We start from the raw sequence: 57,671 nt of genomic DNA on the forward strand, positions 1-57,671 counted from the left end.
ATTAATCAGCATATCACTTCCTATTAAATAACGTTCATTTTTTAGCGTTTTGTTTTATAAGTTTTTTATCAATTCTAGATGCGATTACCTTTGAATTTATAGGCTGTGGCTAATGTGTATAGGAGAGGAGGTTTTTAAATTAAGCCGGTGAAATAAACCGATTTGAGAAAGCCTAAAGATGTTAGGTCATATCGCTATTTGCCTCCCCATTTTGCAGCTTCACCTATTTTTATGACAAATATTTGCGATTTATATCTAACTGTATATACTCACAGTAAATAATACTGTATGGAAAACCAGTTGTATGCGACCTCTGACAAAAAGACAAGAACAAGTATTTGAACTCGTTAAAGTATTTATTAAAGATACAGGAATGCCACCAACACGTGCAGAAATTGCAGATGCATTAGGCTTTAAAAGTGCAAATGCTGCAGAAGAGCACTTGAAAGCACTGGCAAAAAAAGGGGTTATTGAGATGGTCCCCGGAGCAAGTAGAGGAATTCGATTAGCCGTCGAAGATGAGGCAGAGCAATTAGGTCTCCCTTTGATTGGCAGGGTTGCTGCTGGTGAACCCATTTTAGCACAGCAACACATCGAAACGCATTGCCAAGTCGATCCGTCTTTATTTAAGCCTGTGGCCGACTACTTATTGCGGGTTAATGGGATGAGTATGAAAGATATTGGTATTATCGATGGAGATTTACTAGCAGTACATCGTACTCAAGTGGCTGAAAATGGACAAGTAGTTGTTGCCAGAGTGGATGAAGACGTAACTGTAAAGCGCTTAGAGAAAGCAGGTAAACGTGTTTTATTACACGCAGAAAATGACGACTTTTCAGCGATTGAGGTTGACTTGGAGCATGAGTCTTTTGCAATAGAAGGCTTAGCAGTTGGTGTGATAAGAAATGGTAATTGGATGTAATTACATCCAATAGCATCAACTTCATTAAGTAAAATGGTGAGTTTATCTCTAAATTCACCTGTTTCACTTAGATTTTAATTCTATTGTGCTAAATAAATTCAAACACTTCCCCTCTAGTTGTTTAAAAACACCTTAAAACTTGCAAATTGCTTATTTATTGACTAATTAGTTAATAGTCACGCAGTTTAGCATTCGACGAAAGTCGCAGCTCATGACAGTCATCCGATAATAAAAACACCATGCGCATTTTAGTGAAAAGGTCATTTACTAGCGTAAAATAAAGGGGCGTCACATGAAAGCATGCCATGCGTTTGTAAGCTTATTCGTTTTATTACTCTCGTTTAGTGCGACCAGTAATAGTGCTTACAATATGCGACAAGGAGTGACAGACATAAGTCAAAATGTCTATCAACTCCATATGACTATCTTCCTGATATGTTGTGTTATAGGTGTCATCGTTTTTGCGGTGATGTTTTGGGCACTCATACATCACCGAAAATCTAAAGGCGCTATTGCAGCTCAATTTCACGAAAGTACCAAAGTAGAAATTCTTTGGACTGCGATTCCATTTGTTATATTGGTCGTAATGGCTATACCGGCTACTAAAACGTTGATAGCGATGGAAGATGCAAGTAAAGCAGATCTAACCATTAAAGTGACCGGCTCTCAATGGAAGTGGCATTACGAGTACATGGGCCATGATGTAGATTTTTACTCTGTACTTTCCACACCAAGAGAGCAGATGAATGATAAGGAAGAAAAGGGTGAGCATTATTTGTTGGAAGTGGACAAAGCATTGGTTATACCGACCGGAAAAAAAGTACGATTTCTGATGACCTCTGATGATGTAATTCATTCTTGGTGGGTCCCCGACTTTGCAGTGAAAAAAGATGCAAATCCCGGTTTTATTAACGAAGCTTGGACTAATGTAAATGAGGCAGGAATTTATAGAGGACAATGTGCTGAGCTATGTGGAAAAGATCATGGGTTTATGCCAATCGTCGTTGATGCAAGGGCGCCTGATGAATTTGATCTCTGGTTGGTTCAGGCCAAACAACAAAAATCGATAGAAGCGGCAGCAAGTGCTGCATTACTAGATCAAACGTTAAGCAAAGAAGAATTAATGGCCGTTGGGGAGCAAGTTTACATGGGTTACTGTGCAGCATGCCATCAACCAACAGGAATGGGATTACCTGGTGTGTTTCCTGCCTTAAAGGGGAGCCCTATGGTGACAGGTGATTTGCAACCTCACATTGATATTTTACTTAATGGTAAACCAGGAACAGCCATGCAGGCATTTGGGAAGCAACTGTCTATCAAACAAATTGCTGGTGTTATTACCTATAAGCGTAATAGCTGGGGTAATGATACTGGTGAAGTGGTTCAACCTAGTCAAATACAATTAGAAATAGACGCGACTAAGGAGAAAGAACAATGAGTACATTGGTTGAATCTCAAGAGCAAAACCATGAACACCACCATATGCCGAAAGGATTTAAGCGTTGGCTTTATACAACAAATCATAAAGATATAGGATCTCTGTATTTAATTTTTTCTCTGACTATGTTCATCGTCGGAGGGGCGATGGCAATGGTCATTCGCGCCGAGCTATTTCAGCCTGGACTGCAACTAGTCGATCCGCATTTTTTCAATCAGATGACTACCGTGCATGGTTTAATTATGGTTTTTGGGGCTGTAATGCCAGCGTTCACGGGGTTAGCAAATTGGATGATACCCATGATGATAGGCGCGCCAGATATGGCGTTACCTAGAATGAATAACTGGAGCTTTTGGATCCTGCCATTCGCTTTTTCAATCCTATTAATGTCATTGTTTATGGAAGGTGGTGGGCCAGCTTTTGGTTGGACATTCTACGCGCCACTATCGACGACATATAGCAATGATAACACCGCGCTATTTGTATTTGCGGTTCATATAATGGGGATCAGCTCAATTATGGGGGCAATTAATGTGATTGTAACCATAGTCAATTTGAGAGCACCAGGTATGACTTGGATGAAGTTACCGTTATTCGTATGGACGTGGTTGATCACCGCATTTCTTTTGATAGCGGTTATGCCTGTATTAGCAGGTGCTGTCACTATGGTATTAACTGATAAGTATTTTGGCACTAGTTTTTTTGACGCAGCAGGTGGTGGTGATCCGGTAATGTTCCAACATATATTTTGGTTCTTTGGCCATCCAGAGGTATATATCATGATTTTGCCCGCTTTTGGGATCATCTCCACCATTGTACCAACCTTCTCACGGAAAAAATTATTTGGATACGCCTCAATGGTGTATGCAACTTCTTCAATCGCACTGCTTTCTTTTGTTGTTTGGGCACATCATATGTTTACTACTGGGATGCCACTGGCTGGCGAGCTATTTTTCATGTATGCGACTATGTTGATCTCGGTTCCAACAGGGGTGAAGGTATTCAATTGGGTGGCGACGATGTGGCGAGGGTCAATAACGTTCGAAATCCCAATGCTGTTTTCCATTGCCTTTATTGTGTTATTTACGTTAGGTGGTTTCTCAGGCTTGATGCTAGCAATAACACCTGCTGATTTTCAATATCATGATACCTATTTTGTCGTTGCGCACTTTCATTATGTATTGGTAACCGGTGCCGTGTTCTCAATTATGGCAGGAGCTTATTATTGGCTACCGAAATGGACGGGCCACATGTATAACATTGCCCTTGCAAAATGGCACTTTTGGTTGTCATTAATAAGCGTTAATGTCTTATTCTTTCCTATGCATTTTGTCGGTCTTGCTGGTATGCCTCGGCGTATTCCTGACTACGCCCTCCAGTTTGCGGATTTTAACGCCATAATAAGCATTGGCGGCTTTGCTTTTGGGTTATCGCAGTTATTGTTTGTTTTGGTTGTTTATAAATGTGCTCGTGGTGGAGAGTCTGTCCCAAGCAAAGTTTGGGATGGAGCTGAAGGGCTTGAGTGGGAGGTTGCATCCCCTGCACCATACCATACCTTCAGTACTCCGCCAGAGGTTAAATAATGGAACACAGTGTCTTATTAAAGAAATTATTGTTGAGTGCGGTGGCAATGTTTGCTTTTGCTTTTGCATTAGTGCCTCTTTATGACGTGTTTTGTGATGTGACGGGCCTTAATGGCAAGCCGAATATGGAAGTGGCGGCGCAAAGCCAACAAATTGTCAACTCCAGAACGGTTGATGTGAGCTTTACGACCCATGCACAACAAAGTGCGCCATTTGCCGTGAAAGCGCAGCAGTATATGGTCCAAGTTAAACCTGGTGAGATGACGGAAGTGATATTTTCAGCACAAAACTTAAGTAAAAGTGCACGAGTTATGCAAGCCGTTCCTTCAGTTTCTCCAGGAAGAGCAGCAAAGTATCTACATAAAATGGCATGTTTTTGTTTTGATAAGCAAGCGTTTGCTGCAAGTGAGCAACTTGAGTTCAAGTTATTATTTTATGTAGACACAGAGTTACCCCTTGATGTGAAAGAGTTAACGTTGTCATACACCGTATTTGATATTAGTGACTCAGCACAAGCCAATATTCATACTGTGACTGCAAGTGCAGTCGCAAGTTAGGAGAGATTCGTGGAACAAAAATATGAAAACTATTATGTACCAGAGCAAAGTCAGTGGCCAATAATTGGTGCCGTCGCAATGTTTTTAGTTGCCATCGGTGCTGGCTTGACTGTCATGCAAGTTAATTCCGAAAATGCGAGTGGGAGTTATATTTTATATGCAGGGATTGGTGTTTTGATATACATGTTGTTTGGTTGGTTCAAACATGTAATTGAAGAGTCGCAAAAAGGGTTATATTCGGCGCAAATGGATCGTTCATTTCGTCAGAGTATGAGTTGGTTCATTTTTTCTGAGGTAATGTTTTTCTTAGCATTCTTTGGGGCATTGTTTTATGCCCGGGTGTTATCTGTGCCTTGGTTAGGAGGAGCCAGCAATAATGCGATGACTTACGAGGTGCTTTGGCCGAACTTTGAGGCCGTTTGGCCGCTGTTAACTACGCCAGCTGGTGATACCACAAATGCGATGGGGTGGCAGGGCTTACCGTTAATCAACACAATTATTCTTTTAACTTCTTCTGTCACAATTCATTTTGCACATGTCGCTATAGAGCGTGATGAACGAGCAAAACTGAAAGTATTTTTGAGTTTAACTGTGTTACTTGGCGTGGTGTTCTTAGGGTTGCAAGTCGCAGAGTATATGCATGCCTATAATGATCTGAATTTGACATTACAATCAGGGCTTTATGGCAATACATTTTACTTGCTTACAGGGTTTCATGGTATGCACGTGACACTAGGCACTTTGATGTTAATGGTTGTTTTACTGCGTATATTCAAGGGGCATTTGGACTCTAAACAACACTTTGCTTTTCAAGCGGCTGCTTGGTATTGGCATTTTGTTGATGTTGTCTGGTTGTGTTTGTTTGTATTTGTGTATGTTCTATGAGTAATGGTGTGCTATTAAGCGGAAGAAGTTCAAATAGTGCACTACATAAGATAAGTAAAATCACAAACACAGAGTAAATAACCCGGCGCCCGAGGTAAAAAGACATAGGTTTATTTCCTTGAGTGTTAGAGACCATTAAATAAAGTGCTCTAAATAGGTTGAATAAGATAAATAATAATAAAAATACGATAACAAGTTTAATCAACATTTAGAGGCCTATATGCAAGAAGTGAGTCGTTACAAGCTTAGTTCAACTTTGGTGACATTGGCAGTAATACTTATTGTTACTGTGTGTTTATTGCTCGCGCGATGGCAATGGTTAAGGGGGGAAAATAAAGAATCACTACTCAAGCAGGAGCTGGCACACTTAGCTGCGCCGAGGTCTGATTTAAGGAAGTTTCTGGTCACGTCACCGGATCTGCTTCATAGTGCAAAAATAAAAGTTGTGGGGCATTTTGTACAGGGGAATATCTGGTTTTTAGATAACAAAGTTATTGAAGGTCAAACAGGATATGACGTGGTGACCCTATTTGACGCCAATAACCTTAATGGAATGCTGCTTGTTAATTTAGGGTTTGTGGCAGCACCTGCATCTAGAACATTACCTTTATTGAATTTGCCGGATGAGCAAATAGAGCTTAACTTACAGATTAAGAGCAAGGATATTCAAGGTTTTACGCTAGCATCACAGCCAGCAATGGATATTAATCAGCCTAATTTACTTCAATATATCGACCTATCTTATTTTTTGAATATTACTGGGTTAAGTATATATCCATTTTTGACGTATCAAGTAGGTACCCAAGCAGTTGTTGGGCAACCGCATTATCAAGCTGTAGTTATGTCTCCTCAAAAGCATCAAGCCTATGCGCTGCAATGGTTGTTAATAGGCATATCCGCTGCTGCAATTGGATATTTTATGTTGAAAAAAAAGGAAGAAACTCAATGAAAAATAAACCAATGTGGTTATTTCTATGTTGCTGTAGTGTGCCATTTTTGCTTGCTTATATTGCAGTGTCTTTTAATTGGTTACCTGACCGTGTAACAAATAATGGAAAGTTCGTTGAGGGTGAGATTTCTATTGCAGGTTGGCAACAAGAGCCTGGCGTACTTTGGACCATTGCTTTAAATGCACCGATTCATTGTACACGAGCATGCACACATCAGTTAAATGATTTAACTAATACGTATACAGCGTTAGGGAAAAATAAAAAGCGGGTCAGTTTGGCTATTTTAGGGAGAGAGACAGGTGATAGTAAGATGCTGGCATATCCTAGTTTGACCGAACTGGAGGCCGGTAAGTTGTATTTGATCGATCATCGAGGGCTTGTAGTGTTGGCATATGATCATAGCTTTGATGCTCAAGAAAATCGTATGAATCATAAAGGAATGTTGAAAGATCTGAAGAAGTTGTTGAATTATGCAAGAAGTAGTTAGGGGGGAGTATGCAATATAATTATCGAAAAATAGCACTCTTCGGTTGCTTATTGGCTGCTGTAGTTGTCACGTTAGGTGCATATACGCGTTTAAGTAACTCAGGCCTTGGCTGCCCAGATTGGCCAGGGTGTTATGGCTTTATGTCAGTACCTACATTAGCTGAAGATGTGTTTGTTGCGCAGTCTCAGTTCCCTGAAAGTGAGATTGAACATGAAAAGGCTTGGATTGAAATGATCCATAGATATTTTGCGGCGATTTTAGGGTTACTTGTTCTGTTTTTATGTGTAATAGCGATTAAGTATAAGCGGGAAAGTCCTTTACCTACAAAGCTTGTTTGTTTATTAACCTTACTCATTTTATTCCAAGGCGCGTTGGGAATGTGGACGGTAACTATGAATTTGCAACCTTTTATAGTGATGGGGCATTTATTAGGGGGCTTTAGTATTTTATCGTTGTTGTCATTACTCTACTTTCGCGTTGCAACTAGTTTGAGTCCATTGGCTGACAAGGTATCTCACCGGTTTAAAATGGTACTGTTTGTCTTGGGAATATTGGTTATTCAAATTGCTTTAGGTGGTTGGGTGGCCGCGAATTATGCTGCACCTCATTGCACGGGCCTTCCTGCATGTAACAATATGGAGTTGTTTTCAATAAATAGCTTATTTCATTTACCAATTGGCCAAGAAAATTATGAGTATGGCGTATTACCATTTGAAACGAGGCTGTCTATCCATTTTGTTCATCGATTTTGGGCGCTGGTCACGTCAATTGCGATATTTGTAATGGCTATCAAGCTGTATGCACTCGCAACATCAACAACTTTCAAATATGCCATTCTCTGGGTCGTGGCATTATTGATTATTCAGTTGAGTGTGGGAGCGGCGATTGTATATTTACAATTTCCGCTACTTTTAACCCTCTTTCATAATTTTATGGCAGCTATGTTATTGACTAGCATGGTTAGGTTGTGTTTTTTAATCAAGTACCGATGTGGAGACGTAGTATGAAAACAGCGGTTATGAATCAAAGTGTGTATGCTTCTTGGTGGCACTCAGTGGGTAACTACATTGCCATTTGTAAAGCGAAAGTAGTGGCCATGTTGGTAATCACTGCTTGGGTTGGTATTGCTTTGGCGCCAGAGATGGATCGCAGTTGGGTATCCCAAATAATGAGTTTATTGGGTATTGGTGCTTTAGCGGCAGCGGCAGCGGCCGTTAACCATGTTGTCGACAGAGAAATAGATCAAAAGATGGCGCGAACGCGACACAGACCTGTCGCGACGGACCGATTAACGGTGCGTGATGCATTGTTATTTTCCTCAGGGTTGACCGTGATAGGAGTTGTTGTTCTTTTACAGTGGAGTAACCTACTGTGTACAGTATTAACGCTGCTAGCTCTTTTAGGTTATGCCGTTGTTTATACCTTATTCTTAAAGCGAGCAACCCCCCAAAATATCGTGATTGGTGGATTAGCTGGTGCGATGCCGCCACTTCTTGGCTGGGTAAGTGAAACTGGGCAGTTAGATGCAGAGCCTTTACTCTTAGTCATGATTATTTTTGCTTGGACCCCTCCACACTTTTGGGCATTGGCTATAGCCCGAAGAAATGACTATCAGCGTGCTAATATTCCGATGTTGCCTGTAACTCATGGTACACAGTTCACGCAACTATGCATGATTGTTTATACCATATTACTCGCACTTATCTGCATTGTACCTTATCTAATTTCGATGTCTGGATGGTTTTATTTAGTGTGTTCAAGTCTATTAAATGGTTGGTTTATCGTTAAAAGTGTGAGTCTGTATTATTGGCCCTCAGATGAGAAAGCGATGGCGCTTTTTCGTTTTTCAATAAGTCATTTACTGCTACTATTTATCGCTCTTTTTGCAGATAAATGGATTATGTAATGCGTTATATCTTACTTGGGATCGTTTCGGTTTTATTACTTGGGTGCTCAGAAAAACCGGTGGTATCTGATTTGACGGTTCATTATCAACAGCCAAAACTTATCAAACAATTTGCGTTAACAGACCAACATGGCGAAACGTTGACTGAGCAAGATTTACTAGGACAATGGACATTGTTGTTTCTAGGGTATACGAGTTGCCCTGATATTTGTCCGATGACATTGGCGAAACTTGCTCAAGTACATCAACGATTACAAAATAGTGTTCCATTGTCTATTTGGTTTATATCAGTAGACCCGCAAAGGGACACTGTTGAAAAGCGTCAAGCATATATAGACTATTTCAATCACGAGTTTAAAGCGATGAGTGGGCCTCACGCGACATTATTTCCGTTTGTACGTGATATTGGGTTAATTTATGCGATTAATAACAGTGAAGACTCAGAGTATTATGTTGATCATAGCGCGTCGGTGGCATTGATTAATCCAAATGGTGAATTAGCGGCTATTTTCAAGGCTAAATACACGGCAAATGAAATTCCATTGATTGATGTTGCTACGCTGATCTCTGATTTTAACCTTATTGCAATGTAAGAACAGAAATACGGGATAATGTGCTTGAATTATAGTGCGCGTTTTTCCGGTATTTATAGCTAACACGCTAATTATTTTTACCTTTTTTGTATTAACTTTTATGGCATTTTTTACATCTGCGTCTAAGCTGAGTTTATAAATATAAATTTACAAGGACAGTGCCCTGCATATGTTAAAACTTTCACCTGAGTTGACGATAAGTCAAGTTGAAGATTTACATCAGCAGTTACAGCAAGAACTGCATGTAGAGCATGACGTTTGTATTGATATTTCTGAAGTCTGTAGAGCTGATACGGCGTCAATTCAATTGCTTTGTGCGTTACAAAAACATCTCCAGAACATCAATCATCAAATAGTCTGGCACGGGCAAAGTACTGCGTTTACTAATGCAGTCGATGAGTTAGGGCTAGTACAATATTTAGCCCTAGATAGTGTTAATTAAGAGGTCTGTATGAAAAAGATTTTGGCTGTAGACGATTCTGCATCAATGCGACAAATGGTCGGATTCACATTAAAAAAAGCGGGTTTTGATGTAACTGAGGCTAAAGATGGCAGTGAGGCGCTTAGTATTGCAAAGCAGCAGGGGTTTGACGCCGTTATATCTGATGTGAACATGCCTGTGATGGATGGTATTACCTTAATTCGAGAACTGCGCTCGCTACCTAATTATAAATTCACCCCATTGTTAATGTTGACTACTGAATCGGGTTTAGATAAGAAAACCGAAGGTAAAGCAGCAGGGGCTACAGGGTGGATTGTTAAACCGTTTAACCCGGAGCAGTTGTTAGCGGTATTAAAAAAGGTTATTCGTTGATCTAGGAGTGCCTTATGAGTATTGATTTAAGTCAATTCTTTGAAGTTTTTTTTGAGGAAAGCTTTGAAGGGTTAGATGCAATGGAAGCCGAGTTACTTAATTTAGAACCAGGCGCTGAAGACTCCGAAACGATCAATACAATTTTCAGAGCCGCACATTCTATTAAAGGTGGCAGTGGCACTTTTGGCTTTACGTCAGTGTCCGATTTTACCCATGTTTTAGAAACACTTTTAGATCAGATCCGTGATGGGCAACGTCAATTAATTGCTGAGCATGTAAACTTGTTACTCAAATCAGTCGATTGTTTGCGGGCTTTATTGGGGGCACTTCAAGCAGAACAAGCACCAGACCTTAGTGAAGCCAATGAACTAAGGTTAAAATTTGAAGTGATTCTCGGTATGAGTGATGGTGTGGCTGAAGAGTCTGTTGAGTCACTTCCAGAGTCTTCAGGAGAGTCTACTTACCAAATTGATTTTAAGCCTTTGCCTCATTTGTTTAAAACCGGTAATGAACCCCTCTACATGATTAGCGAATTAGCTGAACTTGGAGAATTAGAAACCACAGCTTTCTATGATGGGATCCCAAGTATCGAAAATTTAAGTCCAGATGAGTGCTTTTTAAGTTGGCGATTTTTTTTGACAACCATCAAATCTGAATCAGCAATTAAAGAGATTTTTGAGTGGGTTGAAGATGATGCACATATTGAAATTACAATGTGCGGCGGGCTATTTGGTAAGGTCGCCAGTAACGCAGATGTAGAAACAGAAAATGTCAATACTGAGAGTAATAGTGGCCTCGAAACGCCATCTCCAAAACCGGTTAAAGCTGAAATTTCAGTCAATTCTCCCGGGAAAAAAGCTGAACCAAAAAAACCATCAGAACAAAGCTCCACGTCTATTCGAGTGGGTATTGATAAGGTCGATTCTCTGATAAATATGGTTGGAGAACTTGTTATTACACAAGCCATGCTGAGTCAAATCGGAGAGCAGGATATAACAGAGACGACCATTACTTCATTACAGGAAGGTTTGGCGCAGCTTGCTCATAATACCCGAGATCTGCAAGAAAATGTTATGCGTATTAGAATGTTACCTATTAGCTTTGTATTCAGCCGCTTTCCTCGCTTAGTCCGAGATATATCACAGAAACTTAATAAGCAAGTTGAGTTGAAACTGTTAGGGGAACAAACCGAACTGGATAAAACGGTTATGGAGAAAATTTCCGATCCAATGGTGCATTTAGTGAGAAACTCTTTGGATCATGGATTAGAGACTCCTGAGCAGCGAGTTGCTGCGGGCAAAGATCCAGTAGGCACTGTTACCTTAAATGCATTTCATCAAGGAGGAAACATTGTGATCGAAATTATGGATGATGGGCAAGGTTTAAATACAGAGAAAATTAAAGAAAAAGCCATTGCAAATGGTCTGGTGCAAGAATCTGATGAGCTCAGTGCAGATGAAATAAATGAACTTATTTTCATGCCAGGTTTTTCTACTGCAGACGCAGTGAGTGATATTTCTGGCAGGGGAGTGGGTATGGATGTTGTGCGACGAAATATTCAAGCATTAAATGGCTCTGTTGAGGTGTCGTCTGCACCAGGTGTTGGTTCAACATTTACAATACGTTTACCGTTAACATTAGCGATTCTTGATGGTCAATTAGTCAAGGTTGCTCAGCACACTTACATTATTCCACTCATTTCAATCGTTGAATCGTTACAAATTGATATTTCAAAAGTCAGTCGCGTTGGCAAAGATTTGGATGTATTGAGGCTAAGGGATGAATATATCCCGATTTTGAGACTCTACGACATTTTTAGCCATCAAGGAGCAATTGAGGAGCTTGATAAAACACTCTTAGTTGTTGTGGAAAGTGACAACCATAAAGTTGGCTTACTTGTTGATGATTTATTAGCCCAGCAACAAGTCGTAATTAAGAGCCTTGAAGCTAACTATCAAAAGGTGGATGGAGTATCGGGTGCAACAATACTTGGTGATGGTCGAGTATCATTGATTATTGATATTAGCGGTTTGATAAAACTAAGTGGTTTAAAGCGGCCTGGATCACAAGAGCTTCTAGTAGAAGCGAAAGCTGTTGAGGTTGCATGATGAATGAACAAGCTGATTTAAACCAACAATTAATTCTAGGCGGTCAACAAGATGAAGATCAGTACCTTACATTTATGATGGCTGGTGAAGAATATGGAATGGATATCTTAGCAGTTCAAGAGATTAGAGGTTGGGAGGATGCCACCGTTATTCCTAATGCCCCAGCGTTTGTTAAAGGGGCGATTAACTTACGAGGGACGATAGTCCCCATTATTGATTTACGGTTACGCTTTGGGATTGAAAGTGTGGCGTATGGCCCTCTAACTGTTGTAATTGTTGTGTCAGTTGAGATAAAAGATCAGCTCAAAGTAATGGGCTTAGTCGTAGATGCGGTCTCGGATGTTTATAGTATTTCTGAGGAAAAGGCCAAAGATGTTCCTGATTTTCAGGATTCTGATAATGCACAATATGTACATGGCTTAGTAAATGTCGGCGAGAAAATGGTTGTGTTACTTAATTTAGCGAGAGTGTTAGATTTGAGCGCAAATTATATGCAGCATGGGTAAGGTGGAGAGAACATGAGTAATCATAATTTACAGGGGCCAATTAATAATAAATTGATGTATGTTGGCATCGCTCAAATTGCCTGTATTGCTTTGGCATTTAAGCTTATAGGTATTGATCTGACACTGATAAATAGTGCAATGATGTTGGTGCCTATTATTGCTGTATTAGCTTGCGTGTTGTATTTGAAGCATTGCTTTAGTCATTATCTCGCTCAACTTGAGTGCGTTGAGCGCGTTTTGCCGTTTTTACAAGTTCAAGAGATAGAAACAATAGCCACGATTGATTTTAGTCATTACTCGCAATTACACCGTGCTTTGACCGCACAATCAGAGCAGTCCCCTAAATCTGATAAAAGTCATATAGATAGTTTAATTAGAGCCTTGCGAGTGTGCCAAGCAAACATCATGGTCGCTGATACAGATCTTAATATTACGTATCTGAATGATTCAGTAGCCCAAATGTTAAAAGATAACGAAGCTAAGTTACAAGAGAGTTTGCCAAGTTTTCGTGTAGATGGCTTAGTTGGCAGGAATATTGATGCATTCCATGTAAATCCCGCACATCAAAGGAGTTTATTAGGGAGTCTGTCTCAGGTATATACGACAAAGATTAAAGTTGCAGGCTTGACGTTTGAGTTAATAGCGACACCAGTATTCAATGATCAGCATGAGCGTATCGCAACATTGGTTGAATGGAAAGATATAACGGAAAAATTAGAGTTTGAGGAGAAGCAGCGAGTGCTGTCCGCACACACAGCTCGTATATCGAGCGCATTAGATGTGTGCCAAGCGAATGTAATGTTAGCCGATCCCGATTTGAATATTGTTTATGCCAATCACTCAGTATTACAAATGTTGACTGCTAATCAAGCACAGCTTAGAAGTGCGCTACCTAATTTTGATGCAAGTAAGTTAATTGGTGAATGTATCGATGTATTTCATGTAAACCCCAGCCATCAACGACACTTATTGGCGAAACTAACACAAACCTACAAGACAGACATTGAGGTGGCTGGCTTTATATTTGGACTGATAGCCACACCGGTATACGATGATAATAATGAAAGACTGGGTACAGTGGTTGAATGGGAAGACAAAACCAAACGTTTGGCTAAAGAGAAAGAAGAGCAAGAACGCGCAAATGAAAATTTACGAGTGAAGCGGGCACTTGATAATGTGGCAACGAATACCATGATTGCAAATGACGAACACAATATCGTCTATATGAACAAAGCCGTTGTTCATATGATGGGCAATGCAGAAAGTGATATTAAAAAAGATTTACCACATTTTGATAGTCGTACTTTACTTGGCTCAAATATTGACATTTTCCACAAGGATCCATCACATCAACGAAGTATGTTAGAGCGTTTGACATCAGTTTATAAAACGGAAATTTTAGTTGGTGGCCGGACATTTGGGTTGGTCGCTAATCCAATTATAGGTGCTGATGGAGAAAGAATTGGTACAGTGGTTGAGTGGAGCGATAGAACGGCGGAAGTAGCGATTGAAGCGGAAGTTAATGGGCTTGTTGTTGCAGCAGGTAAAGGTGATTTAAGCACTAGATTGGAAGAAGCGAATAAACAAGGTTTTTATTTACGTTTAACTCAAGGTTTAAACGAGCTTGTCGGTATTGTTGATGGAGCAGTGTCAGATACGGCACAAATGTTAGATGCGCTGGCCAATGGTGATTTAACACGCCGTGTTAATGCAAATTACCATGGTGCTTTTGACAAGTTAAAGCAAGATGCGAATGCCACTGCTGATAAATTAACCGAGGTGCTCAATCGAATTAATTCTTCCGCGACGCTGGTGGCCAGTGGTGCAGAAGAGATTTCACAGGGAAATACTGATCTAAGTCAAAGAACAGAAGAACAAGCTTCGTCATTAGAAGAAACAGCGTCTAGTATGGAAGAAATGACCAGTACGGTTAGACAAAATGCAGATAATGCAAAAATTGCAAATAGCTTAGCTGAGGAGACATGCGATAAAGCAATGCTCGGTGGTGAGGTTGTTAATCGTGCAGTCGCGAGTATGTCTGCAATAAATGAGTCGAGTAAAAAAATAGCAGATATTATTGGCGTGATTGATGAAATTGCTTTCCAGACGAATTTGCTGGCGCTTAATGCAGCCGTTGAAGCCGCTCGAGCGGGTGAACAGGGCCGCGGGTTTGCTGTAGTTGCAGGTGAAGTGCGCAATTTAGCACAGCGGTCGGCTGGTGCGGCAAAAGAAATCAAAGATCTGATCCGTGACAGTGTGGGTAAGGTTGAAGACGGTACAATTTTGGTTAACGAATCCGGAGAAACACTTAAGGATATTGTTGCCTCAGTAAAACGTGTTACGCAGATGATTTCTGATATAGCTGAAGCCTCGGTGGAACAAAGCTCAGGTATTGAGCAAGTGAATAAAGCGGTCACGCAGATGGATGAAATGACCCAACAAAATGCGGCTCTTGTTGAAGAAGCATCTGCCGCGGGTGAGTCGATGGCAGAACAAGCTAACAATATGAAAAGATTACTTAATTACTTCTCTTTGAATGAGGAATCGGAGGCCACAACGATGGGGTTATCGTCACAAACGCATTCGGTGCCTGAGGCATTAGCTAATCGCCCACCTCAAGCATCTGCACGTATTGAGCATTCCACTGCAAATGAGGGCGCTAATGCACCCGCAACAGGCAATCAATTTGCAGACAATTCGGAAGAGTGGGAAGAGTTTTAATACATGACATAGCGCTTTCTATTCAATAAAAAAGGAGCCTGTGGGATGCGGGAATTTACGTTTACTGATATGGACTTTAAAGTGATTTCTGAGCGGGTGTATCAAGCATGTGGTATTGTGCTTGGCCCGCATAAAAGAGAAATGGTTTATTCTCGAATTGCACGGCGAATAAGGGCGAATGGCCTCACTTCATTTACTGATTATTTGCGGTATTTAGAAACGCATAGTGATGCTGAATTTAGCCACTTTATTAATGCAATTACAACAAACTTAACGTCTTTTTTCAGAGAAAATCATCATTTCGAGTATTTATTGGAGCAAATTATTCCCTCACTTTTAGAGACGAATAGGGAGTCTCGGCGAGTACGAATTTGGTCTGCTGGTTGTTCTACGGGTGAAGAGCCATATAGCATTGCAATGACTATTATGGATAAATTTCCATCATCATGGGACGTGAAAATTTTAGCGACTGATTTAGATTCAAATGTACTTAGCAAAGCGCAACAAGGAGTGTATGAACCGGATACTATTACGGGTTTGGCAGCAAACCAGTTGAAATTATTTTTTCTAAAAAGCGCCGATGAAAAGGCATATAGAGTTAAACCACAGTTACAACAACAGATTTCATTTAAGCGATTAAATTTACTTGAAAACTGGCCTATGAAAGGCCCATTTGATGTGATTTTTTGCCGTAATGTACTGATTTATTTTGATAAGGAAACTAAAGATACGTTATTTAGGCGATATCATGAGATGTTATCACGTGATGGGCATTTGTTTATTGGCCATTCAGAAACGATGGGTAAAGAGCATGATGAATTTAAGAATTTAGGTAAAACCACGTATAAGAAGATATGCAATGGATAAGCAGTTCAAGTCAGTCATAAGTGGTTTTGAACATGTTAAGCGCTTTTGGGATTCCGGTCGTTCGATGGTGGTAGCAAAAGTGCTCCCAGGTGAATTTTATGTGTCTAAAAATGATGAATTAATATCGACAGTATTAGGTTCGTGTATTGCGGCGTGTGTGTATGATGATAGATTAGGCATTGGTGGTATGAATCATTTTATGTTGCCAGGAGTGAAAGGCATGGAAGAAATTCATGCTGATGATTTAAATTGTCGATATGGTCACTGGGCAATGGAATATCTTATAAATGAAGTGCTTAAAAATGGTGCTGCAAGAGAGAATTTAAAAATAAAGTTGTTTGGTGGAGGGAAAATAATCCGCTCAATGACTGATATTGGTGTTGGTAATATACGGTTTGCGAATGCTTATATTAAAGATGAAGCGTTAGATCTGGTATCACACGATGTTGGAGGGCCATGGCCTAGAAAGGTGGTGTTTCATCCTCAAACGGGAAAAGCACAGGTGAAAAAGTTGCGTGAAATGCATAATGATACGATAGAAAAGAGAGAAGTTAGGTATCTACATGACATTGAAACGCAAGACGCAAAAACTGATATAGAGTTGTTTTAGGAGGGAGCATGATTAAAGTACTCGTAATTGATGATTCTCCCTTAATAAGAGGGATACTAACAGAGGTATTGCAACAAGCCGCAGACATTCGAGTCGTTGGATGCGCAGAAGATCCATATCAAGCAAGGGAGTTGATTAAAACACTTCACCCTGATGTACTAACACTTGATATAGAAATGCCTAAAATGGATGGCTTAAGCTTTTTAAGAAATTTAATGCGTTTGCGACCTATGCCAGTAGTCATGATTTCGACATTGACTCAGCAAGGATCACCAGCCACGCTTGAGGCATTAGAAATTGGTGCTGTTGATTTTATTGCTAAACCAAAGGTGAATGTGTCAGAACAGTTACAAGCGTATGCTGATACATTACAAGAAAAGGTCAGAGTTGCTGCTCAAGCACGGATCAGGCCATTTAAGGCGTCAGATCACATTCCTCCAACGGTCATAGGCCAGTCACAACAGTATAAAGTCAACGCGATTTTGGCGATTGGAGCTTCGACGGGGGGAACAGAAGCAATTAAAGAAGTATTGATGAAGCTGCCAAAGCATGCTCCTGCTACTGTGATAACACAACATATTCCCCCTGTATTTAGTGCGTCTTTTGCACAACGTATGGATCGTTGCACGAGTGTGCTTGTTAAAGAGGCGGAACATGGAGATGTGTTGGGACCAGGTAAAGTATTCATCGCGCCAGGGGATAAACATTTAAAAATAGTGAAACGCGGCTCGGTGACGGTCTGTGAGCTGTATGATGGTGATCCTGTGAATCGGCATAAACCTGCTGTGGATGTTTTGTTTGATTCACTGATCCCATTGGCAAAACAAGTGAGTGCCGTGCTTTTAACCGGCATGGGAAGTGATGGTGCAAAAGGGATGTTAAAGTTGCGACAGAACGGAGCAAAGACTGCAGCACAGGATGAAGCGAGTTGTGTGGTGTGGGGTATGCCTCGGGCGGCTGTGCAGCTTGAGGCTGCACAGACTGTTATACCACTGAGTCGAGTAGCTCAGACATTGTTGTCATCAGTCACTAAGTAGAGGTGGCATGTTTGAGTTTAATTGTCGTGATGAGACTTAATAATTACCCATGGCTGCGAGTACCAGTAGTATTGACCCGGTTTCCCTTTAATCGGGGCGGTACAGTTATACCTTGAACGACCTAATGTCAGAACGTGTGAAGAAGTGATGGAGACACTTTTATCATTTAACCACGTTAGCTCAGCAGTGCCTCCCCCAGATATGAAGCAAGCTAATTGGCTAGTATGGAAGGGCTTGTTGTGGAAGGTGAGTGTGATTATTGGCTTTGATTGTGATGTCACTGAATTATCATATTGCGCAGCTGCGATTGAAAAAGCATTTGAATGTAATTTTGTCTTGAGCGTGTTTAAATCAGCATAAATTCCAGATGCCGGAAAACGTGGGATACGAGTGAAATCAGAGTACATGCTCACAGCCCCAGAATGCTGTCCTATGCCAATATAGCCTAACTCCGCAACAAGTTGTTGTAGTGCAGTGTTAAACTCGCCATAAGGGTAAGCTAATAGCTTTGCATTATGCCCCACTTCTTCTTTAATGCGTTGTTCTGACCAGGTGATATCTTGCTTAATTCGTGTGTACCACACGTCATGGGTTTCTCCCGTTAACTTTTTATGGAGATAATCATGTTGTGCACTGTGATTCGCGATCAATGCTCCTCGTTTGGCAAGCGTTCTTAATTCATCCCAAGTCATGACGTAACTTTGTTGTTCGTCAATGAGCTTGGGGTTGACGAAAATAGTATACGGATAGTTAAATTTTTCAAGTAAGGGAGCGGCATCTGTGATGTTGTTGTCGTAACCATCATCAAAGGTAATGGCGACCGTGTTAGGTCCTACCGCTAGACCATGCTTTAGTTTGTGTAAGAGTGTGTTTAATGGCACAACTTTAAAATTATTTTCTTTAAGATATTGAAGGTGTGCTGTAAATGTATCACTACTTACTGAGGTTACAGCGGGCAGCTTTTCGCTGACGTGATGATACTGTAATATTACTGCGGCATACACGCTGCGAGTCATCAACATTGAGGCCAAAAATACAATATGGGTCATTTTCTTAGCAAACATAAGTCCTACCACTTCGCTTTACTTTTACTTGCGGGACCGATGATTTTATCAAATATCTCAGTACCTTTGCTAGGTTTAGTTGATACGGCTGTGATTGGGCATCTCTCAAGTGCCTATTATTTAGCCGGTATTGCTTTAGGATCAGGAAGCATTGCGATTCTATTTTGGTTGGCGAGTTTTTTAAGGATGAGTACAACAGGTGTTATCGCACAGGCATTTGGTGCTAAAGACTTCGTAAGAGTTAAGCAACTTCTGTTAAGCAGTTTATTTTTGTCTCTTATTTTTTCGGTTACGCTTATCGCTTTGAGTCCAGTATTAATGTCTTCGATAGAGGCATTGTCGGGGACGTCACCACAAGTGATGTTACAGGCGAACAGTTATTTTTCTATTCGAATTATGAGTGCTCCCGCGGCACTAAGTAATTTAGTATTACTCGGGCTCATGCTTGGCATGCATTATGGGAAAGGCCCATTTTATTTGGTGTTGTTTACCAATATTGTGAATATTGTTTTAGATGTGGTGTTTGTAGTCGTACTAGATTTTGGGGTCGCTGGTGCGGCTTGGGCGTCTGTAATCGCGGATTATAGCGCATTGGTGTTAGCGGTGTGTTTAGTTAAAAAACTATTCGCTCGTCACGGTGTTTCTTGGGGGGGATCCTTGCCTTCAAAGGAAAGTATTGCAGGTTTGTTGACCCTAAATCGTGATATATTTATCCGCTCTTTGCTGTTGCAACTATGCTTTAGCTTCATGACTTTTTATGGTGCGCGATTAGGCGAAACGATACTTGCTGCCAATGCTGTGTTGTTGAACTTTCTCATGCTGGTGAGCTTTGCATTAGACGGTATTGCTTATGCTGCCGAAGCGAAAGTGGGTGCAGCGAAAGGGGAAGGGGATGTTCAACAGTTGCATTTGTGGGTTAAGGTAAGCGTATGGTGGGGAAGTATTTTTGCTATTGGATATTGTGTCTTTTTTGCGATATTTGGCTCAGCTATCATCGGGTTACTGACGAATATTCCAGATGTAATTAACACTGCTAAGCTTTATTTACCATGGCTTATTGTATTACCAATTATTGCTATGGCATGCTTTTTATTCGACGGCGTATTTGTCGGCCTAACACGAGCAAAGGAAATGCGTAACTCGATGTTTATTGCACTCATGGTTGGATTTTTTGTACCGTTTTATTTAACGATGGAGTGGGGGAATCATGGCTTATGGTTTGCGATGAGTTGCTTTATGGCAACGAGAGGCCTCACTTTGGTTTATCGTTATAAGAAGATATTTGATCAGGGTGCATTGTTGCAATGACTTGTGAAAAGCGATTAGCAAATATACCAAGATAACCCCATGCAGCAAAAAACAATGCCGGGATTAGTAATCCTAGCCCAATTAGCTGCACCCATGCTTGCTCATAATAGCCATATGCAATGGCTATACAGCTAAGTGCAAACAGTCCCAAGCCAATAAAAAAGCGCCTGAGACTCAGCTTAGGGTGCTGCCCAAGTTTATAAAAGATGGCTTTTAACATGGTGCCTTAATAATAAGAGTGCTCACCAGCTTGATGCTCTGTGATATCACGTACCCCGGTGATTTCATCAAACTTGGCTATCATTTCTTTTTCAATTCCTTCTTTAAGGGTCACATCAATCATTGAACAGCCATTACACCCGCCCCCAAATTGTAATATGGCAATCCCTTCTGCTGTGATCTCAACTAGGCTGACCTGACCACCATGATTCGCCAGCTGCGGGTTGACTTCTGAGGTTAGCATATACTCAACGCGTTCATTTAGATCCGCATTTTCACTCAGCTTTTTAGCTTTGGCATTGGGGGCCTTCAAGGTAAGTTGTGTGCCCATTTTGTCTGTGACAAAGTCAATTTCAGCTTCATCTAAAAATGGGGCGCTTTCAGCATCAACCACGGCATCGAAGCCGTTAAAGTTAAGGCGAATATCACTTTCCTCGACGGCATCAGCAGGACAATAAGATACACCACATTCGGCTTGAGAAGTACCTGGGTTTACGACGAACACACGAATGTTAGTTGCTTCTGCTTGATCGGATAGCAGTTTAGCGAAATGTGATTGAGCTGTTTCTGAAATGGTTATCATAACTGTGACTATTACTTGACTAAATTACTCGGATACTTTGTATGATACTCCCCTCATCGTGTTGTCGCTAGTGTTGGACGTAAAAATTTGGCAACTTCTAATTAGGCTGTTAGCGTTTAAACAATCATCAGTTTTAAGGTCTTGATATGCGGTTTCTATTTTTTTGTTTGGCAATAGCGATATGTTTACCTCTTTCGGTGGTGGCTAAGCCACTTCATTACTATTTTCCAGAAGATATTCAATTTAACCCAAACATTCCTAAGCCTAGTGAAGTACTTGGGTATGAGGTTGGGCAATGGCATGTGCGACATGATCAATTAGTACAGTATATGAAAGTGTTAGCCAAGACGAGTGATCGCGTGCAAATAAAAACAATCGGTTACACTCACGAAAAACGGCCATTGCTGTTATTGACTATAACGGCACCTAATAAATTACAACGAATTGAAAAAATTCGTACCCAACATTTGGCTCGGTTATTTTCAGAAGAGACCAGTGTGGGCACACCTGCGGTTGCTTGGATGGGATATAGTGTGCACGGTAATGAGCCATCCGGTAGTAATGCGGCATTGCTGGTGGCGTATTATCTTGCAGCGGCGCAAAATGATGTGGTAACAGAATTATTGAACAACACGGTTATTTTATTGGATCCCTCTCTAAATCCAGATGGTTTAGCGCGTTTTGCTCAATGGGCAAATAGTAATCGAGGTATGAATTTATCAGCGGATCCACAACATAGAGAGCATGTGGAGGCTTGGCCTTCAGGACGCACAAACCATTATATGTTCGACTTAAATAGAGATTGGTTGTTGCTGCAACATCCAGAGTCTCAAGCTCGGGTGTCTGAATTTCATCGATGGAAACCAAATGTTTTAACTGACTTCCATGAAATGGGATCGAATAGCAGTTACTTTTTTCAACCCGGTATTGCATCTCGGACACACCCTCTAACTCCTAAAATGAATGTGACTTTAACTGAGGTGTTAGCACAGTTTCATGCCAAGTCTTTAGATGATGATAAGCAGCTCTATTTTACACAAGAAAGCTTTGATGATTTTTATTACGGAAAGGGATCTACTTATCCGGATGCAAATGGCGCTATAGGCATTTTATTTGAACAAGCAAGCAGCCGAGGTCATGTGCAAGACACAATCAACGGACAGCTCAGTTTTGCGCAAACCATAAAAAATCAGGTAACAACTAGTCTGTCGACATTTACAGGGATAATGGCGAATAAAAAACAACTACTTTCCTATCAACAGCAGTTTTATCAACAGGCAGTCGCTTTGGCAGATAAAGAGAAGTTTGCAGGTTATGTGGTATCTGCTGGGCAAGATCAACAAAAATTTGAAACGTTTTTATCGTTGCTGTCACAACATCAAATCGAAGGGTTTACATTACAAAAACCCTTTAAAGTGGCTGGATACCAGTACCAAATAGGCGATATTTATGTGCCATTAGCACAGCCACAATATCGATTAGTTAAAGCGGTATTCTCGGAACAAAAAACGTTTCAAGATAATACTTTCTATGATGTTTCAGGGTGGACATTAGCACATGCGTTTAATTTGAATTTTGCTAAAGCAGATAGTACATGGGGGTTAAAAGTGAGCGAGCAACCTTGGAAGTTGCCTGCAAAGCAGCAATATGAAGTGCTTCCAGATGCGTATGCTTATAGCTTTTCATGGCAACAATGGCAGGCTCCAAAAATGCTGAATTTTTTGTTGAAGAATAAAATTGAAGCTCGCGTAGCCATGAAAGCATTTAATGCTATAACCACCTCAGGAGAACACGCTTTTGCCTCAGGTAGTATCGTTATTCCATCAGGGCTTCAGCAGAATAAGCGCTGGCTTGCACTTTTGAATATGGCACAAACTAAGTTTTCGGTAAAAATTCACCCCATCACTACAGGTTTAACAAGTAAAGGCATTGATCTAGGGTCTCGCAATATGAGCGCACTCACACGGCCAAAGGTATTGCTTGTAGGAGGTGAAGGGACTAGTCAGTATGAAGTTGGTGAAGTTTGGTATCATTTGGATAAACATTTAGGCATCGCGCCAACACTTGTTGAACAAGATAGAATCGCGCAAGTAAACCTCTCAAAATATAGCCATATCATTTTAACAGATGGTCGTTTAAATCGTTTGTCAGATCGGGCTAAAGTGTTGATCACTGGTTGGGTTAATAAGGGAGGTGTAATTTGGGGTCATAAAAGAGGCGCAAAATGGCTGCTTGATAGTCAAATGCTAAATGCGAAAAGCGTGAGTAAAAAAGAAATGGCTGAGCAGTTTAATACCAAGGAGCTGACTTATGGTGATCAAGATTCATTGGGCGGTAAGCAGCGTATCGCTGGCGCTATTTTTTCTACTGAGCTCGACCTTTCACATCCGCTTTCCTTCGGCTTTGAGCGTGCGACATTACCTGTGTTTAAAAACAGCACCTGGTTGCTTAAAGCGCCTGAAAAGCCGTTCTTATCGGTCAGCAAATATGTAGAAAAACCTTTATTGTCGGGCTACGCCGCAGCAGAGAATGTTTCGAAAATAAGCGAAGGTGCAGCAGTCATTGCCCACCGATATGGGAAAGGTAGCGTGATAGCCAGTACAGATAACCCTGTTTTTAGAGGGTATTGGTACGGAAGTAGTCGTTTACTGACAAATGCTATATTTTTTGGTCACACACTATCGGTTCAAGGGCGTTAATGCGGTAGTAAATGCCCAAACTTGCGCTGCACCCGCTTCTAGACACGCGCGTGCAGCTGCATTCATTGTTGCACCTGAGGTTATAATATCATCAACAAGTGCTACATTAAGTCCCTCCATTGAGCCTTCAACGTAAAATGCCCCTTTAATATTATGCTGTCGTTTATGCCGTGATAAATTACTTTGAGCTTGCGTGTTGTGTGACCTAACTAATGTAGGAATAGGCGTGACTGTATTGAGTAAACAGGGTTGCCATGTTTGACTGACTTGATTAAAACCTCGGGTGGCTAATCGAATTGGATGTAGGGGGATGACGATGGTTAAATCAGGTGCAAAAGCAGCGTGCGACAAACATCCACTAAACTGTTGTGTAATAACTTGTTGTAGCGCTTTTTTATAATAGGCTTTGTGTTGAAATTTATAGCCCTTTAACCATACTTTTAATTGGCTCTTATACCATCCACATGCAATCAAACCACTACAATTTGGCAGCGCGAAGTCTCTTTGAATATCAGGACGTAATAGCAAGTTACCCTCACTATGAGCAAATAGCGGCATATCTGCGAGACAATACGGGCATATTACATCATGTGTTGCTAGAGGGGCATGACAACAAATACAGATATTGGGCATAAGCCAATCGATGATTTTCCTGAGTGCCATCGTTACTTTCCATTGTGTTAGCGGTATGATTACCAACAAGTTTGGTTGAGAGTTTTTGAAAATGCAAAATGAAGCGGTTCTGTTACATGGCTGGGGTATGAATGCACAAGTATGGCATTATGTAGAACCAGATATACAGGCAGTATATAAAGGGAATGTGCGCAGTATTAACTTACCGGGCTTCGGTGGCGCATGTTCACCTGCTGGTGATTATTCGCTTGCAAGTGCCGCAGAATTACTAGCCAAGCAGCTGCATGCAAACAGTATTTTAATTGGTTGGTCATTGGGTGGATTATTTGCCCTTTATCTGGCAAAGCATTTTCCAGAGAAAGTGAGTAAAGTCATTTTAATTGCATCAACGCCTTATTTTTGTGAGCAACAACATTGGTTAGGGATCAAACCTGATGTGTTGAATACCTTCCAGGTTCAATTACAAAATAGTGCAGCTAAAACCATCGAGCGATTTTTAGCAATTCAAGCGATGGGAAGTGAAAACGCACGAGAAGATATTAAGCATTTACGGGCTTTGCTCGCAGGATCTCCTGCACCGGATAGTCGAGCACTTAAAGCGGGCCTAGAGATATTAAAACGGGAAGATTTACGGGCTGAAATGAGTGTATTACCACAGCCTATTTTTGGTTTATTTGGTCGTTTAGATTCACTAGTACCCAAAGGTGTCATTACACAAATTTGCAAGCTTAACCCCCAATTTAACTATGAAGTATTGCCTAAAGCATCACACGCACCATTTATTTCACATCGGCAGGAATTCATAACTTTCCTAAAATCAGTACTTTAAAAATTGAATATAAAAATGACATTAAAATAGCGATATCGTGCTTTATTTTCATGACTTTTTGCGCAACAATTAACCATATATAAATGTTTCTGGAGCACGCTATGCCAATTGGTGACGTATTAAATAATGGGATTGAGGGTTTTAATAGAGCCAGCCAAGGTATTGAGCGTGCTAGTGCTGAAATCAATCGTGCGACTCAAAGTTCGCAAGATGAGAATCAATTAGCACAGCAACGTCAATTGCAAGGGGCTCGTCCAGAAGAGTCAGTAACAGCACCTGTTGCTCAACCAGCTAAGATTGATGAAGCATTAGTGAATTTGAAAGTTGAAGAGTTTAATGCGAAGGCGAATGTGCAATCAATTCGTACTGCAGATGAAGCATTGGGCACTTTGATTGATATTAAGGTTTGAGTTTGAAGTAAAATGGTATGAGTATTGTAACGCCACCACCGGCGATGAATTTAAATACTGCCAACGTCTACACTGAAACAGCAAGACGTGATAATCAGCTGCGTGAGGTGATCCCTAAAGCAGCACCTACCTCGGCCACATTTACTGAAAATAAAGCGGTAAATGATGGCGATAAATCGAAAGCCAATTCTCCCGATGATAACGCATTATATGATAGCTCAGGTAAGCTAGAGAAAAACAAAGTCATTGATGAAAAAGGGGCGCAAAGTGATGATCGTCAAGCCAAATCAGACGGTGATGACACTGCAAGCGAGCAAGAACAAAATGAAGAAAAGGCTGAGCAACAGCAGATCCAAGAATTAAAATCCCGTGATACGGAAGTGAGGTTGCACGAACAAGCGCATGCTCGGGTTGGTGGGCAGTATGCAGGCTCTCCTAGTTATGAATATCAACGAGGTCCTGACGGCAACAATTATGCTGTTGGCGGGCAAGTAATGATTGATGTGGCAGAGATCCCGGGTGACCCTTCTGGTACGATCGAAAAAATGCAAACAGTTCGAGCGGCAGCGTTAGCACCTGCTGAGCCTTCGGGGGCTGACCGGGCAATTGCAGCTGATGCAACACAAAAACAAGCTGCAGCTCAAGCTGAGTTAGCGAAGCAAGTGATCAGTCGAGGAGCTGAAGAAGAGAATCAACAGCAAGATACGACTCGGATTGGAAATTATGAAACTCGTCGGCTTGCTGCTGACGGTGAAGGATTAGCTCTAAGTGATTCTGCAGTGTTAGAATCAGAGAGTGGGCCATTTTCAGTTGCATTACCAATTGAACCAGAAGCTGTTGAGCTAAAATCAGAAGGTGGACCATTTTCGGTGGCTTTGCCAATTGAAAGAGATCCGCAAATACAGGCGCGTTCGCTGCGTATTAATGATTTTTATCAACAGTCTGTTCAGCCTGAATTATCTGCATCTCTATCACTTCAAGTCTAGTAGAAATTAGGCTCATTTAATACTCCATATCAGACTAATAGCAGATGGATTTACGTATAAAAAACCCGTTCAATGACGGGTTTTTATATAGATAAGGTACTCGTTTATTTTTTCATCTTGGCAAAAGCTTCCGCAAATGCATTGCCCATCGCAGCATTACCATTATCTTTTTTTGGCTTAGCTGCACGGTTTTGCTGTTTGTTTGGTGTTGACTTCTGAACGTGAGGCTTGCTCTTCTTGATATTTTCACTTGGGTGTATTTCATCGTTCAAACGCATAGTAAAGCTGATACGTTTACGAGCTACATCCACTTCAATTACTTTGACCTTAACAATATCACCCGCCTTAACCACCTCACGGGGATCTGAGATAAATTTATTTGTGATTGCGGAAATATGGACCAAACCATCCTGATGTACACCTACATCGATGAAGGCACCAAAATTCGCGACATTTGACACAACCCCCTCTAAAATCATTCCAACTTCCAGGTCTGATATCTTTTCGATCCCGGCTTTAAACTCGGCTGTTTTAAATTCAGGTCGAGGATCTCGGCCGGGCTTATCTAGCTCTTTTATAATATCAGATACGGTTGGCAAGCCAAATTTATCACTCGTAAAGTCGTTTGCGACGAGTGTATTAAGCACTGTGCTGTTACCAATTAAATCGGATATTGGAATTTCTTTTACTTGTGCAATTTGTTTGACGACGGGGTAAGCTTCTGGGTGAACAGATGAGGCGTCAAGAGGATCTTTACCATCGATGATGCGCAAGAAACCAGCTGCTTGTTCAAATGCTTTTGGACCGAGTCGTTCAACTTTTTTCAGTTGATTACGTGCCGTAAACGAACCATGCTCATCTCGATATTTAACGATATTATTAGCCAGTGTTTTACTGAGACCTGATACTCGTGTCAAAAGAGGCGCTGAAGCCATATTTACATCAACGCCAACGGAGTTAACACAGTCTTCTACTACTGAGGTTAATGTTTGGCCTAGTTGACTTTGTGACACATCGTGCTGATATTGACCAACACCGATAGATTTTGGCTCTATTTTGACCAATTCGGCTAACGGGTCCTGTAATCTGCGAGCGATAGAAACAGCGCCTCGTAGTGATACGTCTAAATCAGGAAATTCATTCGCAGCGAATTCAGATGCAGAATAAACGGAAGCTCCTGCTTCGCTGACCATAATTTTGCTGAGCTTTAGTTCCTCAGCAGCTTTGAGTAATTCGGAAGCCAGTTTGTCTGATTCTCGAGAGGCAGTTCCGTTGCCAATGGCAATCAATTGCACTTTATGTTGGCGACAAAGCTGCTCAAGTGTCCGTAATGATTTATCCCAATGATTTTGCGGTGCATGTGGAAAAATGGTGTTAGTTGCCAATAATTTTCCAGTACTATCGACCACTGCAATTTTACAGCCTGTACGTAAACCAGGGTCGATCCCTAAGGTAATACGCGGTCCAGCAGGTGCTGCCATTAGTAAGTCTTTTAGGTTTTTCGCAAAAACATCAATTGCACCTGTTTCAGCATTTTCACGTAGTGATCCTAGAAATTCATTTTCTAGATGTAATGATAATTTAATTTTCCACGTCCACTGTACAACAATCATCAACCATTGACTGGCATTGGCAGACGTCACATTGAGCCGATAATGATCGGCTATCATCTGTGCGCAATACTGTTGTGGATTGTCTACCCCAGGTTCTGGATTAATGGCTAATTGTAAGATGCCCTCATTACGTGCCCTTAGCATGGCCAAAGCTCTGTGAGATGGGACTTTAGTGAGCTTTTCACTGTGTTCGAAGTAATCTCGGTACTTGCTGCCGCTGTCTTCTTTTCCTTTTATAACAATCGCTTCAAGTTGACCATTCTGTTGAATGTGACGACGAAATTTAGCGAGTAGTTTGGCGTCTTCGGCGAAACGCTCCATTAAAATGAATTTGGCTCCATCTAACACGGCCTTGATGTCGCTCATTCCAGCTTGGTCATTTAGATATTTTTCAGCAAGTATTTCAGGAGATTGGTTAGCGTCCATGAAAAGCGCATCAGCGAGAGGCTCAAGCCCAGCTTCTATTGCGATTTGCCCTTTGGTACGCCGTTTTGGCTTGTACGGCAAATATAAATCTTCTAACTCGGTTTTGCTTTGTGCATTCGCGATGTCTGTGGCCAGTGCATCAGACAATTTCTCCTGCTCTGTGATTGTATTGAGAATAAAACTTCGGCGCTCTTCTAATTCTCGCAAATAACTCAATCTTTGTTCTAATAGGCGCAGTTGAGTATCGTCTAGTCCGCCAGTGATTTCTTTACGGTAACGGGCAATAAAAGGTACAGTTGCACCTTCATCTAATAAAGCAGTAGCAGCAATGACTTGCTGTTCTTGTGCGTTTAACTCTTGTGCTAAACGTCCAGAGATGTTGCTCATGCAAAATCCTTATAAAGTTCAATACTATACGCGCTAATTCGGCATATATTAATAATACTAACTATATCACAGCATAAATGAATAAGAAGCTTAGCTGGAAGGGTAATCTATTTTGTTTACGAACCATACTTTTTCTCCTTGCGGAGTTTGTACTACAAAGTCATCGTCGACTTGTTTGCCTAATAGAGCACGGGCCATCGGTGAATCAATAGAAATATAATCATGTCGCTCATAAATTTCGTCAGGGCCAACAATGCGAAACTTTTTACATTGTTGTTCGTCATTCTCAATTTCAACCCAAGCACCAAAAAAGACTTTGCCAGCCTGTTGAGACGAATATTCAATAATTTTCAAATCGGGTAAACGCTTTCTTAAATATCTAACTCGCCTATCTATTTGCCTTAATACACGTTTATTGAATGTGTAATCTGCATTCTCAGAGCGATCACCTAAGCTTGCAGCCCATGACACGATTTTCGTGATCTCTGGGCGTTTTTCATGCCAAAGGTGATCATGTTCTTGCTGCAATTTTCGGTACCCTTCAGGGGTGATCAGGTTTGTCTTCATGTCATAAATCGGCTCTGTGTTGATGCTGTGACAACTTAAATAAAAAAGATTTGGATGTCGAGCTTTCTACGTTCGCGGACCTTATTTCTTTACTCTGTAACGTTCGGTAACAAATCTTCTTTTAAGGTATGGTGTCTAGTTATCTATTTTTCAATTATATTAAGCTAAGGTATTAATAAAAAGAAGAATGAGTAATGGGAAGTGAAACCACTAAGGTTTTAGTCGTAGATGATGATATGCGTCTACGCAGTTTATTGGAAAGGTATTTAGTTGAGCAAGGGTTCATTGTTCGCACTGCTGCCAACGGTGAGCAAATGGATCGTTTATTAGAGCGAGAAAACTTTCATCTAATGGTCTTGGATTTGATGCTGCCTGGAGAGGATGGGTTATCAATCTGCCGCCGGCTTAGACAAAAAGAAAATGAAATCCCGATTGTGATGTTAACTGCAAAAGGGGATGAAGTGGATAGAATTATAGGTTTGGAATTGGGAGCTGATGACTATATTCCAAAACCGTTTAATCCACGAGAACTGCTTGCCAGAATTAAAGCCATTTTACGACGCAGGGCAAAAGAAGTTCCAGGTGCGCCAGCAGCAGAAGAAAATGAAGTGGCTTTTGGTATATTCAAACTAAACTTGGCAACACGAGAAATGCATAAAGGTGATGAGGTCATCGCCCTAACAAGTGGAGAGTTTGCGGTATTAAAAGCACTTGTTAATCATCCTAGAGAGCCTTTAAGTCGAGATAAATTAATGAATTTAGCTCGAGGCAGAGATTACAGTGCGTTGGAAAGAAGCATTGATGTACAAGTTTCACGGCTACGCAGAATGATTGAAGAAGATGCAACTAATCCACGTTATATTCAAACCGTTTGGGGTTTAGGGTATGTATTTGTTCCTGATGGCCAAAGTTAGTTAGGCGTATGAGTTTACTTCCAAAAAGTGCATTTGGGCAAACCGTGTTTTTTGTTGGGGCATTATTACTTGTCAATCAAATTATGTCTTATATCACTGTGACTTTGTATGTATTTAAACCAACATTCGAGCAAGTTAACTTGATGTTAGCGAAGCAAGTTAAAACGGTCTTTATTGATTGGGAAGATGGCGTTGAAGTGACATCTGAATTATCAGAGCGATTTTTTGAAATCACTGGTATAGAAGTAATGACACAGAGAGAGGCGTATATTAATGGGTTAGGAGAAGCAAAAGAATATACTTTATTGTCGAAAAGTATGTCAGAGCAATTGAATGGCTCAGCACGTGTACGGATCAGCCAAGGTGATCCTGTCGTGTATTGGGTTGAAGCCCCTCAAGCGCCTGGTTATTGGGTTCGTGTACCTTTGACAGGTTTTAGTGAAACCAAGCTGGAGTTTTTAATTTTTTATTTATCGAGTATCGGTTTTTTAAGTGTGCTCGGTGGCTGGTGGTTTGCTCGACATTTAAACCGACCCTTAAAAGCATTGCAGACAGCGGCAGGACGAGTCGGAGTAGGCGATTTTTCTACACGATTAGTTGAACGTGGTTCAACAGAGGTGATTGAAGTAACAAAAGCATTTAATCAAATGTCAAAAGGGATTGCTGAACTTGAAAGTGATCGCCGGTTGCTAATGGCTGGAGTGTCTCATGATTTAAGAACGCCGTTAACGCGCATTCGTTTAGCCACGGAAATGATGGCTGATGAGGAAGATTATTTGAAGGAAGGCATCATTGATGATATTGAAGATATGAATGCCATAATTGATCAATTTATTGAATACTTACGGCATCATAATTCTGGTGAAATGGTCTTAGAGGACGTGAACACTGTTGTTGAGGAAGTTGTACATGCCGAGCAGCAGCATCAACGTACTATTCATTTGTCAACACAAGAAGAATTAACACCAGTATTGATGAATTCAGTTGCACTCAAGCGGGTACTGACAAACATGATTGAGAATGCGATTCGGTATTCAGATGCCGCGATTGAAGTGTCCACTGAATATAATGTACTTGATAAATCCGTACTAATTAAGGTACAAGATAGAGGGCCAGGGATACCGGAAGAAGAACTGGAAAGTGTCTTTGAGCCATTTAAACAGGGCGATCAAGCTCGAGGTAGTGAAGGAAGTGGACTTGGCTTAACAATTATTAAACGGATAGTGACCACTCATGGAGGAGAAGTAAGATTGCAAAACCGCCCTGATGGCGGTTTAAGTGCCCAAGTGCAGCTTCCTAGCGCAGGTAAGGCGTCAGATAAAATTTAATATTGGATAAAAGTATGACGCAGTTAATTGTATTGGGGGCAGGTTGGCTTGGCCAACCTTTGTGTCGGCAGGCGAACGAACGAGGCTGGCAAGTACAGGGAACACGGCGAAGTCCAGACCCTACAGTACCATTTGAACGACAGTTCAGTTTGTTAGAAGAGCGGATTACCCATACCTTATCATTGAACAATGCTTGGTGGGTATGCGCTATACCACCAAGAGCAAGGAATAAAGATAGTCAGTACCTACATACTTTAGAGCATGCTTTAACATTGAGTAAATGTATGTCCGCTAAAGGCTTTTTACTGTGCTCAAGTACCGGGGTGTATAGCCGTGCCGACGGGTTATACAATGAACACAGCTCTATCGAGACTTCAACAGACCGGCAGCAAATGTTGGTTAATGCGGAGCGCATGGTATTGAATCAGGGTGGCAAAGTTTTGAGATTAGCTGGTTTGGTTGGGCCAAACAGAGAGCCAGGTCAATTTATTGCCGCAAAGGCACTGAAAAGTTCATCGCATGGGCATGTTAATATGGTACATCAGCAAGATGTTTTAAATGGTATATTTACTGTTCTATCTAACTGGCACCATAACCAAGCAATATATAATTTATGTCATCCATGGCACCCGACGCGTGCGCAGTATTATCAACAAAAATGTCAATTATTGGAAACCCAGCCCCCCACATTTTCCTGCGACACAGAAAGCGAACGTATTATTGATGGTTCGGCTATAAAGCAGCTTGGTTTTGAATATTTACATGCTATCTAACGCATATAGAGAAACCTTTATTCGCTGTTGCGTTTGAATGTTAAGTGTCCGCCTAAACGGTATTTGCTGCCAGGAGAAATTAAACGAGCAAAACTGACGATGCCTTCATACGACCAAGTACGGCGAATAACTTGTAAGCAAGGCTCTTCATTAAACAAGCTTAACCATTGGCAAACTTCAATGGACGGCATAATCGCCTCGACAGTGTGGCGGGCTTCCGTCAGAGGTGCCACTTGCGATAAATATTCGTGTGGTGTAGTTAAGTTGAAGTCTTGCTGCAAATAATTGCTGGCAAGTGTAGGGTTAACAAATCGTTCCTCCACTTGTAGTGGTTGCTCATTTTCATTGTGGACTAAGACACTTCGGTAGACTTGACTGTCTATATCGACACCTAAAGCTATGGCTATAGGTGCAATGGCGGATATGGACTCTAGTGATAAGACGCTGCAAGAATATGCACCATTACGGGCTTGAACTTCATCAGAAATATTCTTAATTTCTAATAAGGAGGATTGTGATTTAAGGCTTGCTACAAATGTGCCTAAACCTTTACTTCGTGTCAAAATTCCCGCATTTGTTAACTCACTGAGCGCTCTACGTGCTGTCATGCGACTTACCGAAAATTGTTCTGCTAATTCATTTTCTGATGGAACGCGTTGATCTTCAACCCAGTTTGCGGTTCTAATATTGTCGATAATATGTTGCTTTATAAGTGCAAATTTAGGTTGTTGGGTCATACCAAGCATGCCGAATTAAGAGTCATGTATGCAAAAGATGGCACAACTTTCTTGTATATACAAGTAACCTTGTTACACTCATATCAGATATTTATTTTCGGAGCTGTGGCGATGATTGAGCCTGATTTAGTAATTTGTGATGTGAACCTTGCAACGATGGACGTTGACCTTTCTGATGCTTATGGCATGATTGAGCAGGGAGCTGTAATGATTAAAGATGGCACTATAGCTTGGTTAGGTAAGCAAGCCGATATGCCTAAATTTGATGCTTTAGTGACTCCTGTACATTCTGGAAAAGGCGCATGGCTAACACCGAGCCTAATTGATTGTCACACACATATTCTATTTGCAGGTAATCGTGCCACAGAATTTGAACAACGTTTGCAAGGTGTATCCTACCAACAGATTGCTCAGCAAGGTGGCGGGATTGCTAGTACAGTTCGTGCGACACGTGAGGCAGATCACGAAACATTATTTGTTAATGCAAAGACACGTTTAAATAGCTTATTAAGAGAAGGTGTTACAACGGTTGAGAGTAAAACAGGTTATGGTTTAGATACAGAAAATGAACTTAAATTACTCGAAGTAAACACGCTTTTATCTGAGCATCACCCGATAGATATTCATAGTACGTTTTTAGGGGCTCATGCATTACCCCCCGAGTATGCCGGGCGTGCTGATGAGTATATTGATATTGTATGTAATGACATGCTGCCTCGTGTAGCTGAACTGAACTTGGCCACCGCGGTTGATGTTTTTTGCGAAAATGTTGGGTTTAGTTATGAACAAACACGTCGAGTGTTTGAGGCAGCCACTAAACTCGGGCTAAAAGTGAAGTGTCACGCAGAGCAATTATCTAATCAAAAAGGCACTGAATTAGTTGCTGAGTTTAAAGGTTTATCGGCAGATCATATTGAGTATTTAGATGAAACTGGTGTGATTGCTATGGCTAATGCCGGCACGACTGCCGTACTACTTCCCGGAGCATTTTATTTTCTGAGAGAAACGCAGCTACCACCTATTGAATTACTTCGAAAACATCATGTATCTATGGCCATTGCGAGTGATTTTAATCCAGGGACGGCGCCACTATGTTCGTTGCGGTTAATGTTAAACATGGGTTGTACATTGTTTAGAATGACACCAGAAGAAACCCTCAAAGGGGTGACTTGTGAAGCTGCTAAGGCGCTTGGTTTATCGGACCGAGGTGTTTTAAAAGAAGGGATGCGAGCAGACATTGCGTTATGGGATATTAGTCATCCTGCGCAATTAAGTTACCAATTTGGCGTGAATGATCTGTTAAATCTCTGGATCTTAGGTAAACTTATTCAGTATTAATTTTTTGCAATGGGGTATTGATGTCGGCTTTCACACATATGTGGTCCGTCACCGCGATCCCCGTACTCAATGGATTGCAACAGGGGTTCATTCCTCTTCTAGCGGCTTTGCTAGCGGGTGTCATATTGATGGGCAGCATGGCTGTAATCGTGTTGAGTAAAAAACCGCGACTGCGTATTTTACATGCAGTGACGGCGGGAATAGGGCTGGCAGCACTCGCCATGAATACTGATTGGGTTCAGTATGTTTTTGGACTGACCCTAATCCTGCATATTATGTATAACTTACGATATAGTGAAGGTGCTCATCTTGTATTGAGCTGTGTATGTGCACTGATATTTATTATGTTGTTGGGAGGGCATATCGTATGGTCTTGGCCACACGTACTGAGTGTTGCAGTGCTAGGCCTGCTGTATATTGGGCAGCTTTGCCTTCTTGGTAGTGATGAAGAAGTTGAGACGGTTCAAAGTGAAGCCGCAAGTGACCAAGCTCATGATGTGTTAGGTTTGCCTGATCGGGCAAGTTTAAGATCTGCTTTTAATGAGTTTAGAACTTTAGATCCAGGACCTGCAATGTTGGTGATGATCCGCCTTGAAGGTTTTGAGCAAGTTAATCTACATTTAGGTCGGGAATTTGGAGATTTACTGCTTGCGCAATCAGCAAATAGAATTAAACAACAATTACACAGCCATGATGTTATTGCGATTGCAAATGGTAACGATATGGCAAGGGTTGCTCATTTAGGTGGACTCCATTTTGTTTTCGTATGTGGACTGAGTAACCAAAAACACCTCCATGAACAACTCATTGATGATATTTTACGTAGTACGCTAAAACCCTTTAATGTTGGAAATTGTACCTTAGAAGTGAGTGCGCGGGCGAGTTATGTCAACTGTGATGAAGAGCTTGGTCAATTTGATAATTTACTTACATGCGGGTTTTTGGCATTAGATAGTCAACCCAATCGCGCTGTCTGTGCATATCAACAACAAATGCAAATTACTAAATTAGAACAACAGGCGCGTTTGGCTGAACTTGCCCATATTGATTTTCGTAGTGAATTCGAGCTGTACTTTCAACCCGTTATCCGTCATCAAGATAACGAGATAGAGTTTTTAGAGTTATTGTTACGTTGGCAACATCCCAAGCAGGGAATTTTGGCTGCGGGCAGATTTATTGATGATATTCGTTTGGCTGGATTAGCTGTGCCAGTTGCACATTATGTCATCGAGCGGGCAGCTGAAATTGCCATGGCGTTGAGAATGGACAATATTCATATGCCGTTGAGCGTAAACGTATTTGGCCCTGAAATGCTGCATGAAGAGTTTATTGAATTTCTGGATAGGATTCTACTGGAACATCATTTATTACCTGGGGACTTAATTATTGAGTGTCCATCAGCTCTATTTATGTCATTGGATGCACAAGGTGTTGCTATGGTGGCACGTTTGAGAAGCATTGGCGTTCGATTGTGTGTAGATGGATTTGGAGAAGCGCCATTAATTCTAGCGAAGTTACCAAAGCTTTCCGTAGATTACGTGAAAGTTGGGCGGTCTTTAACTGCTGAACATCAGCAGCAAGGACAGTTCAAAAGTGTAGTCCGGGGCATGGTAGAAATGCAGCAGCAGCTTAATAGTAAAGTAATTTGCGAAGGAGTTGAAACTCAAGAGCAGCTTAACTTTGTACAGAGCTTAGAAACATTTGCTGCTCAAGGCTATTTTTTTGCTAGACCTTTAAGCAGCGTAGGTATGATAAGCTGGCTGAAACAATGGAAACTAGAGCATTAATGGCGTGATTTTGAATTAATTCTCAACGCGTTGGCGACTCGTAAGGTAGCTACACACCAAACTGCTAAGTACTTGACCTGCCTCAATCAACCCTTGCGCCAGCCCCTGGGGGTGATTAGCGGGGGCCGCTTCACACAAATGTAAATAAGCGGTATTACTTTGCTCGGCAGATAACGATACAAAGTGTTCAGCATCGTTGGTTGTAAAGCCACAGTTTGTATAGGCACTTACAGGCATGCCACTAATACTATCTACGTCCACTTCAACTCCCATAGGGGCTGTATTGTCAAAGCGATCTAAACCCGTTTTAATCGCTTGAGTTAACGTGCATCTTCGCATCACAAGGATATCTTGATAAGTGATATAGCTAAAATTCGCTGTATCTAAGGCTTCTAAAATTGCTTGATTATTTTTTTGTGCATGCAAACCTACGACATGATAATCGCTTAACATGTTTTGTTGGTAGGCATAATGAAATCCATTGCCACTGTGACGCCCTTCTATCGCTCTAAAGTCTGCGTGTGGGTCAAAGTTAATCGCATGGCATGCTTTCCCTGTTACTGAGTAAAGTGCTTGTATAATACCCAAGCAGTTATTATGACCCCCACCAATAATGATAGGCTCTAAACCAGCTGCAAATACCATTTTGAGGACATTACTGACACGTTGATCTATATCGGCACATAGATGACGTAATTCAGCCAATTGTTCAGGTTGCTTATTACATAAGTTTTTACTCGCCTTTTGAAGATCATCACATATGACCTCCCCTAAGAGCAGTACATTTTTAGGATCTAAAAATTGGTTACAGGGTAAATTCAAAAATCGTTGTAAAAATGCTTGCCACCCTAATGTCGCACCACCTTGACCACAATTTGCACGAGGACCAATATCCTCATTAATACCAACGAGTACATACTTGATACCAAAAGCGGCTGCATCTTTAAGTGCTTGCAGAGTCTCTAACTGTGTATCAAGAAAAGTTAAAGACTGCCAGAATTTTTGCTCATTCTCACGAGTCGTCACAAGGCTGGCAATATCAGCTTCGCGATAAATATGTAGGTGTTCAGTCATGGTGCTCTAGTCTTGCGTATCGTCGGTTTCTAAGATAAGTTCTTCAGCGGAAATAATGATGCCGGTGCTATCTGCATATAGGTAATCATCATCAAAAAATGATACGCCAGCAAAATTAACAGGGACACCGTGTTCGCCAGCCCCTTCACTATCGGCAGATACGGGGGTAGATGAAATAGCTTGAATGCCTATATTGCACTCTTCAAGTTCATCGACATGGCGTATAGCACCATATACGATAATACCTTGCCAATTGTTTTCGACAGCCAATTCAGCTAAATCTATATCAATTAATGCGCGTCGAGTTGAGCCGCCACCATCAATTAATAAAATAGTGTCACTGCCATCTTGCTCTAATGTTGAGCGGATCAATTCGTTATTCTCAAAACATTTAATCGTTTTAATGCGCCCACAGAAAGCTGTTTGTCCACCAAAGTTAATAAACATAGGTTCGAGTACATCAACGACGTCAGCGAAATGATCGCACAAGTCTGAAGTGCTGTAGTCCATACTTTAAATCCTCTGAAAAAATAACGAAAGTCCATTTTAGTATACTCCCATAAATGGTCATAGCAATGGGTAAACAGTAACTTACATATTAGTGTCGCAAAACTGTCACGGCTTTGTTATTTAGCTCTTCTATGCTGAAAATGAGAGCAAAGTAATAGGTGAGCATTATGAAAGGTAAATTAGCGCAGTTAGACACCGTATTGTATTTTGCAGTGTTTACACCTAGCCCAAAAAACTGGTGGCGGGTTGTTGCGTTAGCATTTTCGAAAAGTGGCAATGGTGGACTTTATATTCTACTGGCTTTAATTTGTGCTGTATTTTTGGAGCCTTTAGGGCAAAAGTTTGCATTGACCGCAGTATTAGCATTTGCGATTGAAAGGCCTCTGTATTTCTTTTTAAAAAAACGAATTGCTCGTGTGCGGCCATGTGATTGTTTTGCTCTTAAAGCGCTGTTAACGCCCGCAGACAAATTTAGCCTTCCTTCTGGTCACAGTGCGGGAGCATGGTTATATGCAATTTGTGTCATAGAGCATTTAAGTGTTCCGCTGTGGCCATTAATGCTTTGGGCATCAGGTGTGTCGTTATCACGAGTTGTAGTAGGCGTCCATTACCCCTTAGATGTTGTGGTTGGTGCGATGATGGGGATTGGATGTGCCAGTCTAGCGATTTTTTTAGTAGGGATATTATGAAAATATTATACGGCGTACAGGGAACAGGTAATGGCCATATTACGCGGGCGCGAGTAATGGCTGAGTGTTTTACAGAAAAAAATATCGATGTTGACTATATATTTTCTGGTCGCAAAGACAGTGAATATTTTGATATGCAACCTTTTGGCCATTATCAAACAAGAGCAGGGCTGAGCTTTTCCACACGTAATGGTCAGGTTGATCAAATCGAGTCATTAAAAAACTTAAAGATTGGCCAATTTATTAAAGATGTTCGAAACCTTGATGTAACTCAGTATGATGTTGTCTTTAACGACTTTGAACCGATCACCGCATGGGCTGCTAAACGCGCCAAAATACCGGTTATAGCGATGAGTCATCAAGCAGCATTTTTATGTCCCGAAGTGCCTATATATAGTCACAGTTTTCTTAAACGTACACTTTTAAAGCAGTTTGCGCCCGCTGATGTTTATTTAGGTGTGCACTGGCAGCCATTTGCAAAAAATATTATTCCGCCTTTTATACCTTATGATAAGCCAATTAATCATTGCAGCTCAATCGCGAATAAAGTGTTGGTATATTTGCCATTTGAAAACCTCAACCGTGTTTTAGAGTTGCTACAAGATTTTCCAGATAAAGAATTCTACTGCTATCACCCAGATGCTAATAATCAGTCACAAGCGCATATTCATCTTCGAAAGCCAAATAGGCAGGGGTTTTTAAAAGACCTTGCAAACACGAGTGGAGTGATAGGTAATGCCGGTTTTGAACTATCAAGTGAAGCATTAAAATTTGGCAAAAAACTTTTATTGAAGCCATTGGCAGGTCAATTTGAGCAATTGGCAAACGCACACACGTTAGAGGAGATGGGGTTTGCTCGGGTTATGCACTATTTAAGTTCTGACGCGTTAGAAGAGTTTCTTGAATTACCCAGTGGAAAGAGTATCGATTTTCCAACTAACCCATATGCATTGGTTGACTGGCTGATGTCAAAGCAATGGCATGATTTAGACACGCTCCATAAAACGTTGTGGCAAGGCTTGTTATTACCAACGGGTAAAGCGGCATAACTATTTGCTTTGTTCAGTATTTTTGCAATAGTTGGCAGTGATTTTTATTAATTTCAAGGGGGTTCTAATACGCATTGGCGCATATTCTCAGCTATACTGTCTGCTAAGTAGCAAAAAATATAGGTAACAGTATGGCCTTATTGGAAAATTTAACCATTAAACGGCGTTTGCAACTCAATGCCCTTGTTGTGGGCATCGCAATGTTAGTGATGTTGTTTGTGATTATTCTCGAAGCAAAAACGATGCTTAGGCTCAATGAAACGATTGAATATGCTGAAGAATTAGATATTCATGAGTTAGCTATGCGCAAGTATGAGAAAAATTTCCTATTCTATAAGGACACGGATGCGTTAAAGCAATTTGAAGCGGAATATGCAGAGCTTCAACAAAAAATTGAATCTTTGTCAGTGATATTCGATGAATTCGGTATTGATGCGGCTCAATTGAATGAGTTTAAACGTCTAGCTGCGTCTTATAATCAAGACTTTCTTAGTGTCGTGGAGTTACAGAGAGTCATAGGGGTGCACCCAAAAGATGCGTTGTATGGTGAGTTAAGAGATGCCGTACATAAAGTTGAAACGTTACTTAAAGAACGTAAAGACTTTGAGTTACTAACCACTATGTTGCAATTACGTCGAGCTGAAAAAGACTTCATGTTACGATTGGATTTAAAGTATTTAACTAAATTCGATAAACTCATCTCAACTTTTAGCTCGCAGATTTCTCAAGCTGGTTTTGATAATAACTATCAGAACAATTTACTTGCGCTCGTTAATGAATATCAAAATAAATTTGAGGCCTTGGTCAGTGCACAACAAACACTGGGGTTAAGCTTAGATGATGGTGCATTGGGTAAAATGAAAATCAATGTGCAAAAAAGTGATAGGGTTGTTGCTGAGATTGTCGAACAAACAAAATTGGAAATTAAACTTAACGCAGATGAAACGCAATTTGTAGGCATTGCTATTTTTGTTGTAGCTGCTGTGATAGTGATGATTTTAGTGTTGTTAACAAGCCGTTCTATTATTAATCCTGTGGAGCGAGTTTATCAAACCATTGAACGGATCCGTCGAGAGAATAATCTAGGGCTAACGATAGAGCAAACGGGTAACGATGAAATCACGATTATGACCCGAGATTTTAATAGTTTAGTCAATGATTTTGGGATATTAATTTCAGAGGTTAATTCAGCACTAGGTACAATTAACGATGCCACGTTACATTTAACAGAAACAACGGCGCAAACCAGTTCTGGAATGCACGAGCAATTACACGAAGCTGATATGGTGGCCACTGCTGCAACAGAAATGCAAGCGACCATTCAAGATATTTCACATAATACAGAAGCCGCAGCACAAAAAGCGGAGTCAACTAACAATAATGCGCAGCAAGGTCGGAGTGAAGTTGATGCGACCATTAAACATATTATGGTGTTGTCAGAGTCTTTAGCAGGTGCGTCGGACGTGGTATCTCAATTAGAGAAAGATGGCGAGACGATTGGGTCTGTGTTGGATGTGATACGAGGTATTGCCGAGCAGACCAATTTGTTGGCATTAAATGCTGCCATAGAAGCAGCGCGAGCTGGCGAGCAAGGCCGAGGTTTTGCTGTGGTTGCAGATGAAGTACGGTCATTGGCGCAGCGAACGCAAGACTCGACACAAGAGATAGAAAGTATTATTTCGACGCTACAACAGCGTACGCGTGAAGTGGTTAATATCATGGAGCAATGTCGGGTGCAAGGCAGTGAAAGTGTTTCTCAAGCGGAGAAAGCAGGTGAGTTTCTAACTTTAATTACCACAGATGTGCAAACTATAATGGATATGAGTACACATATCGCCACGGCAATTGATGAGCAGAATCAAGTTGCTTCAGAGGTAAATAAAAATGTAGTGCGTATTAGGGATATTGCCCAAGTGGCATCTGAACATGCGCAATCAAATGCTCAAAGTAGCGAGGAAGTGTCTGAGCAAGCAAGTGTGCTTCATCAAGCCGTTGCAAAATATAAGGTGTAATACACATCTAAAAATAGCGCAAATAAACGCGGCTTTTGCTGCGTTTTTTTGTGTGTGGCTAAATGGGTTTTATACCAAGGGTTATGGGATAAACTTAATTGGTACACTATCTAATTGAGCGTGATATTGGTTCGTTCGTTCGAGATAGGTTTGCCAATATAATTGATAATTAACGCATAGTTCTCTGAGATATTGCCAGCTGAAGAGCCCTGAGTTGTGACCATCATTAAAATGCAGTTTAACTGCGTAATGACCAACTGGCTCGAGCCGTTCAATTTTGACAGCGTGTTTATTGAGCACTAACTTGCTGGGTGTCGTACCATGCCCTTGAACTTCCGCCGATGGGGAATGAGTACGAAGGTACTCGCAACTTAATGTGTGCGTTTGTGCATCATCAAAGTAGATGTCGAGCATCTTACTTTTACGGTGATAGTGTAATTTAGTTACTACATACATAGAAATGTCGGTCCATAAAAAAACGGAGCATATGCTCCGTTTTATCATAGTTTTGCTCGTTATAAAATAAAGCGGCTTAAGTCTTCATCTTGCACTAAGATGTCCAAATGTTTTTCAACGTACTGAGCATTTATTTCGATGGCTTCACCATTCTTCTCTGATGCATCAAATGAAATTTCTTCCATCAATTTTTCCATCACAGTATGAAGGCGGCGTGCGCCAATATTTTCAGTTTTTTCGTTTACTCGCCATGCAGCTTCTGCAATACGAGTGAGTGCATCTTCAGTGAAGTTAATATCAACCAGCTCGGTTTTCATTAAAGCTTGTTGTTGCTCAGTTAAAGATGCATGAGGCTCTGTGAGGATACGCTCAAAATCTTTGGCGGTCAGTGCTTCAAGTTCAACACGAATGGGCAAGCGCCCTTGCAGCTCAGGGATCAAATCAGACGGTTTGGACATTTGAAATGCACCAGAGGCAATAAACAAGATATGATCTGTCTTAACCATTCCATGTTTAGTACTGACTGTAGAGCCTTCAATTAGAGGCAAAAGGTCGCGCTGCACGCCTTCACGGCTTACATCTGGGCCTTGGGCTTCTCCGCGCTTACAAATCTTATCAATTTCATCAATAAAGACGATACCGTTTTGTTCAACTGAAAAAATAGCCTGCTCTTTAAGCTCTTCAGGGTTTACCATTTTAGCGGCTTCTTCTTCTATGAGCAGTTTAAAAGCATCTTTGATTTTAAGCTTACGACTTTTCTTTTTCTCACCGGTCATGTTTTGGAACATGCCCTGTAGTTGATTTGTCATTTCCTCCATACCAGGAGGTGCCATGATCTCAACTTGAGGCTGAGTCTCAGCAATATCAATATCTATTTCTTTATCGTCTAGCTGTCCTTCACGCAGCTTTTTACGGAACACCTGACGAGTCGAATTGTTATCTGCGGGCTGTGACTCACCCCAGGCGTCTTTAGCGGGTGGTAATAAGGCATCAAGAATACGTTCTTCTGCTGCTTCTTCTGCACGGTGTTGGTGTTTCTTAGATTGCTGCTCACGCGTCATTTTGATTGAGATATCGACTAAGTCACGGATAATAGTCTCAACTTCTTTACCTACATAGCCCACTTCGGTGAACTTTGTGGCTTCTACTTTTAAAAAAGGCGCGTTTGCTAGTTTGGCTAAGCGGCGTGCAATTTCAGTTTTACCAACCCCTGTTGGGCCGATCATCAAAATGTTTTTTGGTGTTACTTCAGCGCGCAAGTCATCATTCAACTGCATGCGACGCCAGCGGTTACGCAGTGCAATAGCAACCGCTTTCTTCGCTTTATTTTGACCAATAATATGTTGATCTAGTTCGTGGACTATTTCTCTTGGGGTCATTGCTGTCATGGCAATTCCTCTTACAATTCTTCGATGGTTTGGAAATTGTTGGTAAATACGCAAATATCGCCTGCAATCGTAAGGCTTTTCTCAACAATTTCAACGGCGCTTAAATCGGTATTTTCTAATAATGCAGTGGCTGCCGATTGGGCAAAGTTACCGCCACTACCAATTGCGATTAAGTCGTTTTCGGGCTGAACAACATCACCGTTACCTGTGATGATCAAGGAGGCGGTTTCATCAGCCACGGCAAGCAATGCTTCTAACTTACGCAGAGCTCGGTCACTACGCCAATCTTTAGCCATTTCTACAGCCGCTTTGGTGAGGTGTCCTTGATGCATTTCAAGTTTACTTTCAAAGCGTTCAAATAGAGTAAAAGCGTCTGCGGTACCGCCGGCAAATCCAGCAAGTACTTTGCCGTTATATAAACGGCGTACTTTGCGGGCGTTGCCTTTCATTACGGTATTACCAAGTGATACTTGGCCATCTCCGCCAATAACAACTTTATTGTCACGACGGACGCTTACGATGGTAGTCATAGTATTCCTTAATAGAGAGGCTGTGTGTGCCTCGCATTAAATTTAATTACAACATAGATGAGGGCGATTGGACTAAAATCAAGTCCAGCCCCATATAGCGCAGCCAATAATATGGATACGCTTTAGTTTATTCTTGTCACTTTCGGCTTTACGTTTGCTATCGTATGGCCCCAGGCGTACGCGGTACCATACGCCGTTACTGCCTTCTGTTCGTTTTATTTCCGCAATTAAACCTGCGAAGGCCATTTTGGCTTTCAGCGCTTCGGCTTCTGGATATGTTCTCAGCGAGGCACACTGCATTTGATAAGGACCGTTACGCTTAATTTCTTTGACGTCGACCTTGACTTCATGATTTCTTATCTCTTCGAGAAACTCAGGATCCCTTGGCTTTTCTGGGGCTGTGTCTATCTTCTTAGCGACCGTTTTTGGCATTTGTGCTTGATTGACTTGCCCTGGGTCAGCATTGGTTTTGATATACCACAAGCCATATGTGAATCCAGTAATTAAAATCACTGCGGCGATACTTAAAAAAACAGGAAAAGGTTTACGCCGTGATACTTGCGCATTCTTCTTGTTTTTAGCGCTCTGACGAGTTTTTGGTTGTCTATTTATATAGTCGTGCTGTGCCATAAATTACTAATAGGTATCCATAGGATCGATGTCAATGCTCCACCGAACTCTATTTGCAAGCTTATGTTCACTAATATAGCTCAAAAGCTGTGCAAGATAGCGATGCAAAACAGGTCGTTCGGGGGCTTGTATGTGTAATTGGTATCTATACTTACCGGCAACACGCTCCATCGGAGCTGGAATCGGCCCGAGTAATTGTATACCAGAGTATGGGGTTGCAGGAACTAAATCAGTTAAAAAGTCTATTACCAATTTAGCATTAGTACCCTCTACCCGTACTAATGCTAAATGAGTGTAGGGAGGAAGTTCTACTTCTTGCCGTTCTTTTAGCGCATAACGTGCAAAATCTTGGTAGCCATTATTCACTAAATCTTGGAGCAAAGGGTGATCAGGAAAGTGGGTTTGTAATAACACAGTGCCAGGTTCTCCGCTTCTGCCAGCCCGGCCTGCCACTTGTGTAATTAATTGTGCCATATGCTCTGTGGCGCGAAAGTCACTTGAGTATAATCCTCCATCGACATCCAACATGACAACTAGATTAACATCGGCAAAATGGTGACCTTTTGCGAGCATTTGTGTACCTACCAAAATGCGACTTCCACCGGCATTAATATCAGCTAAGGCAGTTTCTAAAGCGCCTTTTCTTCTAGTTGAATCTCTGTCTATTCTACTTATTGGCGTATCAGGGAAGTGACCCTTTAAAAAATCTTCAAGTTGCTCAGTACCTAAGCCTACAGGCATAATTTGGGTGCTACCACAATCTGGGCATTGTGCAGGAACATAGCTTTGCTGTGAGCAGTGGTGGCATACTAATCTTGCCATCGCTTTGTGAAATGTTGTGCTAGCACTGCAATGAGTGCATTGACTTAACCAGCCACACTCGTGGCATAGTAAGGTGGGGGCATAACCTCTGCGATTTAGAAAGACCATCACTTGTTTCGCACACGCTAACGTGCGTTCAATGTGCTGAAGCGTGGATGGTGCAAACCCTCCTTGTTCAATTTGGCCTTTCATATCAATAAGTAAAAATTGGTTTGCTACTTTTGTTTCTGCTCTTTTTGATAATGTGAGCAGTTGAAATTTATTATTAATTGCTTTATGCAAGGTTTCAAGTGCCGGAGTAGCGGTGCCGAGAATTAGGGGAATATTTGCGTGGGCACTGCGATATACCGCTAAGTCCCTTGCGTGATAGCGCAAACCATCTTGTTGTTTAAAAGAACTATCATGTTCTTCATCGACGACCATCATACCCAAATTTTTAAAGGGTAAGAAAATACTTGAACGAGTGCCGATGACGAGTGCACAACTGCCTTGCTCCGTTCTACGCCATACGTGTAAGCGCTCATTATCTGTTAAGTTTGAATGCCATAAATCGATGGGTGTATCAGGAAAGCGTCGTCGAAATCGATTCACTGTTTGCGGGGTTAGACCAATCTCAGGTACTAACACAAGTGCTTGACGGCCTGAGTTAACTATTTTCTCTAAACATTGTAGGTACACTTCAGTCTTACCACTGCCGGTAATGCCTTCGAGTAAAAATGTACGATAACCTTGTTGCTGGTTAATAACACTAAACGCGGCTGCTTGTTCTTCATTCAGTCGGGGTTTTGAGTTTATTGTTCTAGGCGCTTGCGTCCATTTCGTATCATGTTCTAAAGATTTTTCGACGAGTGCTTTCTCTTGTAAAGCGTCAATTTGTTGTTTTGTAAATCCCAAGGCTTTGAGCTCTGTGACACTTGATGCACCAGAACCCGCTAGTTGAGAGAGTAGTGCTTGTTGTTTTTTTGAACGGAGTTTGGGTAACTCAGCACCTTTAGCTGTTAATGTTACAGTGGCTACGGTGGTTTTGTCAGGGTGTTCACCACTGCGTAATGAGGCTGGTAAAGCGGTAAACAATGTCTCACCTAAAGGGTGACAGTAGTACTGTGCGGTGAAACGCAAAAGCTCGATATGCTGAGCTGATAAGATGGGGTGGCAATCGATAATACGCGTAATCGGTTTAATTTTATTGGCTGGGACGTTGGAATGGTTTTTGAGTGCCACAACCAACGCTACTAAAGTTCGATTAGCAAAGGAAACTTCTACACGGCAGCCGACAGTTACAGTTTGGGCTTCGATTAGTAAGTAATCAAAGGTACGTGGGAGCGGGACTTTAATGACAACTTCGACAAAGGACATTGCAAGCTCGTATCTAAATGGGTGATGCTAATTTACTAGAGAGGGACCTAAAAACCCAGTTTAAACTGGGGAAAAGCAGGTGAGTGTACAAAATTTAGTAAAATAGTGTATTTATTGCTTGTGGATCGTGCTTTAGTTACTTAGAATACGCGTCCAATTATTTGTATAACTACGTATGGTGCCAAACTTCGGGTTTGGAGAGCGATACGGCCTAACCAGAGGTTGCTATGAAAGAAGGTATTCACCCTAAGTATGAAACGATCAATGCATCTTGTTCATGTGGTAACAAGTTCGCGACTCGTTCAACTCTATGTAAAGACATTCACTTAGACGTTTGTTCTGAGTGTCACCCGTTCTATACTGGTAAGCAAAAAATCTTAGACACAGGTGGTCGTGTTGACCGCTTTAACAAGCGTTTCGGTTCACTTAGCAGTAAGTAAGCAAAAACGTTTGAAAAAAAGCACCTACGGGTGCTTTTTTTATATCTTTTATTTATATCTCTTTTCGATAAAGTTTAAGCTCGAATTTTTATTGTCTATATTCACTATTGAATTTACGACATTTCATTTTTTATCAGTTGCTTCTATATTCCTAAATAGTGCCGTAAAGTATTTTGCGTACCTTGGTGATTTTTTTGCATAATAATTCGAAGAGTAGCGACGTTTTTAATGGTTGTTTTGTTGTTAAAGTTCATTAAGATCTTCTAAAAGATGTAAAAATGCTATTTTTTGGATTTTATTAGCTTATTTTGCTATTCGTCTCTTTTTTGGGTTTTTTTTCATTCGATATGAATGATGGTTTACTTGTTTTTAAGCGAGTAAGAACGAATAAATGTAGATAAAGTAAGTTAAATGCCAGTAAAAGTCAGAGAAAATGCTTGTAAAGTGTCATCACAGGATAGACCTGATATTGCTTGAATATATTTGCAAACAAGGTATTGTTTACTTAATTGCGGAACTTCACTCTCACTTTTAACTTCTTGCAGGAATATATCGCGTCATGTCAGACTTTCGTGAACAAGCTTTACATTATCATGCTCATCCCGTTCCAGGTAAAATCAGTGTTGAACTGACCAAGCCAGCGGAAACCGTAAAAGACCTCGCATTAGCGTATAGCCCCGGTGTGGCCGAACCTGTGCGCGAAATCGCGGCAGATCCAGCAAACGCGTATAAATATACTGGTAAAGGCAATATGGTGGCTGTGATCAGTAACGGTACGGCTATTTTAGGTCTAGGAAATTTGGGGCCGCTTGCCTCTAAACCTGTAATGGAAGGTAAATCTTTACTTTTTAAGCGTTTTGCGGGGCTTGACTCCATAGATATTGAAGTAAAGCATCGTACAACTGAAGACTTTATTAATACGGTTGCAAACATAGCAGATACTTTTGGTGGTATTAATCTCGAAGATATTAAAGCGCCTGAGTGCTTTGAAATTGAGAAAGCACTGATAGAGCGTTGTGATATTCCAGTGTTTCACGATGACCAACACGGTACAGCAATTGTAACTGCAGCCGGTATGCTTAATGCCTTAGAGATCCAAGGAAAAAACATTCAAGATGCTATTATAGTGTGTCTTGGTGCAGGGGCTGCGGCTATTGCTTGTATGGAGTTATTAATTAAGTGCGGTGCTCAACGTGAACATATATATATGTTAGACCGTAAAGGTGTTATTCATACGCGTCGTGATGATTTAAATGAATACAAGCAATTATTTGCAAACAACACAGATAAGCGCACGTTACAAGATGTAATCGCTGATGCTGATGTGTTTGTTGGCGTATCTGGACCAGATTTGCTCTCAGCTGATGATTTGAAGTTGATGAATGAAAAGCCAGTTGTATTTGCCTGCTCAAACCCTGATCCAGAAATTAATCCTGAATTGGCACATAGTGCTCGCAAAGATTTAATTATGGCAACTGGTCGTTCAGATTATCCAAATCAAGTGAATAACGTGCTATGTTTCCCGTTTATTTTCCGCGGAGCATTGGATGTGCGTGCAACTGCGATTAATGACGAAATGAAGATAGCAGCCGTTGAAGCTATCCGAAGTATTGCCAAAGAGCCTGTTCCTGAACAAGTATTAAAAGCAGCTGATGTAGAAAGCTTAGAGTTTGGAGCACAGTATATTATCCCTAAACCGATGGACCCACGCTTATTACCACGTATAGCGAAAGCAGTTGCTCATGCTGCGATTGACTCAGGTGTTGCCCAAATAGCCTTGCCAGAAAATTATATGGCAGATCTTGAAGCGTAATAGATGATCGATGTTGTACTAAAAAAGCCAATCGTATTTTGATTGGCTTTTTATGTTTATGCAGTTCTATTTTTCAATGAGTGAACTAAAATAATTCATCCTGTACAGGTAGTGGATCATCAAATGGCGTACTCGCTCCAGTATCTAATACATATTTTGTGGGTGCAGTGCCTGATTCAAAATATTCAAAACGACTAGTGAAATCATTTTTGTGGCTAAGCAATCCGGTTTTTAAATCTATACGTACCGAAATTAACCCAGGCGGGGGGTCTATCGGTGCGAGGGGTTCATTCACCAGTGCAGAGCGCATGAATTCAATCCAAGCTGGCTGCGCTGAAATAGCGCCGGACTCAGCGCCTACAAGTTGGTTTTTACCTAAACTATTATTGTAGGCCGCTCGACCTAATGGTTTGCTAGCATCGTCGAATCCCACCCATACAGTGGTAAGCACATTTTGGTTAAATCCACTAAACCATGTGTCGATTGCTTCGTTGGTTGTGCCTGTTTTACCAGATAAATCACGGCGTTTTAGATTTTGAGCGCGCCAACCGGTACCTGTCCATCCTGTTTTGTGTCGCCAGCTACCTCCACCCCAAATAGCGCTATGCATGGCACTAGAGACTAAAAACGCATTTTGTTCAGTAATAACTTGCGGTGCACAAAGGTGTGTCTGCATATCTTGTTGTTCTTCATTACATGCGATTAAGGGTTGGGCAGTGCCAAGTGTATTTCCGTAGGCATCTTGAATTTCACTAATGAAATAAGGGTCAATTAAATGACCTCTGTTGGCAAAAGTGCTCATGCCTCTAGCCATTTCAAGCGGAGTCATGGCTGCGCTACCCAGCGCCAAGGATTCGCTCCGATTAATATCTTCATCTTGAAATCCAAATTTTAATAAATGATCGGCACTTTCTTGTAACCCTACGCCTCGCAAAAGGCGAACGGAAACAACATTTTTGGATTGTGCTAATGCGCGGCGAATACGAATTGGACCACTGTAGACATCTGGGCTGTTCCTAGGTCTCCATGAGTATCCTTGGGTTTTATCCCAGTGATTTATAGGGGCATCATTAATAATCGTAGCAAGAGAGTAGTCACTTTCAAGGGCTGCCGAATAAATAAAAGGCTTGATGTTTGAACCGACCTGTCTTTTTGCTTGTGTTGCACGATTGTACTGACTTTGTGCAAAGCTATAGCCACCGACCAATGCTTTGATACGCCCATCTTGTGGATCGAGTGATACGAGTGCGCTGGAAGGCGTAGGGTACTGACTGAGTTGCCATTGTTGATTATGGTTTCTTATCCATATTTGCATACCCGGAGATAAAATGTCGTCAACGGTCTTAGGTGGTAATCCTTGCCGTGTTTGAGAAATGAAACTACGAGCCCAATTTAGTCCACTCCATTCAATCGTATGATAAGCGCCAGCTTTGTTCAAAACTGTTGCTGATTTTTCAGAAATATGGGTCACAACAGCCGCCTTCAGTGGGGCAATCTCCTTTACTGTTTTTAAGTAAGATATTATGGCTTGTTCGTTCCAGGGAATATCAATTGTTGGCTGCCATAGCGTTTTTTCTGGTCCTCGGTAACCATGGCGCATATCATATTTGTGTAGGTTGTTAACGAGAGCACGTTGAGCGGCAGCTTGAATATCAGACTCGACACTGGTAAAGACTCTAAATCCACTATTATAGGCTTTATCTGTACCGTAGCGTTCTACCATATATGCGCGTACCATTTCAGAAATATAAGGAGCATATAGTTCTATTTCAGCGCCATGACGGCGCGCGGTAATTGGTGCTTCAGTCGCTTTATGATAAGTGACTTGATCAATGTAGTGCTCTTTAAACATACGACCAAGCACGACATTTCTACGCTGTTTTGCGCGAGTTGGGTTGCTAATCGGGTTGAGGGCTGAAGGCGCTTTTGGAAGCCCTGCTATCATAGCCATTTGAGCGAGTGTGAGTTCACCCAACTCTTTACCATAATATACTTGTGCTGCAGCACCAATACCAAAGGCTCTATGACCGAGTTCTATTTTATTAAGGTATAAAGCCAATATCTCATCTTTACTTAGTAATTGTTCAATATGTAAGGCGATGAAAATTTCTTTAACTTTACGAATGTACGCTTTCTCTCTTGTTAAGAAGAAATTTCTTGCTAGCTGCATGGTAATTGTACTCGCGCCTTGCTTTTTTTCACCAGTGCTTACTAAAACAATAAATGAGCGCACAATCCCTATGGGATCGATACCGAAGTGCTCGTAAAAGCGATTATCCTCAGTTGCGAGTATGGCATCAATAAGCGGTTGGGGAATATCCTCGATGCGTACAGGGATACGCCTTTTTTCACCGAATTGATTTATTAACTTACCGTCTTTGGTAAATACTTGCATCGGTGTTTGTAATTGTACCTCTTTAAGCACTGCGACACTGGGGATATCTGATTTGACATAGTAATAAAGACTGATTAATGTTAATAGACCTAAAATGGTACACGCGATGAAAAACTGTATAGCTCTCTTCAATATTGTCACGGAATATTCCCTAGTTAGGCTCCCAATTATAGGTAGACACTGCTAGTATATCTGAATAAAAAATGATTAATAACTATTGTACGTATAATTATAACTCGTTCATACATAAAACAAAGGATATTAGGCGACAGGCATGCTTAGCAAATTATTCAAAAAACAAGCGCCAATGATGTTCGGTATCGATATTGGCTCACATTGCGCCAAAGCGGTACTGTTATCACAATCTAATACTGGTTTTAGGGTTGAAGCGGTTGCAATAGAGCCTGTCCCAAAAGGTGCAATGTCTGAACGTGCGATCCAAGATATTGAAGCGATAGGCCGTGTTATTAGCAAACTTAAAAAGCGTTTACCCAAACATACACCGTATGCAGCAGTCGCAGTATCAGGTCAAAGCGTCATTACTAAAGTAATTTTCATGGATGTTTCATTAACTGATGCTGAATTAGAGTCGCAAATTGCGATAGAAGCCGATAGCTTGATACCTTATCCCTTGGATGAGGTTAGCCTAGATTTTGAAAAGATCTCTGTTAATGAAGCCGATCCGTCTAAAGTAAATGTACTGTTGTCAGCAGCGCGTACTGAAAGTGTGCAAGCACGTGTTAACGCGTTAGATGATGCAGGTTATAAAACAAAAGTTGTCGATGTAGAAAGTTATGCGCTTGGACGTTCTTTAGATGTTTTGTATGGGCAATTGCCTTCCGATGCATTTGATAAAGTGGTTGCGGTGATTGATATTGGCGCTGTGATTACGTTAGTGAGTGTGATTCAATCTGGAAAAGCGATTTATACAAGAGATCAAGTGTTTGGTGGAGAGCAGTACACAAATAGTATTGTTGCCTATTACAATAAAAGTTTCGATGAAGCTGAAATTGCTAAAACGACCGGAGATTTACCCCTTAACTATACTTTTGAAGTACTTGCCCCTTTTCAGACTGCGTTATTGCAGCAAGTAAGAAGAGCTGTACAAATGTTCATGACGACTAGCGGTAAAGATCACGTAGATTATGTAGTACTAACAGGAGGAACTTCGCTGGTTGAGGGGTTGGATAGATTGTTAGTGGATGAATTAGGTATTCATACCATAGTGGCTGATCCATTTGCGGATATGGAAGTATCGCCAAAGGTAGACCGTAATGTATTACAACGGCACCGAGCTCAGTTTGCAATAGCGACGGGTTTGGCACTTAGGAGTTTTACATCATGCCACATATAAATTTACTTCCTTGGAGAGAGCAAGAACGACAAGCATCACAGCAGAAGTTTTTGACAATAATAGGTTTAATTATCGGTGTGGTTTGTTTAGTGATGTATTTCATCGGTGCGTTTTACGATAGTCTAACCACAGGGCAAAATATTAAAAATAATTATTTAAAAGCGGAGATCTCTAAGTTAGATACGCGAATTATTGCGATCAATGATTTAAATAAGCAGAAAAACAATTTGCAAAGACGCATTCGTTTGATTGAAGAATTACAAAGTAATCGAAATTTGGGTACTCAAATAATAGATGAAATTACGCGAGTAGTACCTGCAGGTGTGTACCTTACAAGCTTAGAGCGAAAAGGTAACTTATTGAAAGTTGTTGGTAGAAGTGAGTCAAATAATCGACTATCACAAATGCTGAGACAAGTTGAAGCGTCATATTTATTGGAGCGACCTATCATTCAAGGTATTGTCGCTGGTGAGCAACGGTCGCGTTTATTGAGTGATTTTAGCATGCATTTTTATGTAAAATCATTTCAACAAATTGAAGATTCTCAGCGTGGAAAGTAACTTTAGGGTGGCAATATAAACTGTGAATTTTGACTTGAAATCTCTACAAGATATTGATTGGAATGAAATTGAGCTAGACAATATCGGTGAATGGCCTTTTGTCGTCAAAGTTTTATGCTGTGTCGTAGTCGTCGTAATTACTTTTGTGGTTGGGTACAGTTTACTTGTGTCTACCTCAATTAGCCGATATGAAAGCGCGGTTAATGCGGAAGAAGAATTTAGAACGAGTTATCGCATAAAATATGCTCGCGCAAATAACTTAGATTTATATCGTCAGCAAATGTTAGATATGGAAGCACAATTTTCCCAGCTACTACGCCGGCTACCAACGTCGAATGAAACGCCAGGGTTATTAGATGATTTAACGTATGTGGGTACTTCAAGTGGTTTAACATTTTTGAAAATAGGGTGGCTGCCTGAAGTCAAGAAGGAGTTCTACACTGAATTACCAATTAAACTGGAAATAGTAGGAACTTACCATGAATTTGGTAAGTTTGTTGGGAAGGTGGCTCAGTTACCTAGAATAGTGAGTTTGCACGATTTTCAGATCGAAAATGCGGGTAATAATGATTTGGTATTTAGTGTGATAGCAAAAACGTATCGTTATGAACAGGGGGAACGTAAGTGATGTATCGTTTACCGTGCTTATTTTTTAGTACGCTACTATTATGCGCATGTAATGATGATACTGCTGAACAAAAAGAATATATCGATCAAATACAGGCGAGTGCAACGCCCAAAGTTGAGCCTATTCCAGAAATGCGAGAGTTTATACATTTTGCTTATGATGCGGAAAACTTGCGCAGCCCTTTTGTGGCACCAGAGCCAGAAGTAATAGAAAGTAAAATGGTGCAGATACGGAATTGTCTGCATCCAGATCCGAATCGAGCCAGAGACCCATTGGAAAAATATCCATTGGATAACTTAGAAATGAAAGGCACAATTGCCACAACTAATGCCACGTGGGCCTTAATTAAAGCGTCAGATCAAGGACTATATAGGATTAAACAAGGCCAATATATGGGGTTGTATCATGGTGAAGTGGTTAGTGTGAACCCTGATCATATCGAGTTATTAGAATTAATACCCGACGGTACTGGTTGTTGGAAAGAACGGTTAACAAAAGTAGAAATACATGAATCAGAAGAAACCGGTACAGGTGAATAACAATAAAGGTAGCACTATTATGGCTCGCAAGGGTTTGAATTTTTGGTTAAACGCAACGTTTTCTGTGGTCCTGTTTACTTTCTCTGGGTTGGCTCAAGCTGTCCCTATGCTTTATGACGTTCGCTATAACCCAGTGCCAAATGATGAAACGGAATTACAATTTGTTTTTGATGAGCAATTAGATATAGAGCCAGTAGTTAAAGTATTAAATTCACCAGCTAGATTACAGTTGTTTTTTCCTGATGCAGAATTTGAAGAGAGTTTAAAAGTACTTGAGGTAAATAAAGCAGGCATAAAACGCATTGAAAGCAATATGGGTAAACAGGGCTTCTCCGTGACGGTTGTTATGGACAAGTTAAAGCTTTATAAGGTTCGAGTAAAAAACAATTTAGTTTATTTACAGGTTTCAGAAAATCCGATCGCACTCGAGACGTTAGACCCTGCAGGTGACAATGTTGCCACACACATTAATACAATCCAGTCGATTGACTTTCGTCGGGGAGAAAGAGGTGAAGCTACAGTATTTGCTTTTTTAGAAAGCGGGCATGCGGCAATTGATGTGCAAGAACGAGGCGGGAAGATCATAGCTGATTTCCACCATACAGCGATCCTTGATGAGCATTTATATGAACTGGATGTATTAGATTTTGGTACTGTGGTCAGTAAGGTTGAAACTTTTAAAGAAGAAAATAAAACGCGTTTAGTGATTGAGCCAAACGCAGCATTTAAATATACCTACCAGCAATTAGATAGTATTTTTACTTTAACGGTAGAAAAAGATAATGAACAGCAGGTATTTGGAGAAAAGAAAAATTATCAAGGGCAGCCAATTACACTTAATTTTCAGAATATCCCTGTTCGTTCAGTGCTACAGATTATTGCAGATACGAATAACTTCAATCTAGTAACGAGTGATTCGGTCAGCGGTAATATTACACTGCGTTTAGATGGGGTGCCTTGGGATCAGGCACTTGATGTGGTTTTGCGAGTAAAAGGACTAGACAAGCGGATGGAGGGGTCAATTTTAATGGTTGCGCCTTCAGAAGAGTTAGCTGCACGAGAAGCGAAAGAATTACAAGCACGTAAACAAGTTGAAGAGTTAGAGCCTTTGTACAGCGAGTATATCCAATTAAATTATGCGAAGGCAGAAGAATTTGCGGATTTGTTAAAAACGGATATCAACAGTATCATTAGTGAACGAGGTAGTGTATCTGTCGATAATCGTACAAATACGTTGTTGATTAAAGATAGCGCAAGAAGTATTGAAAGTATTCGACGCATGGTTGAGACATTAGACGTACCAGTAAAGCAGGTACGTATAGAATCTCGTATGGTAACGGTTAAGGACAACGTGCAAGAGGATATCGGCATTCGATGGGGGTTTAGTGACCAACAAGGCTCTGATGCGATTTCAGGCTCGTTACAAGGCGCAAATGAGTTATCCAATGGTACTATTCCTGCATTTACAGATCGATTAAATGTAAACTTACCAGTGGCGGGTACTTCGGCCGGTAGAATTGGTGTTCATATTGCAAAATTGGCAGATGGAACGTTAATAGACTTGGAGTTGTCTGCATTAGAGCAAGAAAACAAGGGAGAGATAATTGCAACCCCGAGTATTACAACAGCAAACCAGAAGAAAGCGCGTATAGAACAAGGTACAGAAATTCCTTATGTTGAGGCTTCTTCTAGTGGTGCGGCTTCTGTCAGTTTTAAAAAGGCAGTGTTAAGTTTAGAAGTTACACCACAAATCACACCAGATAACAAAATTATACTAGACTTGGTGATTACGCAGGACACACGCGGTGATAATGTACAAACGCCAAGTGGACCTGCTGTTGCAATCAATACACAGCAGATTCAGACTCAAGTTTTGGTAGAAAATGGTCAGACTGTGGTGTTAGGCGGTATTTATCAACAGGAAATTACCAGTGCAGTAAGCAAGATTCCGTTGTTAGGTGACCTTCCATACTTAGGGATGTTGTTTAGAAATACCCGTGAGATTAATGAAAAGAAAGAATTATTGATATTTGTAACCCCAAAAATAATGTTAGATGGTCAGTAATTGACTAATAATAGGTTGATTTTAGGTTCAGTAGATGCTTTTTATACTATTTGACTTGAAATCGTTCACGAATTACTGAGATAATCCCCCCCTTAATTTTGGGGCCAGGTCGTTAGGCGGGGTTTTATTTCAAATTTTAGAGTTCGTTAGTACTAAAAAGATATGGCTGAGAAACGTAATATATTTCTAGTGGGCCCGATGGGGGCTGGTAAGAGCACGATTGGTCGGCACCTTGCTGATCAATTACACCTTGAATTTGTAGACTCGGATCAAGAAATTGAACGCCGTACTGGCGCAGATATTGCGTGGGTGTTTGATCTTGAAGGTGAGGATGGTTTTAGAACACGCGAAGAAGGCGTGATTTCAGATCTAACCGAGCTACAAGGTATTGTTTTAGCAACTGGTGGAGGTTCGGTAGTCAGCAAAGAAGTGCGTAACAAGTTATCTGCGCGCGGTATTGTTGTTTACCTAGAAACGCCAATTGAGAAACAAGTTGCTCGTACACAGCGTGACAAGCGCCGTCCACTATTGCAAACAGAAGAAGCGCCAAGAGATGTTCTTGAGCGTTTGGCTGAAGAGCGCGAACCACTTTATAAAGAAGTGGCAGATCACATTGTTCGAACAGATGAGCAAAGCGCAAAAGTAGTTGCGAATCAAATAATAGATAAACTAGACTTCTAGTGAAATGACCAATATGAGAGGGATGCATGCTTGAATTAAAAGTGGATTTGAACGAGCGTAGTTATCCAATTTATATTGGTCAAAATCTATTGTCT

General features: G+C 41.1%; 56 protein-coding genes (1 of these 56 running past the window's edge). 40 read left to right on the forward strand and 16 right to left on the reverse strand.

The genetic code is table 11. The features are described 5' to 3' along the window. The first annotated feature begins 304 nt into the window (after nucleotides 1-304). The 5 genes from lexA (at nucleotide 305) to J8L97_RS09995 (ending at nucleotide 5,385) form a co-directional block, all read left to right on the forward strand. On the forward strand, nucleotides 305-922 hold the full coding sequence (gene lexA / locus J8L97_RS09975) for a transcriptional repressor LexA (protein WP_210997760.1): 618 nt from the start codon (nucleotides 305-307) through the stop codon (nucleotides 920-922). 292 nt (nucleotides 923-1,214) lie between these two features. Then, nucleotides 1,215-2,360, forward strand: coding sequence for a cytochrome c oxidase subunit II (gene coxB / locus J8L97_RS09980; RefSeq protein WP_211049237.1), 1,146 nt, complete (start codon nucleotides 1,215-1,217; stop codon nucleotides 2,358-2,360). Beyond that, nucleotides 2,357-3,943, forward strand: coding sequence for a cytochrome c oxidase subunit I (ctaD, locus tag J8L97_RS09985; RefSeq protein ID WP_211049240.1), 1,587 nt, complete (start codon nucleotides 2,357-2,359; stop codon nucleotides 3,941-3,943). The genes coxB and ctaD overlap by 4 nt, the downstream gene beginning before the upstream one ends. After that, nucleotides 3,943-4,500 (forward strand): cytochrome c oxidase assembly protein, encoded by a 558-nt coding sequence (locus J8L97_RS09990; protein WP_211049243.1) that lies wholly within the window; start codon nucleotides 3,943-3,945, stop codon nucleotides 4,498-4,500. The genes ctaD and J8L97_RS09990 overlap by 1 nt, the downstream gene beginning before the upstream one ends. A gap of 9 nt (nucleotides 4,501-4,509) precedes the next feature. After that, nucleotides 4,510-5,385 (forward strand): cytochrome c oxidase subunit 3, encoded by an 876-nt coding sequence (locus tag J8L97_RS09995; protein WP_211049246.1) that lies wholly within the window; start codon nucleotides 4,510-4,512, stop codon nucleotides 5,383-5,385. On the opposite strand, the gene J8L97_RS10000 is transcribed toward J8L97_RS09995, so the two are convergent. Further along, nucleotides 5,291-5,593, reverse strand: a complete 303-nt coding sequence (locus J8L97_RS10000) for a DUF2909 family protein (RefSeq protein ID WP_211049250.1) — start codon at nucleotides 5,591-5,593, stop codon at nucleotides 5,291-5,293. The genes J8L97_RS09995 and J8L97_RS10000 overlap by 95 nt on opposite strands. Before the next feature lie 12 nt (nucleotides 5,594-5,605). Between J8L97_RS10000 and J8L97_RS10005 the strand changes: the two genes are divergently transcribed. From J8L97_RS10005 to J8L97_RS10065, 13 genes are all read left to right on the forward strand, one after another. Continuing rightward, nucleotides 5,606-6,334, forward strand: coding sequence for an SURF1 family protein (locus tag J8L97_RS10005; protein ID WP_211049252.1), 729 nt, complete (start codon nucleotides 5,606-5,608; stop codon nucleotides 6,332-6,334). Then, nucleotides 6,331-6,822 (forward strand): transmembrane cytochrome oxidase associated protein, encoded by a 492-nt coding sequence (locus J8L97_RS10010; protein WP_211049255.1) that lies wholly within the window; start codon nucleotides 6,331-6,333, stop codon nucleotides 6,820-6,822. The genes J8L97_RS10005 and J8L97_RS10010 overlap by 4 nt, the downstream gene beginning before the upstream one ends. Nucleotides 6,823-6,830: 8 nt before the next feature. Then, a complete protein-coding gene (locus J8L97_RS10015; RefSeq protein WP_211049258.1) occupies nucleotides 6,831-7,829 on the forward strand; it encodes a heme A synthase in 999 nt (332 codons plus the stop codon). Then, nucleotides 7,826-8,728, forward strand: a complete 903-nt coding sequence (gene cyoE / locus J8L97_RS10020; RefSeq protein WP_211049261.1) for a heme o synthase — start codon at nucleotides 7,826-7,828, stop codon at nucleotides 8,726-8,728. The genes J8L97_RS10015 and cyoE overlap by 4 nt, the downstream gene beginning before the upstream one ends. Next, nucleotides 8,728-9,321, forward strand: coding sequence for an SCO family protein (locus J8L97_RS10025; protein WP_211049265.1), 594 nt, complete (start codon nucleotides 8,728-8,730; stop codon nucleotides 9,319-9,321). Before cyoE ends, J8L97_RS10025 begins: the two co-directional genes overlap by 1 nt. Before the next feature lie 169 nt (nucleotides 9,322-9,490). Beyond that, nucleotides 9,491-9,763, forward strand: a complete 273-nt coding sequence (locus tag J8L97_RS10030) for an STAS domain-containing protein (protein ID WP_192506128.1) — start codon at nucleotides 9,491-9,493, stop codon at nucleotides 9,761-9,763. A gap of 9 nt (nucleotides 9,764-9,772) precedes the next feature. Then, nucleotides 9,773-10,135 carry a response regulator gene (locus J8L97_RS10035; protein ID WP_192506127.1) on the forward strand — a complete coding sequence of 121 codons (363 nt, stop codon included), beginning with the start codon at nucleotides 9,773-9,775 and terminating at the stop codon, nucleotides 10,133-10,135. Nucleotides 10,136-10,149: 14 nt separating this feature from the next. Continuing rightward, the gene (locus J8L97_RS10040; protein WP_211049268.1) at nucleotides 10,150-12,243 is read left to right on the forward strand and encodes a chemotaxis protein CheA; all 2,094 of its coding nucleotides are present in this window, start codon (nucleotides 10,150-10,152) and stop codon (nucleotides 12,241-12,243) included. Beyond that, complete coding sequence (locus tag J8L97_RS10045) at nucleotides 12,240-12,749, forward strand: chemotaxis protein CheW (protein ID WP_211049271.1); 510 nt, start codon at nucleotides 12,240-12,242, stop codon at nucleotides 12,747-12,749. The genes J8L97_RS10040 and J8L97_RS10045 overlap by 4 nt, the downstream gene beginning before the upstream one ends. A gap of 12 nt (nucleotides 12,750-12,761) precedes the next feature. Next, a complete protein-coding gene (locus J8L97_RS10050) occupies nucleotides 12,762-15,470 on the forward strand; it encodes a methyl-accepting chemotaxis protein (protein ID WP_211049273.1) in 2,709 nt (902 codons plus the stop codon). A 45-nt stretch (nucleotides 15,471-15,515) separates the two neighbouring features. Next, a complete protein-coding gene (locus J8L97_RS10055; protein WP_211049276.1) occupies nucleotides 15,516-16,337 on the forward strand; it encodes a protein-glutamate O-methyltransferase CheR in 822 nt (273 codons plus the stop codon). Further along, nucleotides 16,330-16,947, forward strand: coding sequence for a chemoreceptor glutamine deamidase CheD (gene cheD, locus J8L97_RS10060; RefSeq protein ID WP_192506122.1), 618 nt, complete (start codon nucleotides 16,330-16,332; stop codon nucleotides 16,945-16,947). Before J8L97_RS10055 ends, cheD begins: the two co-directional genes overlap by 8 nt. 8 nt (nucleotides 16,948-16,955) lie before the next feature. After that, nucleotides 16,956-17,984 carry a chemotaxis response regulator protein-glutamate methylesterase gene (locus J8L97_RS10065; protein WP_211049279.1) on the forward strand — a complete coding sequence of 343 codons (1,029 nt, stop codon included), beginning with the start codon at nucleotides 16,956-16,958 and terminating at the stop codon, nucleotides 17,982-17,984. Between the two features lie 17 nt (nucleotides 17,985-18,001). Here J8L97_RS10065 and J8L97_RS10070 read toward each other — a convergent pair whose 3' ends face one another. Further along, a complete protein-coding gene (locus J8L97_RS10070) occupies nucleotides 18,002-19,048 on the reverse strand; it encodes a polysaccharide deacetylase family protein (RefSeq protein WP_211049281.1) in 1,047 nt (348 codons plus the stop codon). 39 nt (nucleotides 19,049-19,087) lie between these two features. Here J8L97_RS10070 and J8L97_RS10075 point away from each other — a divergent pair, with 39 nt between their 5' ends. After that, nucleotides 19,088-20,356: an MATE family efflux transporter gene (locus J8L97_RS10075; RefSeq protein ID WP_211049283.1), complete on the forward strand. Its 1,269-nt coding sequence runs from the start codon at nucleotides 19,088-19,090 to the stop codon at nucleotides 20,354-20,356. On the opposite strand, the gene J8L97_RS23500 is transcribed toward J8L97_RS10075, so the two are convergent. Continuing rightward, nucleotides 20,301-20,576 carry a hypothetical protein gene (locus tag J8L97_RS23500; RefSeq protein WP_247688630.1) on the reverse strand — a complete coding sequence of 92 codons (276 nt, stop codon included), beginning with the start codon at nucleotides 20,574-20,576 and terminating at the stop codon, nucleotides 20,301-20,303. The two genes, J8L97_RS10075 and J8L97_RS23500, sit on opposite strands and share 56 nt — an antisense overlap. A gap of 6 nt (nucleotides 20,577-20,582) precedes the next feature. Further along, a complete protein-coding gene (gene nfuA / locus J8L97_RS10080) occupies nucleotides 20,583-21,158 on the reverse strand; it encodes a Fe-S biogenesis protein NfuA (RefSeq protein WP_192506118.1) in 576 nt (191 codons plus the stop codon). A 146-nt stretch (nucleotides 21,159-21,304) separates the two neighbouring features. Here nfuA and J8L97_RS10085 point away from each other — a divergent pair, with 146 nt between their 5' ends. Further along, entirely contained in the window at nucleotides 21,305-23,857 is a 2,553-nt protein-coding gene (locus tag J8L97_RS10085; protein WP_211049284.1) for a M14 metallopeptidase family protein, read from the forward strand. Here the strand turns inward: J8L97_RS10085 and J8L97_RS10090 are convergent. Beyond that, on the reverse strand, nucleotides 23,837-24,520 hold the full coding sequence (locus tag J8L97_RS10090) for a ComF family protein (protein ID WP_211049286.1): 684 nt from the start codon (nucleotides 24,518-24,520) through the stop codon (nucleotides 23,837-23,839). The genes J8L97_RS10085 and J8L97_RS10090 overlap by 21 nt on opposite strands. A gap of 61 nt (nucleotides 24,521-24,581) precedes the next feature. Here J8L97_RS10090 and bioH point away from each other — a divergent pair, with 61 nt between their 5' ends. From bioH to J8L97_RS10105, 3 genes are all read left to right on the forward strand, one after another. Then, nucleotides 24,582-25,319: a pimeloyl-ACP methyl ester esterase BioH gene (gene bioH / locus J8L97_RS10095; RefSeq protein WP_211049288.1), complete on the forward strand. Its 738-nt coding sequence runs from the start codon at nucleotides 24,582-24,584 to the stop codon at nucleotides 25,317-25,319. Between the two features lie 101 nt (nucleotides 25,320-25,420). Further along, the gene (locus J8L97_RS10100) at nucleotides 25,421-25,729 is read left to right on the forward strand and encodes a hypothetical protein (RefSeq protein WP_192506115.1); all 309 of its coding nucleotides are present in this window, start codon (nucleotides 25,421-25,423) and stop codon (nucleotides 25,727-25,729) included. A 17-nt stretch (nucleotides 25,730-25,746) separates the two neighbouring features. Continuing rightward, nucleotides 25,747-26,715 carry a putative metalloprotease CJM1_0395 family protein gene (locus J8L97_RS10105; RefSeq protein WP_211049290.1) on the forward strand — a complete coding sequence of 323 codons (969 nt, stop codon included), beginning with the start codon at nucleotides 25,747-25,749 and terminating at the stop codon, nucleotides 26,713-26,715. 104 nt (nucleotides 26,716-26,819) lie between these two features. Here the strand turns inward: J8L97_RS10105 and J8L97_RS10110 are convergent, their stop codons facing one another. Together J8L97_RS10110 and greB are read right to left on the reverse strand one after the other, a co-directional pair. Next, nucleotides 26,820-29,141 (reverse strand): Tex family protein, encoded by a 2,322-nt coding sequence (locus J8L97_RS10110; RefSeq protein ID WP_211049293.1) that lies wholly within the window; start codon nucleotides 29,139-29,141, stop codon nucleotides 26,820-26,822. Between the two features lie 90 nt (nucleotides 29,142-29,231). Further along, complete coding sequence (greB, locus tag J8L97_RS10115; RefSeq protein WP_192506112.1) at nucleotides 29,232-29,708, reverse strand: transcription elongation factor GreB; 477 nt, start codon at nucleotides 29,706-29,708, stop codon at nucleotides 29,232-29,234. A 194-nt stretch (nucleotides 29,709-29,902) separates the two neighbouring features. Here greB and ompR point away from each other — a divergent pair, with 194 nt between their 5' ends. The 3 genes from ompR to J8L97_RS10130 are packed head-to-tail and all read left to right on the forward strand — an operon-like array spanning nucleotide 29,903 to nucleotide 32,723. Next, complete coding sequence (ompR, locus tag J8L97_RS10120) at nucleotides 29,903-30,622, forward strand: two-component system response regulator OmpR (protein WP_192506111.1); 720 nt, start codon at nucleotides 29,903-29,905, stop codon at nucleotides 30,620-30,622. 8 nt (nucleotides 30,623-30,630) lie between these two features. Further along, nucleotides 30,631-31,950, forward strand: coding sequence for a two-component system sensor histidine kinase EnvZ (gene envZ / locus J8L97_RS10125; RefSeq protein WP_211049296.1), 1,320 nt, complete (start codon nucleotides 30,631-30,633; stop codon nucleotides 31,948-31,950). Between the two features lie 2 nt (nucleotides 31,951-31,952). After that, the gene (locus tag J8L97_RS10130) at nucleotides 31,953-32,723 is read left to right on the forward strand and encodes an NADP-binding protein (protein WP_409455158.1); all 771 of its coding nucleotides are present in this window, start codon (nucleotides 31,953-31,955) and stop codon (nucleotides 32,721-32,723) included. A 17-nt stretch (nucleotides 32,724-32,740) separates the two neighbouring features. Here J8L97_RS10130 and hutC read toward each other — a convergent pair whose 3' ends face one another. After that, entirely contained in the window at nucleotides 32,741-33,460 is a 720-nt protein-coding gene (hutC, locus tag J8L97_RS10135) for a histidine utilization repressor (protein ID WP_211049302.1), read from the reverse strand. A 111-nt stretch (nucleotides 33,461-33,571) separates the two neighbouring features. Here hutC and hutI point away from each other — a divergent pair, with 111 nt between their 5' ends. Together hutI and J8L97_RS10145 are read left to right on the forward strand one after the other, a co-directional pair. Further along, nucleotides 33,572-34,798, forward strand: a complete 1,227-nt coding sequence (gene hutI / locus J8L97_RS10140) for an imidazolonepropionase (RefSeq protein ID WP_211049304.1) — start codon at nucleotides 33,572-33,574, stop codon at nucleotides 34,796-34,798. A gap of 128 nt (nucleotides 34,799-34,926) precedes the next feature. Beyond that, nucleotides 34,927-36,585 (forward strand): GGDEF domain-containing phosphodiesterase, encoded by a 1,659-nt coding sequence (locus J8L97_RS10145; protein WP_211049358.1) that lies wholly within the window; start codon nucleotides 34,927-34,929, stop codon nucleotides 36,583-36,585. Nucleotides 36,586-36,600: 15 nt separating this feature from the next. Here J8L97_RS10145 and J8L97_RS10150 read toward each other — a convergent pair whose 3' ends face one another. Then, on the reverse strand, nucleotides 36,601-37,659 hold the full coding sequence (locus J8L97_RS10150) for a formimidoylglutamase (protein WP_211049307.1): 1,059 nt from the start codon (nucleotides 37,657-37,659) through the stop codon (nucleotides 36,601-36,603). 6 nt (nucleotides 37,660-37,665) lie between these two features. After that, nucleotides 37,666-38,169, reverse strand: a complete 504-nt coding sequence (gene rraA, locus J8L97_RS10155; RefSeq protein ID WP_192506105.1) for a ribonuclease E activity regulator RraA — start codon at nucleotides 38,167-38,169, stop codon at nucleotides 37,666-37,668. A 167-nt stretch (nucleotides 38,170-38,336) separates the two neighbouring features. Between rraA and J8L97_RS10160 the strand changes: the two genes are divergently transcribed. The 3 genes from J8L97_RS10160 (at nucleotide 38,337) to J8L97_RS10170 (ending at nucleotide 41,919) form a co-directional block, all read left to right on the forward strand. Then, nucleotides 38,337-38,858 carry a phosphatase PAP2 family protein gene (locus tag J8L97_RS10160; RefSeq protein WP_211049310.1) on the forward strand — a complete coding sequence of 174 codons (522 nt, stop codon included), beginning with the start codon at nucleotides 38,337-38,339 and terminating at the stop codon, nucleotides 38,856-38,858. Next, nucleotides 38,855-39,907 carry an MJ1255/VC2487 family glycosyltransferase gene (locus tag J8L97_RS10165; RefSeq protein WP_211049313.1) on the forward strand — a complete coding sequence of 351 codons (1,053 nt, stop codon included), beginning with the start codon at nucleotides 38,855-38,857 and terminating at the stop codon, nucleotides 39,905-39,907. The genes J8L97_RS10160 and J8L97_RS10165 overlap by 4 nt, the downstream gene beginning before the upstream one ends. 131 nt (nucleotides 39,908-40,038) lie before the next feature. Next, nucleotides 40,039-41,919 carry a methyl-accepting chemotaxis protein gene (locus J8L97_RS10170; RefSeq protein WP_211049316.1) on the forward strand — a complete coding sequence of 627 codons (1,881 nt, stop codon included), beginning with the start codon at nucleotides 40,039-40,041 and terminating at the stop codon, nucleotides 41,917-41,919. A gap of 81 nt (nucleotides 41,920-42,000) precedes the next feature. On the opposite strand, the gene J8L97_RS10175 is transcribed toward J8L97_RS10170, so the two are convergent. The 5 genes from J8L97_RS10175 to priA all read right to left on the reverse strand — a co-directional run bounded on the left by J8L97_RS10175 (nucleotide 42,001) and on the right by priA (nucleotide 47,101). Continuing rightward, nucleotides 42,001-42,375 (reverse strand): gamma-butyrobetaine hydroxylase-like domain-containing protein, encoded by a 375-nt coding sequence (locus tag J8L97_RS10175; protein WP_211049319.1) that lies wholly within the window; start codon nucleotides 42,373-42,375, stop codon nucleotides 42,001-42,003. A 59-nt stretch (nucleotides 42,376-42,434) separates the two neighbouring features. After that, nucleotides 42,435-43,763, reverse strand: a complete 1,329-nt coding sequence (hslU, locus tag J8L97_RS10180; protein ID WP_211049322.1) for an HslU--HslV peptidase ATPase subunit — start codon at nucleotides 43,761-43,763, stop codon at nucleotides 42,435-42,437. Nucleotides 43,764-43,774: 11 nt separating this feature from the next. Next, nucleotides 43,775-44,293, reverse strand: a complete 519-nt coding sequence (gene hslV, locus J8L97_RS10185; RefSeq protein ID WP_119861768.1) for an ATP-dependent protease subunit HslV — start codon at nucleotides 44,291-44,293, stop codon at nucleotides 43,775-43,777. A 78-nt stretch (nucleotides 44,294-44,371) separates the two neighbouring features. After that, nucleotides 44,372-44,923 carry an SPOR domain-containing protein gene (locus tag J8L97_RS10190; protein WP_211049325.1) on the reverse strand — a complete coding sequence of 184 codons (552 nt, stop codon included), beginning with the start codon at nucleotides 44,921-44,923 and terminating at the stop codon, nucleotides 44,372-44,374. A gap of 6 nt (nucleotides 44,924-44,929) precedes the next feature. After that, nucleotides 44,930-47,101, reverse strand: coding sequence for a primosomal protein N' (gene priA, locus J8L97_RS10195; RefSeq protein WP_211049328.1), 2,172 nt, complete (start codon nucleotides 47,099-47,101; stop codon nucleotides 44,930-44,932). A 227-nt stretch (nucleotides 47,102-47,328) separates the two neighbouring features. On the opposite strand from priA, the gene rpmE reads away from it, so the two are divergent. Beyond that, the gene (gene rpmE / locus J8L97_RS10200; RefSeq protein ID WP_010366427.1) at nucleotides 47,329-47,541 is read left to right on the forward strand and encodes a 50S ribosomal protein L31; all 213 of its coding nucleotides are present in this window, start codon (nucleotides 47,329-47,331) and stop codon (nucleotides 47,539-47,541) included. Nucleotides 47,542-48,100: 559 nt separating this feature from the next. Beyond that, nucleotides 48,101-49,354 carry a malic enzyme-like NAD(P)-binding protein gene (locus J8L97_RS10205; RefSeq protein WP_211049331.1) on the forward strand — a complete coding sequence of 418 codons (1,254 nt, stop codon included), beginning with the start codon at nucleotides 48,101-48,103 and terminating at the stop codon, nucleotides 49,352-49,354. An 85-nt stretch (nucleotides 49,355-49,439) separates the two neighbouring features. Here the strand turns inward: J8L97_RS10205 and J8L97_RS10210 are convergent, their stop codons facing one another. Beyond that, complete coding sequence (locus tag J8L97_RS10210; RefSeq protein ID WP_211049334.1) at nucleotides 49,440-51,890, reverse strand: penicillin-binding protein 1A; 2,451 nt, start codon at nucleotides 51,888-51,890, stop codon at nucleotides 49,440-49,442. Between the two features lie 133 nt (nucleotides 51,891-52,023). On the opposite strand from J8L97_RS10210, the gene J8L97_RS10215 reads away from it, so the two are divergent. The 7 genes from J8L97_RS10215 to aroB form a co-directional block, all read left to right on the forward strand. Beyond that, nucleotides 52,024-53,103 (forward strand): pilus assembly protein PilM, encoded by a 1,080-nt coding sequence (locus J8L97_RS10215; protein WP_211049337.1) that lies wholly within the window; start codon nucleotides 52,024-52,026, stop codon nucleotides 53,101-53,103. Continuing rightward, nucleotides 53,091-53,663, forward strand: coding sequence for a PilN domain-containing protein (locus J8L97_RS10220; protein ID WP_192506094.1), 573 nt, complete (start codon nucleotides 53,091-53,093; stop codon nucleotides 53,661-53,663). The genes J8L97_RS10215 and J8L97_RS10220 overlap by 13 nt, the downstream gene beginning before the upstream one ends. Nucleotides 53,664-53,685: 22 nt before the next feature. Next, nucleotides 53,686-54,291 carry a type 4a pilus biogenesis protein PilO gene (locus J8L97_RS10225; RefSeq protein ID WP_211049340.1) on the forward strand — a complete coding sequence of 202 codons (606 nt, stop codon included), beginning with the start codon at nucleotides 53,686-53,688 and terminating at the stop codon, nucleotides 54,289-54,291. Further along, the gene (locus J8L97_RS10230; protein ID WP_211049343.1) at nucleotides 54,291-54,830 is read left to right on the forward strand and encodes a pilus assembly protein PilP; all 540 of its coding nucleotides are present in this window, start codon (nucleotides 54,291-54,293) and stop codon (nucleotides 54,828-54,830) included. The genes J8L97_RS10225 and J8L97_RS10230 overlap by 1 nt, the downstream gene beginning before the upstream one ends. Then, a complete protein-coding gene (locus J8L97_RS10235) occupies nucleotides 54,799-56,895 on the forward strand; it encodes a type IV pilus secretin PilQ (RefSeq protein ID WP_247688632.1) in 2,097 nt (698 codons plus the stop codon). The genes J8L97_RS10230 and J8L97_RS10235 overlap by 32 nt, the downstream gene beginning before the upstream one ends. A gap of 162 nt (nucleotides 56,896-57,057) precedes the next feature. Then, nucleotides 57,058-57,576, forward strand: a complete 519-nt coding sequence (aroK, locus tag J8L97_RS10240) for a shikimate kinase AroK (RefSeq protein WP_192506091.1) — start codon at nucleotides 57,058-57,060, stop codon at nucleotides 57,574-57,576. Between the two features lie 26 nt (nucleotides 57,577-57,602). Then, nucleotides 57,603-57,671, forward strand: the start of a protein-coding gene (gene aroB, locus J8L97_RS10245) for a 3-dehydroquinate synthase (protein WP_211049345.1). The gene runs 1,002 nt beyond the window's last position; the window shows 69 of its 1,071 coding nt (coding positions 1-69); the start codon lies at nucleotides 57,603-57,605; its stop codon lies off the right edge, out of view.

It is taken from the genome of Pseudoalteromonas sp. MMG012 (genome assembly GCF_018100875.1).
Classification (GTDB): domain Bacteria; phylum Pseudomonadota; class Gammaproteobacteria; order Enterobacterales; family Alteromonadaceae; genus Pseudoalteromonas; species Pseudoalteromonas aurantia.

Excerpts from the sequence above, each read along its gene's own strand:
- J8L97_RS10030 (WP_192506128.1), top strand. The coding sequence starts at position 9,491 with ATGTTAAAACTTTCACCTGAGTTGACGATAAGTCAAGTTGAAGATTTA.
- coxB (WP_211049237.1), top strand. The coding sequence starts at position 1,215 with ATGAAAGCATGCCATGCGTTTGTAAGCTTATTCGTTTTATTACTCTCG.
- J8L97_RS10040 (WP_211049268.1), top strand. The coding sequence starts at position 10,150 with ATGAGTATTGATTTAAGTCAATTCTTTGAAGTTTTTTTTGAGGAAAGC.
- J8L97_RS10035 (WP_192506127.1), top strand. The coding sequence starts at position 9,773 with ATGAAAAAGATTTTGGCTGTAGACGATTCTGCATCAATGCGACAAATG.
- cyoE (WP_211049261.1), top strand. The coding sequence starts at position 7,826 with ATGAAAACAGCGGTTATGAATCAAAGTGTGTATGCTTCTTGGTGGCAC.
- rpmE (WP_010366427.1), top strand. The coding sequence starts at position 47,329 with ATGAAAGAAGGTATTCACCCTAAGTATGAAACGATCAATGCATCTTGT.
- J8L97_RS10145 (WP_211049358.1), top strand. The coding sequence starts at position 34,927 with ATGGGCAGCATGGCTGTAATCGTGTTGAGTAAAAAACCGCGACTGCGT.
- J8L97_RS09990 (WP_211049243.1), top strand. The coding sequence starts at position 3,943 with ATGGAACACAGTGTCTTATTAAAGAAATTATTGTTGAGTGCGGTGGCA.
- J8L97_RS10100 (WP_192506115.1), top strand. The coding sequence starts at position 25,421 with ATGCCAATTGGTGACGTATTAAATAATGGGATTGAGGGTTTTAATAGA.
- J8L97_RS10065 (WP_211049279.1), top strand. The coding sequence starts at position 16,956 with ATGATTAAAGTACTCGTAATTGATGATTCTCCCTTAATAAGAGGGATA.
- greB (WP_192506112.1), bottom strand. The coding sequence starts at position 29,708 with ATGAAGACAAACCTGATCACCCCTGAAGGGTACCGAAAATTGCAGCAA.
- hslV (WP_119861768.1), bottom strand. The coding sequence starts at position 44,293 with ATGACTACCATCGTAAGCGTCCGTCGTGACAATAAAGTTGTTATTGGC.
- J8L97_RS10215 (WP_211049337.1), top strand. The coding sequence starts at position 52,024 with ATGCTTAGCAAATTATTCAAAAAACAAGCGCCAATGATGTTCGGTATC.
- ompR (WP_192506111.1), top strand. The coding sequence starts at position 29,903 with ATGGGAAGTGAAACCACTAAGGTTTTAGTCGTAGATGATGATATGCGT.
- nfuA (WP_192506118.1), bottom strand. The coding sequence starts at position 21,158 with ATGATAACCATTTCAGAAACAGCTCAATCACATTTCGCTAAACTGCTA.
- J8L97_RS23500 (WP_247688630.1), bottom strand. The coding sequence starts at position 20,576 with ATGTTAAAAGCCATCTTTTATAAACTTGGGCAGCACCCTAAGCTGAGT.
- J8L97_RS10055 (WP_211049276.1), top strand. The coding sequence starts at position 15,516 with ATGCGGGAATTTACGTTTACTGATATGGACTTTAAAGTGATTTCTGAG.
- hutI (WP_211049304.1), top strand. The coding sequence starts at position 33,572 with ATGATTGAGCCTGATTTAGTAATTTGTGATGTGAACCTTGCAACGATG.
- J8L97_RS10025 (WP_211049265.1), top strand. The coding sequence starts at position 8,728 with ATGCGTTATATCTTACTTGGGATCGTTTCGGTTTTATTACTTGGGTGC.
- ctaD (WP_211049240.1), top strand. The coding sequence starts at position 2,357 with ATGAGTACATTGGTTGAATCTCAAGAGCAAAACCATGAACACCACCAT.
- hutC (WP_211049302.1), bottom strand. The coding sequence starts at position 33,460 with ATGACCCAACAACCTAAATTTGCACTTATAAAGCAACATATTATCGAC.
- J8L97_RS10190 (WP_211049325.1), bottom strand. The coding sequence starts at position 44,923 with ATGGCACAGCACGACTATATAAATAGACAACCAAAAACTCGTCAGAGC.
- priA (WP_211049328.1), bottom strand. The coding sequence starts at position 47,101 with ATGTCCTTTGTCGAAGTTGTCATTAAAGTCCCGCTCCCACGTACCTTT.
- bioH (WP_211049288.1), top strand. The coding sequence starts at position 24,582 with ATGCAAAATGAAGCGGTTCTGTTACATGGCTGGGGTATGAATGCACAA.
- J8L97_RS10005 (WP_211049252.1), top strand. The coding sequence starts at position 5,606 with ATGCAAGAAGTGAGTCGTTACAAGCTTAGTTCAACTTTGGTGACATTG.
- J8L97_RS10220 (WP_192506094.1), top strand. The coding sequence starts at position 53,091 with ATGCCACATATAAATTTACTTCCTTGGAGAGAGCAAGAACGACAAGCA.
- hslU (WP_211049322.1), bottom strand. The coding sequence starts at position 43,763 with ATGACAGCAATGACCCCAAGAGAAATAGTCCACGAACTAGATCAACAT.
- rraA (WP_192506105.1), bottom strand. The coding sequence starts at position 38,169 with ATGGACTACAGCACTTCAGACTTGTGCGATCATTTCGCTGACGTCGTT.
- lexA (WP_210997760.1), top strand. The coding sequence starts at position 305 with ATGCGACCTCTGACAAAAAGACAAGAACAAGTATTTGAACTCGTTAAA.
- J8L97_RS10160 (WP_211049310.1), top strand. The coding sequence starts at position 38,337 with ATGAAAGGTAAATTAGCGCAGTTAGACACCGTATTGTATTTTGCAGTG.
- aroK (WP_192506091.1), top strand. The coding sequence starts at position 57,058 with ATGGCTGAGAAACGTAATATATTTCTAGTGGGCCCGATGGGGGCTGGT.
- J8L97_RS10050 (WP_211049273.1), top strand. The coding sequence starts at position 12,762 with ATGAGTAATCATAATTTACAGGGGCCAATTAATAATAAATTGATGTAT.
- cheD (WP_192506122.1), top strand. The coding sequence starts at position 16,330 with ATGGATAAGCAGTTCAAGTCAGTCATAAGTGGTTTTGAACATGTTAAG.
- J8L97_RS10090 (WP_211049286.1), bottom strand. The coding sequence starts at position 24,520 with ATGGCACTCAGGAAAATCATCGATTGGCTTATGCCCAATATCTGTATT.
- envZ (WP_211049296.1), top strand. The coding sequence starts at position 30,631 with ATGAGTTTACTTCCAAAAAGTGCATTTGGGCAAACCGTGTTTTTTGTT.
- J8L97_RS10230 (WP_211049343.1), top strand. The coding sequence starts at position 54,291 with ATGTATCGTTTACCGTGCTTATTTTTTAGTACGCTACTATTATGCGCA.
- J8L97_RS10085 (WP_211049284.1), top strand. The coding sequence starts at position 21,305 with ATGCGGTTTCTATTTTTTTGTTTGGCAATAGCGATATGTTTACCTCTT.
- J8L97_RS10110 (WP_211049293.1), bottom strand. The coding sequence starts at position 29,141 with ATGAGCAACATCTCTGGACGTTTAGCACAAGAGTTAAACGCACAAGAA.
- J8L97_RS10070 (WP_211049281.1), bottom strand. The coding sequence starts at position 19,048 with ATGTTTGCTAAGAAAATGACCCATATTGTATTTTTGGCCTCAATGTTG.
- J8L97_RS10000 (WP_211049250.1), bottom strand. The coding sequence starts at position 5,593 with ATGTTGATTAAACTTGTTATCGTATTTTTATTATTATTTATCTTATTC.
- J8L97_RS10010 (WP_211049255.1), top strand. The coding sequence starts at position 6,331 with ATGAAAAATAAACCAATGTGGTTATTTCTATGTTGCTGTAGTGTGCCA.
- J8L97_RS10165 (WP_211049313.1), top strand. The coding sequence starts at position 38,855 with ATGAAAATATTATACGGCGTACAGGGAACAGGTAATGGCCATATTACG.
- J8L97_RS10105 (WP_211049290.1), top strand. The coding sequence starts at position 25,747 with ATGAGTATTGTAACGCCACCACCGGCGATGAATTTAAATACTGCCAAC.
- J8L97_RS10170 (WP_211049316.1), top strand. The coding sequence starts at position 40,039 with ATGGCCTTATTGGAAAATTTAACCATTAAACGGCGTTTGCAACTCAAT.
- J8L97_RS10015 (WP_211049258.1), top strand. The coding sequence starts at position 6,831 with ATGCAATATAATTATCGAAAAATAGCACTCTTCGGTTGCTTATTGGCT.
- J8L97_RS10205 (WP_211049331.1), top strand. The coding sequence starts at position 48,101 with ATGTCAGACTTTCGTGAACAAGCTTTACATTATCATGCTCATCCCGTT.
- J8L97_RS10075 (WP_211049283.1), top strand. The coding sequence starts at position 19,088 with ATGATTTTATCAAATATCTCAGTACCTTTGCTAGGTTTAGTTGATACG.
- J8L97_RS10235 (WP_247688632.1), top strand. The coding sequence starts at position 54,799 with ATGAATCAGAAGAAACCGGTACAGGTGAATAACAATAAAGGTAGCACT.
- J8L97_RS10175 (WP_211049319.1), bottom strand. The coding sequence starts at position 42,375 with ATGTATGTAGTAACTAAATTACACTATCACCGTAAAAGTAAGATGCTC.
- J8L97_RS10045 (WP_211049271.1), top strand. The coding sequence starts at position 12,240 with ATGATGAATGAACAAGCTGATTTAAACCAACAATTAATTCTAGGCGGT.
- J8L97_RS10150 (WP_211049307.1), bottom strand. The coding sequence starts at position 37,659 with ATGACTGAACACCTACATATTTATCGCGAAGCTGATATTGCCAGCCTT.